Here is a 47969-nt window from a genome sequence, read left to right as displayed (position 1 = left end):
GGTACACCGTGGACGTCGGAGTCAGACTAACGGATGGGCTCAAAGGCACCATAGTTCAACGACCTTCTTCGCCAGCCATTAAAACATTATCGACATAGAGACCAATTTTCATTCTCTGTGGTGAAGCTCTGATTTTTGCGCTTCATGGATGGCTAACGGGTGCGTTCGTATTATAAGGTCGACCGGTAAAAATTACTGGTTGACCTTTTTTTAATAGAATCTATTATATCAGTAGCCAGGGTAGGACGTACGGGTTCGTGGGACTTGATCCAGTGAACTAAACTGTCCGCACCCTCTTGTAGAAACATGTTTGAGGCTGGTTGGGACGCAGATCTCGTATAACAAGCGAAGCTATGACCCTACATGGAGGACTAGGGATACTGGTTAGTAAGTAGAGGCGGAAAAAACAATGAATCCAGTTGTTATTCTGGATGTGGCAAAAGGAGAGAGCCAAGTTCATGCATTTTTAGACCAATCTAAACCGTATGGGAAGAGCTTTTCAATGAAGCATACCAAGGAGTAATGGGATCACTTTCTAAAAGAAGTTGAAGAGGTGGCAGGGCAGATGCCTATGGTCATTTTAGAATCTACAGGGCATTACCATTCTCCCGTTATGCAATACTTGGAGGAACAAGGGATTCTATATATCCTACTAAATCCGATTATTTCTTATCAGGCAAAGAAGTCCAGTTTACGGAAGGTAAAAACGGACGCAATCGATGCGTACCAGTTGTGTAGGGTTTTGAACCTCATAAAATTAGAGGAATTCAGCTATTAGACCTTCGGAATTTGTCCAGACAACAGGAAATCGTAACGAATATGTATGTGGAAGCTAAACTTCAGTTTCTCACCATTTTAGATCAAGTATTTCCTGAATACCGGAAGGTTTTTGGGGATCTATACTTGATTTTGGTTTTCCTTAATGAACTATAGGGGCAGGTTACTTCAACAAGAAATTGTGGGTTTTATGGTAAAATAAAGGTAATAATTGATTATTTGTTTGGGCGATTTTTGGTGGAGGCTAACATACCAATTGTTTCTTATATTGTTGGGTTATTTATTCTATGTATAGGTAAACGTCAAGTAGTCCCCAATACAAGATAAAAATTCGGGACTACTTGACGTTTACGAATAGAGTGTTTAGGTTCCATTAAAAGAAGATGTTTAGACATTTTGCAGTATGAAAATCGTCTTTTAATCATTTCATTTTTCACATTTAATGGAGACTAGAAGGTCAATGTGGGTATCCTGAGGGTTCACTTCTTTGCAGATCCTGATATTCCATAATTTTCAATAGTTAATTTTACATTGTAGTTGACCGGGGTTTCACTAAATGTTTGGTCCCAATCCTTTTTGACCTTCTTCCATACTTTGGGGTTCTCAATCCTCAATTGATTTCCGAAGCCAGCAACGTCCACTTGGTATTCTTTTTGCAACTTTTCTACTACATTCTTCACCAAGCGTTTCACTTCTTTTTCAGATGATTTTTCTGCTTTTTTTAGAAATTCATTTTTAAAAGGATCTCCCGGAACCACCCAAGTTTCAGATAGCCTTCCCTTTGATTCAATATTTACATCAAAAGAGAGGTTGTTTCCTTTAACTCGAGGTTTAATTCTGCTTTTCATGGACATTATCTCATACACAATCTGCTGACCAGTTTCTTTATCATAGCTTTTTACTACACCACTTTTCCCCTTGCCTGTTATCCATGTTATGCCTTCTAGTTCTTCCTCATTCAAAAAACCAGTCATTTTGTGGGTCTTTCCATTGATCACGGCAGCTCCCGATAATTTAACTTGCCCATTCACTGATAATACTTTTTGCAACAGAAAACTAGATCCTGAATGGATCTTGCTCTCAACTTTAATTTGCGACATAGGAGGCAAAATCCTGGCTGTTCGATAGGCATTTTCTACAATACCAACCAGACGAAACGCTGGAATCTCTCCTGCTGTCTTTGTTTCCAGTGTCTTGCTTGCTCTTCCTTTACTAATGAGCACAAGACAGCTTGGTCTAATTTCATTATCACGAAGAACTTGATCAAGAAATTGTCCCAAATTATACGATTTTGCAAGATCTTCACTTATGACAATCACTTTCATATGATTACTTATTATGGGATTTTCAATTTTTAATGAAAGTTCACGAATCATCTGATGGACGGAATCCCCAGTTTCAGAAACATTAATATAAGATTTTTGTTGTGGTCCGGCTTTTTTAGTTATTGAACTTGCTACTTCTGGAGTGATAAATTGATAGGTTGAAGTAATCAGGTCTTTTTTTGAATAATATCCCTCCTTTTGTTCATTTAACTCTTTCTCAATGAAGGACTTCTTGTCTTTATCGAATGCCAAACCTATACTTAAACTTTGCTCTTCAATTTCACGAGTGCTCCAACATCCTGTAAGAGATAAGAACAAGAGAACGGAGAGTGAAACGAAGAGGGTCCGTATATTGTTATGTGATTGTTTCATACTTTCCTCTTTTACTCTTGAGATAATAAGCAGGGGTAGCGGGAGTAAACCGAATAACAACAATTCGACATTGCCGACGAAATCTCCAAGTTTTAAAAGTCATTGATATTTTTCGGAGTCTTGGCAATATATATAGAATCCGAAGCAAGCCATAGATAAATGTGTGAATGCTCTTTTTCGAAAGTTGAGCTAGACCTAAAGCAGCTGCATAGTATGTGATGATAAATATGGCAAATATTCGCATAATCCAAACCACGAGCAATATAGATAGAAACCGTTCAAAGATCAAACTGAAGACTTCAAAACTTCGTTAAGATCAAGTGTCGACCATGTTCTCGTGACCACTCCATCAGCAGATAATGCTCCGATGACCATTACTTCTTTCCTCCATCAAATGCCCTGCTAATTCTAATAAATCGACATTATTTATAATGTGTTGTTTCAAAGAATAGTATGCATGAAGTAATAGTTTACAAAAAATCCTTTTTTAGCTCACGTTATTACATACTATTCGAGAGGAAAAAAACCTTAATTTAATCTTGTTTTCACTCTTTTTAAAACTTGCGGCATACGATTCACAATGCTGCTGCCACTGATCCCAATTACTTTATATCCTTGTTTCCTCAAATAATGCGTTAGGTGATTAAGGAACACAAAACGATTAATCTTTTTTCAAACATGTCCTTTCTAGTTATTCATTTATCAAGGTTTTTTGTATTCATTTTTGATCAAACTTTATTTAAAAGCTACAAAAAATAACTTCTATCATTATATTAGGGACTATAAAAATTAAGCACATTGTCTGGTTAACATTTGTGAATATATTCACTTAAACTAACGGGTGCGTTAGCTGAAGATCGGAGCTGACTTTAAGACGCTTTTTCTTATGGCACTTACGGGGCAGGTTAGTGCCATAAGGATAATCCTGGTTATGATATAGCCATTTTTTTTTTTGGAATTTGTCTAGTTATTAAGTAATAGTCTTAATGTCTTTTCGGATAACTATAATAATGGTAAAATTTTCATATGTATTGGGTGATTCAAATTATACAATCAAGGCGATTTCCTACCAGATAGGGGGACTTAAAAATGGCATCTATTGTTTACACAGTGATATTAATTGTTAGTTTTTTATTTTTAGTGTGGAAAAATGACGATAAAGAATCTTATTTTCCGTTAAAAATAATTGGATATTTTATATTAGGTTCATTTGCCTTTAATTTCAATCAAATTTCACTTCCAGTTGGGTTTGTAGTGTATCTGATATTTTTTCGACCTAAGTTAAATGTACGGGTAAAACGAATAGCTACAGTCTTTGGTTTTCTTGCATTTATATTCGTCCATTGGACCATACCATATGCCATGGATGAATGGGAAAGTCGCCCAATATTCATTGAGCATGAACTTGGTTCAATATATACGATGAACTTTCAAGAAGAATATGAACTGGTTAAGCAAGAATTAAAGAACAACAGTTTGAGGCTTGAGGATTTTGAAGTAGACTACTGAAGATGGTAGAATTACAGACTTAAGCTGGCAACTACTTGGGCAAAATGGCAATAGCTATAATCTCTATCAAATTCGATATGATATTGATAAGAATAGGTATCAGGTTATGAATAGTCAGCTTGAAACATGGCCCCAATACAATCGATTAGTTGATGCTAAGCATTTTTTTGAAAATCTTAATGTGCTTGATATTAAAGATATTACTCATGCTAAGGGTGACTTTTCTTCCTATGTTATACAAAGTACAGGGGAACGAATCAATTATGCAGTAGAAAATCGAACTCATGTTATATCAAATGGAGAAATACAATTATTAGATGATGAGCAGTTACCAGTTGAAGGTTATTATATTTCAACATTTGCAATGAAGAAAACGGGAGAAGAAAGAGATGATCGAGGAAATATCACACAAGAAAGCTTCGAAAGTACTGAATTATCTGATTATCTATTTGATGTAAATTTTGGTGAGGAATAATAGAAATTATTGTTGAATATCTAGCAAGCTAAATTTCATCTAACGGAAGGTGTTTATCTAAGAGTTTTTACCGTAATCAAGGCGAATCCTACTAAAGATTCGTCTTTTATGAATCTTTAAACTAGAATGGAAAAATGCGTTTAAAATATAACTGACTTTGTGAAAAAAACTACTTAAACTAACGGGTGCTTTACTTCCATAAGAGAGTTGCCACAGCAGATCTTTTTCTTATGGAGCTAAAGGGGCAGGGTTGCGGTAGAAAATATGTAAAAATCATCCAAATTATGTGTTGAGATTAAGCTGTAAGATACAAAAATTCAGGGAGGTGATCATATGGAAAAATCTATACATTATACAATAGAACCACCTGGAAATTTTAAGCCGTTACTAACCTTATATGAATCTATAGGATGGAATTCACTTGAATTAACAGTTAATGATTTGAAACAAATGTGCACTCAAAGTTGGTATGTAATTTATGCTTTTGATGAACAACAGTTAGTAGGTATGGGACGTGTTATTTCAGATGGTGTGATTACTGGAGTTGTATGTGGAGTATGTGTACTACCGAGCTACCAGTCCAAAGGAATCGGCAAAGAAATGTTGAATCGAATAATTGAACATTGTGAGCAAAATCGAGTAATTCCTCAACTTATGTGTGTAGAAAGTTTGGAATCATATTATGAAACTTTTGGATTTGAGAAGTTTACCATTGGTATGACAAAGAATATAAATCGATAAGTTTAATTTTGTCCAATTAAAGGGTGCTTTACTTAAAAAAGGGAGGTTGCTGCGGCAACCTTTTTCTTTCGGAACTACCATGAAAATAAGTTTCTTTAAAAATGAAAAATGACAATACTTAAGAAGAACCTGCTCAATCGTTTTAAAAAAAGAGGAGGGCGTTAATTAATTAGTCTATGGATTAGGGTTGACTGGATTAAGGTCAGTATCAGTATTGACACTTCCTGACCATTTTCATTCTTTGTGGTGAATCGCCGATTTTTGCGATTCATGGATGGCTAACAGGTGCGTTAGCTGAAGATTGGAGCTGTCTTTAAGGCAGCTTTTTCTTATGCAATATCGGGGCAGTTTAGTTGAACAAGGAATCGACACTTGAATGTTGAACTATATTATTAGTTTTATGCTGCAAAACTTGCTGTAGTCTTTAAAATTTTCGATTCTGTCTGCTACTAACATGGTATTTCCTCCTTAGAGGACAATAAAAAAGACACTGCTCCCGATAAAGATTAAGGGAAACAGTGTCTTTTTTATTGTGTCAAAATAGAAAGAAACAATATTTTTTCCTTAAAACTGAAAGTAATATACTTAGCATTATCATACATTCAAATTAGAGAAAAAAATACACTTGTTCAATTAAATGGACAGTTTAGCTGATCAAAAATTGTATTAATTTTCATCAATTAGGAAAATATATAACTAAGAACAGAAGGAGGGAACAGATGGAAGTAAATATGAGTGTTGAAGAAGTCGTGAATCAAATTTCTGAATTAGTAGAAAAAGAAGGGAAGCCACCTCGGAAGAAAGAGGTAAAGAAGTCAGATCCGGAGTTAATGAAAAATGCATTGTATTATTTTCCTAGTTGGGATAATGCAGTAGAACATAGCATTGGACCTTAACCATAAACGATACCTAAACATTTATTTTCAAATCGGTGTATAATCCTTTCGCTTTTGTAAAAATTACAAATGTGTTGGATCTAACCACAGAAGCCGCCTGAGTGTAAAGGGCATCTTTTGTGGTTTTTTATATTTGTTTATAAGATAATCGCAGGCTCTTTTTTTACCCTTACAAATATTGGTGGGCGTATTAACGTTCACCAATATTTGCCCCATGTCCCAATTCCCGGCTCATTTGAATAGCAGATTGGTATCAAAACAAGCTAAATCTTTTTGGATACGCAATCCATGTTTGGGGTATAATTCGATACACCTAAACGGTTTACTCCAATTGCCTCTGTTACCAGACTTAAAAAGTTGGGCAGGGGTTATTTTTCGTTAGTACTGCCCCTAGTACCCCAAGTGAATAGTAATTTGAATGGGAGTTCGATTGCTTTTTACAGTTGGTAAACACCGTTCATAATAGTACACTTTTACAGCTCTAAAACCACCTTTTCAAAGGGTGGTTTTTCTTTTTGTTAAACACACCTTTGATAATGAGTGTCTAAAGTTTTAAGTTATGACACCTTTTTTCCTCCTTTAATGGTACTGGTTAAGTAGTTCCGGATTATTCTTCCGAACCTATAGAGGTATGTGGCGGTACCTCTATAAGAAGTGTTATGGTAACTGAACTGTAAAAATAAAAAGATTTATTTGTTGATTGAACATTATTACAAAGCTACAACTGAACAAAAAAATACCACCCTTAAAAGAGTGGCATTCGAAAATGGACTTTTTTTAACCATATTTATTCTATCAAAATAAATATGGTTAAAAATTTAAGTTATTGTTTAACTTAATCTTACTATATAATGCAATAACTGGTTTATTTTTAATTTCCCAATCTTCAGTACGTATCATAGGGATATGGTATTCCCTTTCCATTTCGGTCATTAACTCAATCAATAAATGGCTTCTCATAGGCTCTTTTACTAAAAGAATGATTTCCTGATATTCTTCTTCTATTTTGGCTAATGTTTTCATACTATTGTCCCCTCCATAGTACTATGGAAATTATACCTCTCCCTATAGTATGTTTAATCTTCTCCAATCAAGCACCGCTCTTGTCTTACTAGGTCACTTGCAATGGATGTTCGTAATTAATAAAGAACCTCACAAAAAAAACATTCCTCACTTATGTATATATAAGGGGATAAAGTGATGGTGCAAAATCCAATGAGATGTTGCTTGTTCAAATTAATACAAAGAGAGAAGAAATGATCCTCCTTGGAAATCTGCATGGACTAACGTCCCCGGAAACAATTAATGCAAGTCATCAGCTAGATCGTCTTCTTATATATCTGTTATTTGAAAAGGCACCTTTAGTAATTTTAATGAAAAAAACAGGATAAACAAGTTAGTCGCCTACTCTATTTGATTGATAATACTAAGCCCTTCTAGTAGCGCTAAGGAATCATCGGCTTTTATTTTTATTGGTTAAGAGGGCGCAGTGAATGTAAACTTGACACTTTCTTCATATCAAAGTTGTATTCATTAAAGCATGTAATCACAATAAAGTTGCTAAATTGTGGATACTAGAAAAAGTCATTTTTTTTCATTCGGTAGTCTAATGTGAAAGGACCTTTTGTTTAAGGCTTAAACATGCATGGCAACTACCCTTAATTTCTTTGAATGAAAAAGCCGGCTTTCCTCTGATAAAGGATTACCGGCTTTTTACTAAAGGAAATTCCTTGGAGTATCTACCATATCATAGCTTGTTTACAGTTTAGTTAATGAAAAATAACAGTTTGATAACAGAGACTTAAACCAAAAAAATGTCCATGATTTAGGGATTAATTGCAATTATCTTGGAGTTTTTGCACCAGAACATTTTTTTAAAATACGCTCTCTGTCCAAAAGTATTCATCTATAATCTGTTCGGGTTAGCTTCATAAGCTAGTAATTTAAAGGAAATGGATACTCTATGTTTCTAGCGAGTGGTTTTGCACCAGAACTGAATTAACAAATGATTAAATAATTATTACGGAGTTTTATTGTTAATCTCAATGTGTTTTTTCAGTTCATTAGAAACTGTACGAAGGTTTTCCTTATCAGGTATATAATAGTAAGTACCCTTTATTTCCTTACTTTTTCCTTCAATTTTGTGCTGCTCTATATTTTTCCGAGCATCTTTATAATTTGATTGAATCTCCCACATATCATCGAAAGTCAAGTTCGTTTTTACGTTATTTTCAACGACTTTAACCATCTCGCCAAATTTCGTGATAGAGGATATGTTTGCGCCTTTTTGTATTATAGCTTCAATTACTTGACGTTGTCGTATTTGCCGGCCGAAGTCTCCCCGCGGATCTTTACTTCTCATCCGAGAATACCTCAGTGCTCTTTCACCATCCAAATGGAGACGACCTTTTGGGTAGTGCACACTGTAATAAGTGAAATCTAAATCATTATTTACTTCCACTCCTCCTACTGTATCAACAATTTCTTTAAAACTTTTCATATTTACCTTCACAAAATAATCAACAGGAACATCTAAGAGATTTTCCACAGAACGAATGGTCATCTCAGTGCCGCCGATCGCATAAGCGTGGTTAATTTTGTCTGTCTTCCAGCTCCCTTTTATCTTTGTGTACGTATCGCGAGGAATGCTTACCATGTGCATCGATTCGGAGTGAGGGTTAATCGTTAATAAGATTAATGAATCGGACCGCCCACGTTTTTGACCTGCTGGATTATCAATCCCCATTAGCAAAACAGTTATCGGATCACCTTCTTTGAAGTTAATTTTTTCTAATCGTTTTTCAGATTTATCACGATCGATATTTTCTTCAATATTTGCTACTGTTGACGTTACCATGTGCCATAAATAATATGTATAACTGCCTGACCCTATAATTAATACACAAATTATTGTTAAAATCATTAGTAGAACTTTTTTTCTCTTTCTAGTACCCATTTTGAACCTCACTTTAAAAACTATTTAAATTGAGCATTTTCACAGTTTTTTGTTACTTGTTAGTTATAAAAAACATTTTCAAAATAATAATGACTATGCTGCAGGTTTAGAATCAGGTTTAGAATCAGTTTGATAATTTCGTCCTGTTCGAGCAACTTTATTCCATTTTTTGTTAAAGAAATAAGAAATACTTCCATACAATACGATGTACATCGTTACAAATCGATAAACATAAATATCAAAGATGATGGCAAATAGTAAGCGGGATGCATCCTTCTTTTGAAACGAAAACCCGTAATACTTTCCCATTCCAATTGCCACCAAGTCATACGCTATTCCAAATAAAAAAATGTAAAGCAAATAAAATAATATGTAATGAACATAGGAAGATGGAGGGTTTAAGATCCCATTTAGCACAACTATACCTGTCATTACATAAGGAGCGATGGTGCCTACTAGAAATGACTCAAATATATAAAAAAATGAGACGGCTTTAGTAAATAAAGTTTTTCCAAAAAAGGACCGGAAATGGATAAAGCAATCAATAAATGCTTTTTGCCAGCGTACGCGCTGCTTGATTAAATCCTTCCAGGTTTCAGGCAATTCGGTATAACAAATAGCTTCCGGTATAAAAATAATTTTCTTGTTTTTATGTTTCGATATGTGCCTATGGATGCGCAGCGTGATGTCAATGTCTTCTCCTATTGTTGATCGGTAACCACCCACATCTAGAAGCACTTGTTTCTTGAAAATACCAAATGCTCCCGATATGATTGCTAGAGCATGAAAGCGTGAAAGAGACATCTTTGTAATATAGAATGCTTTTAGGAAATCCAAAGTTTGAACTCGTATTAGCATGTTTGCATGGAGAAAAGACAAGCAATTTAAAGGTTTAGCTGTTTTTGTTTGCAAAACATGCACCATTCCGCCGGCTGCAACGACATCCTTATCCTCAAAAGTATCGTTAACAACTGATAAGGCCTGATTTGTCAAAATGGTGTCGGCATCTAATGTGATCACTAAACTTTGACTGGAATATTCAATCCCTGCATTTAATGAATCTGCTTTTCCGCCATTCAATTTATCTAAGACGTAAATATTAGGGTACAGCTCGGACTGATAAAATTCCTCAACTTTTTTATGAGACAGTCTTTTGAGCGGAGATTTAGAACATGGTCTTAACTTTAGAAATTTATTCAAAAGAATCATTGTGGCGTCCGTTGAACCGTCATTGATATAAATGACCTCAAATTGAGAATAAGATAACGATTTCATGCTCTTAATCGAAGTTTCTATAATTCCCTGTTCGTTGTAACATGGGACTAAGATGCTAATTCCCTTATCTATTTTAAGGTTTTGTTTGAGCCCTTCGTTTTGTTCACGAAACCACGGTAAACAATGAAATAAATGAAGCACAGGAAACACAATACATAAAAATAACAAAAATTCGACAAAAATATCCAAAAAAACACTCCTTCATTGACATTAGTAATGAAAAAATAATCTCACTATACTAATATACTTGCATAAAGAATATTTATTTACGAGGGTGCAATGGTAAAAGAATACCAAATACCTACGAATTTTGACGTATTTTGAGGATATGTGTCGAAAAAAATGGGAAAATTTCCTTCGGATAATTAGGTTGCCCTACACACAATGAGGCTTTTTTTAGATAATATGACTGTATTGTTTTGTCACTATAGTGTGCTATGATTTTATCGACGATGATTTTCCGTCCTCCTTATATGGAGGGCGTTTTATTTTTTCCTTGTAAAAGGGTTGCCTATCATCCGCAATGAGATGGGTTAAAGATTCCAAGTAGTTAATAGTTTAGAAGTTCGCTTTCTATTTTTCATGAAAGTGCAGTGTTTCAAAAGTATTGTGATCAGGACGTGGTGAAATCATGCTTAAAAAAGTGATCGGTTTAATAGTATTTCTCTTAGTTTTTCTTCCTATTTTCGGAAAACCTGCAATGGCTGTAACTTACACAGTTCAACCGGGAGATACCCTTTCGAAAATTTCCGACAAGTATGGAACATCAGTAGATAAGGTGGTAAACCTGAACAAATTACTATCTACTATACTTGAGCCAGGACAACAATTAGAAGTTCCTAAAACGTACATTAGTAAAGGGGAAACACTTTATAATATTTCAATTAAACTCGGTGTTTCTATACCTGAGTTAATACGAGCAGCTAACCCCCAAATTAAAAATCCTCATTGGATTTATCCTGGACAAATAATAAATGTTCCAATAAAAAATGAAATGATTTATATGGGTAATCCCAGTAAGAAAAGAATCGCCCTTACTTTTGACGACGGTCCAGAAGATATCTATACTCCGCAAATTTTAGATATCTTAAGACAAAAAGGTGTGAAGGCAACTTTCTTTGTTGTAGGGAAGCAGGCAAGGGAGTATCCTGAACTTCTAAAACAAATTTACAGAGAGGGACATGCAATAGGCAACCACACTTGGGATCACCCGCATTTACCAAATCTCACGAACCAACAATTTATCGAAAACATACAGTTCACTACCGCAGAAATTGAGAAAATTACAGGGTTAAAAACAGATTTATTCCGCCCCCCATATGGTGAAATTCAAGATCAACAGGTAGCATTGCTTAATAATCGTGGATACCGTTCGATCATGTGGACGGCAGATACAATGGATTGGAGCGGAGTGTCTGCCGAAGATATTCTATCAAGAGTGAAGCAAAATGCAAGCCCTGGGGTCATAGTCCTTCAACATAACTACCATGCATCCGGGCAATTTGAAACTGTTAAGGCATTGCCTCAAATCATTGACCAATTACGTGCACAGGGCTATGAATTTGTTACCGTTCCAACACTCTTAGGTAAATAAGAATCATCATATATAGAACAAAAGCATCCCAATAGGTTTACCCTATTGGGATGCTTTTGTTCTTAAGATTACTATAATTAGAGTTGTCACTTTAGGAGATTTTTTGCGTATATTTTAAGTGGTATTTTGCACATCCAACTTTAAAACCCAGCTACCTTCACATGAGAAGATTAGCTGGGTTTTTTAATTATTTACATCCAATCATTTATAGAACTATTCGGTTCCACCTAGTAAAAAGCGACTGCTCATCGTTTAGCAATCGCGCCCGATTCTTGAATCACTCAAGATTAGCTATAAATTCATTCATTTAAAAATCTATAGGACTTTGATATTTAATAATCTTGTTTTAGAGACCATACCAGCACTTTCTAACGTTTGTTTCGAGGGAGTGTTAAAATACCAACAACCGCAAATTGGATTTAGATTATTGTCATAACACCATTCCTTTAAATGATGAATTATCGTTCTGCCTATTCCTTTTTTTCTGTATTGTTCATTTGTAAACATGCCGATATTTCCATATCTATCAAGTAACTTACTTGTTTCTATAATCCCTATTCCAAGCAGAATACTTCCTTTGGTGTAGGTGAATATTTCCCTATTTTCAATACGTTCCTCCACTTTATCAATGAAGTACTGACATACCTCAGTTATTTTTGTAGCATCGCTAGGCACCGCAGCTCTGAATTCCCCATCTTTAAATAATTTTCCCTTTGGAATTTCCACTTTGTTATCTTGGAAAAAGTAATCTTGTTTTTCGATCTTATAATCATGATCTAATACCAAACTTAAAAAAAGTTCGTCGCATGTTGGAACCAGTATTGACAGAATTGAATGATCCTTAAGAACATTGTCAAAAATCTCTTGGGATTTTTTGTAGTATGATAAATCTAAATAAAATTGAGTTAGGTTCTGGTTACTATGTATGGCATAATAACCTGCAACTTCAGAGTTGTAACTGATTGTATAAAATACGGAATTGAGAATGTGCTCCTCTAAAAAGGAATCAATAGGAGAACTTAATGTACTAACATATCTTTGGATTAAATCCCCAATATCACTTTGTTTACATTCTTTAAAATATAAAGAACTTTAAAAGGAGGTACTACAATTTAAGTAGTGCCTTTTTTACATTTTTAATAGTAAATTTCAATGACTTTATATTTCTTTATATCAATATTTAATTGACAAAATGTATATTGGTACAGTAACATGAATGATTATGATAATCATTATCATTTAATTGCACAAGGAGGTTTACAATGAGATTTACAATAAGTACATATTCAAAAACTATTTTTCTATTGTTATCAGTCTTTTGCTTAGTTTGTTTAGCAGCTTGTGGTAACAATGAAGCTGGAACAAAAAACACAAAGTCTTCTGAAAAAGAAGAACAATCGTATACTGTTAGACATGCTATGGGTGAAACAACGATTTCTGAAAATCCAAAGCGTGTTGTCGTTTTAACAAATGAAGGAACAGAAGCACTTTTAGCAATGGACGTAAAACCTGTAGGTGCTGTGAAATCTTGGCTTGGTGATCCATGGTACGATCATATTAAAGATGACATGGATGGTGTGGAAATTGTAGGGACTGAGCTTGAAGTTAATTTGGAAAAAATAGCAGCTTTAAAACCAGACCTAATTATAGGGAATAAGGTACGTCAAGAAGCCATTTACGATAAATTAAGTGCAATTGCTCCAACTGTTTTTTCTGAAACTTTAACAGGGAATTGGAAAGAAAATTTCAGTCTATATGCAAAAGCAATTAATCAAGAGGATAAAGGGAATGAAGTATTACAGCAATTCAATGAACACATTGCAGATGTAAAAGAAAAGCTAGGTGATAAGGTAAACCAAGAAGTATCTGTTGTGCGTTTCCTAGCAGGCACTTCATATATTTATTACACAGATTCATTTTCAGGCGTGATTTTTGACCAATTAGGATTTAAACGTGCTGAGCAACAAAAAGAATTATTTAACGCTGACAATAAGCTTGGTAATTTTTCTTTGCAAGTCGAAAAAGAAGTTATTCCTAAAATGGATGGAGATATTCTATTCTACTTCACATATGCTCCAGATGGAGATAAAGAAGCAACAGATACTGCAAAAGAATGGACAAGTGAAGCTCTTTGGAATAATCTAAATGCAGTAAAAAAAGGAAATGCATATGAGGTGAGTGACGCCGTTTGGAATACTGCTGGCGGTGTAATTGCAGCTAACAAAATGTTAGATGAACTTGAAGAGATCATGACTAGTAAGTAAAATTTCAAAGGTTCTATCACTTTAGGGAAAAACCGGAAAGTATATTCATACTTTCTGGTTTTTGCTCTTTTTTCGCAAATTATTAGTTAACAGAAGTGTTGTTTCAATGTGGGTGACAAAGAAATCCTTAGATTGATGCTAGACCTTATTTAAGCATTCAATTACAGTACTTCAAATGAATTGTGAAGTCACAGTGGATTCACCATATGGAACACCACTATGTATTCCCCATGGAAGAGGAAGATGAATGTTAATTCAAATGACAGGAAAAGTTTATAAGTCTACTATTTCGTTTGACAACTAAATTTAAGATTCTGTATGGTAAATGAGATAGTAAGGATAAGGGAGGAAATTCATGTGAAATATACACCGTTATCATTTCAGATGATTCAAGTGTATATACTTTCTATGCTTTTTTTTACAGCTAGTTCTGTTTTAACAGTCATCTTCCCTTTACAGGCCTCCACTAGTGGTATGTTAGAAGGCGAAATCGGCATCATAATGGGTTTATATATGCTTGTATGTATGTTTTTAAGACCATGGGCAGGGCAAATGGTCGCTAAGTATAGTGTATGTACAATTATGAAATGGCTTTTAATAGGGCACGTAGCTACATTGTTAATTTATATTACTTATGGTATTGATAGCTTATATGTTGTACGCGTCCTACAAGGCGTAGTAACGGCCTTTTTCTCAATGGCTATTCAAATGGGAATTTCAGAAACACTTCGAGAGGAAGAACGTGGACAAGGTATGTCGTTGTATTCTTTATCATCCGTTATGCCGAGTTTATATGGACCAGCTCTTGCATTACTGTTATGGTCGCAGGCAGATAAGATATATTTACAACTATTTATCGTAGCTTTAGCAATTTTTCCACTGTTCATTTTTGTTCGTTCACCTTTGCCAAAAACAAAACAACCGAATGCGTCATTTACGTCACTTGAAATGATGTATGCTCTCAAGGAAGCAAGACATCACAAGGGATTGATTATTTCTTCAATTACCATGCTGGTAGGTGCTTGTATATTTGGAGCGATTTCAACATTTTTACCTTTGTATATGGTTAATGAAAATGTAGGGAATGCAGTACTTTATTTATTCTTACAATCAATTGTTGTGGTTGGAAGTCGTTTTATCCTACGAAAACGTATTCCATCAGATGGTAAGTGGCATCCGAAATTTATCGTGCTTGTCTTACTTTCTTCTTTTGTGGGAACAACAATTCTTGCTGGTGGTTTCATGATTGGACCTTTCATATATGTTGCAGCTTTATTTAATGGATTGTCATCTGCAATGCTATATCCCTCTTTAACCACTTATATTTCATTTGTAGTACCAACAAAGTCCAAACATATTCTACTCGGTGTCTTTCTCGCTTCATATGACTTAGGCTTTTCTTTAGGGAGTCTTATGATGGGATTCATCGTTCAATTTGGATCATTCTCAATCATGTATGCGACATGTTCTGTACTCGCTTTGTTTGTAATGGGGCTAATATCTTTTCAACGAACACAAAAGAATTCATCCATATACCTAACATAATATATGTGATGGGATAGATACTGCCGACTAAACTCCGTTATTATAAGCTAAAACCCTAAAAGATTGGAGCAACAGTATTTTATAAACAAAAGGAAATTTCCAATTTTGAAAAATATTCTTTTGATTTTAATAACTTTTTGTTTACCGACTAATTTTGTATTTATGTGAAGAGGAGATCCTCATATGAATCTAGTCTTAGGTCTGTATGTTTCAAAAGAGAAAAGTCAGGATCAAGCATTTCTAAATAAGGGAGAACCTTATTGTAAGAGTTTTAGTGTTCAGTATACTCTAGATGTTTTTCAAAAAGTAGGAAGGGACAACAATTAAAGACAAATCAATTAAAAGGCGCGATTCTTTAATAAGAATCGATTTTCTTAATGAACTACCATGAAAAAATAAGTTTCTTTAAAAATGAAAAATGACAATACTTAAGACGACCCTACTCAATCGTTTAAAAAAAGAGGAGAGCGTTAATTAATTAGACTATGGATTAGGGTTGACTGGATTAAGGTCAGTATCAGTATTGACACTTCCTAACCATTTTCATTCTTTGTGGTGAATCGCCGATTTTTGCGATTCATGGATGGCTAACGGGTGCTTTTCTTCAATAAGGAAGGTTGCTGAGGCAGCCTTTTTCTTATGTCACTAACGGGGCAGGTTAGTTGAATAAGGAAACAAGTGATTTAATGTTGTTTTATACATAAATGACTCTTTAACACAGAAAAAGTTTTATTCTCGTTTATGATATAATTTCGATTGAAGAATATCGAATTATACTATCACTATTAGATTGGTTGTTGAAGATGAAAAGGGAGAAAAAGAAGAAAAACGAATCAAATATAATTAAAATGACATTTGGAAAGAATTCTTATGTTAAGGACGATGAAACAGATTTTATATTTGCGTGGCTACATCCTATTATTTCGTGTAGGTTATGTATCAAGTATTTTATAAAATGGATAACGTCTGTGGATTCTTCTTTAGCACCTAATGTTCATCGTTACTACATTTTATTTTTTACATTGATATTGAGGTCATTTTTGTGGATTTATATTGGAATGGGGATTGGGGTAATCTCAAATGATGAGTCAGATGGTATGAGGTTAGTTACAGAGATTCCAATGACTATCGGGGTGTCATTTTTATGTATATTTGGACTGTTGTTGGTTATACGGATTGTCATTTCTTTCTTTGAACTGATCAGACTATTTAAAAAAGATAACTTATTTTTGTATGGTTTGGGAGTTACAGTTGTATATATGGATTTATTGGCATGATTATGTTGGGAAGTGCAATGTGGTAGTTTTATACAATGTTCTTCTTAAACAGGTGCGTTAGCTAAAGAGCGGAGCTGTCTTTAAGGCAGCTTTTTTTATGCAACTAAAGGGCAGGTTAGCTTAATAAGAACAGGACAATCAATATACTATGTAGAATATAATAAGATGACATTGTTTAAAGATTTAGAAAAAACAGTATATAAAAATTAGGAGTGTTTGTTATGGTTCATGCAAAAGATGTTTTATCGGATCAGTTGTTGGCAAATGCTAATGACCCAAGTTGGTACCTACCATTTTCAGATTCAGTAGAAAGATTGTCTGAGGAACATGCATTTTGGAAGCCAAACGAAGAAAGTAATAGTATTGCTGAAATTGTGCAGCATCTACTATATTGGAATCAAACATGGCAAACAAGGTACCAAAAATCTCACGTTGATGCTGTGCCTTCAATTGGAAATAATAATAACAGCTTTATTATTCCTGAAAATCATACTTTTGCTGACTTAAAAAAACAACTATTAGAGGTGCTTTTACGTTGGCAAGAGTTATTATCTGAAGAAAAAGTTGAGAGAGAAGTTAATGGTTATCCTGGACACGTGAAATGGTGGGCAATACTCGGAAATGCGTCAACTCATAACGCATATCACATTGGTCAGATCATTTATATCCGGAAGTTGCAAAATAGCTGGAAAATAGATGCAGGAGTAGATAAATAAAAGTTTCACTAGTGCCTACTTGAACTAAACCAGCCAATAGTTTATCAATATTTTCCAATAAAACCTTAAAATATTTCATGCTATACTAAATTTGTGCATACCAAATAACTTTCCAAGTTTGTATGTTTGGAAAGTTCTGGACGTATTAGTTATACTTTTAAACTAGGCAAGATCTTGGAAAGGTGATTTGCTTTTTATAAGTGCATAAATCCAATGTAAGAGTTTATTGGCACATGCTATCACAGCTACTTTAAAGGGCTTTCCTTCTTCACGTTTCTTATCATAAAACTCTCGCAATCGCTTGTTACGAGGGATGATTTCATCTGTCGTTTTCTTCTTGCGACAATCACGAATAGCACATTTAACAGCCATATGCTCGCAGAGGTGATAAACGTCCATGATATCAGTCTTTACCTTGCGTAAACTGGAACTCTTTAGCTCGATGTGATATGAGTGGGTTCACGATAATCAATAAATTCCCTCTATCCTCGAAATACTGTAAAACTGGTGTATGATAATGTCCAGTGGATTCTAATACAATGGGAGGCCGTTTTCCTGATACCACTTCTACTTCTCTAATAAAGTTAAGAAGATTAGCTAATCCTTCAAGAGTATGTGTTACTTTAAAGCTTCTTTTGTACGGCTTCTTTTTATCCATGAATGCTTGAACCTTACTTTCACCTTTTGCTACATCCAGACTAACTACTGGATTCATTTATTATCTCCTCCTAAGAATATTACTGGTACCCCTGAATCCTTCTTGTAGTATCATAGCTTCGCTTGTTATACGAGATCCTAGTCCCAACCAGCCTCAATCATGTTTCTACAAGTAGGGGGGCGAACTGTTTAGCTGACGGGATCAAGCCCCACGGGTGCTTACGTTCTACCCCGGCTACCGTTTAGCATATATCGATATAAAAAATGGTCAACCAGAAATATTTTCTGGCTGACCTTATAATACGAACGGGTGCTTTAGCTTAGGATCGGAGTTGTCTTTAAGGCAGCTTTTTCTTTATGCAACTATCGGGGCAGGATAGTTCTATAAGGAAAATATTAAAAATTTCCCTCGAATTACATAAAAAGGTACAATTATTTAAAATAGTGAAAGATAGATGAGGGATTTGTTATGAAAATTAGTCAAACCAGGAATTTTAAATCGGTCGCTAAATTAAATAAATATGTACACGATTTACATTCAAATTTATACCCTAAATACTTTAAGGAATATAACTATGAGAATGTGAAGGAAGTCTTCAAAAGTCTGATTAATAACGAAAGTTTCATTTTCCTTTTGTTAGAAGATAATGAAGAAGCACTTGGCTATGCTTGGATAGAGATAAGAGAACATCCGGAAAATGTATTTAAAATAGGATATAAGTCCGTTTATGTACATCAGCATAGTGGATACAAAGAGGAATAAGGGTTATGGTTCAAGTCTTATGGAATGTATATATGAAATTGCGAAGGATCGAGGAATAGATTTAATAGAATTAGATTATTGGTTTGAGAACAGTGTTGCAAAGGACTTTTATAAAAAGCAAAATTTTATAAAGTACAGAGAGTTTGTTTATAAACAGTTGTAGTTTCTTATTTAAACTACGGGGCAGTTCAATTGAACAAAAAATATAAGATTAAATAGTAATTATCATAAAAATTTAAATAAAGGGTGTGCATCACAGATGGAAATTACCACCAAAAGAACAAGTATAACTGAAGTAGATATGTTGTTGTCTATTCAGAAAAAGGCTTTTGCAGAAGACTATAAGTTATACCAAGACCACGATACAACTCCTGTAAATGAGACACCTGAGAAATTAATCGAAAATATAGAACACTCTATTCATTACACAATATGGTCAAATAACAACATTATCGGTGGAATAGATCTCCGTAAAAAAGAAAATATACTGTTATTAGACAAACTATTCATAGCAAACGAATATCAAAATAAAGGTCTAGGAACAAAGATAATGAAATTAATGGAGGCTGAATTTCCATTGATAAAAATTTGGCGTTTATATACTCCATATTTAAACAAAAGAAATCAATATTTTTATGAGAAATTTGGCTATGAAAAAATAGGAGAAGTTCAGCTAACTGAAAAGCTTTTGTTATTTAAGTATGAAAAATGTATTTAAAAAACGACAAAACAAATGAAAAGTAACAGATCATTTTTATAAAAATCTATTTTTGTACCACATCCGTCCGTTTTTGGTACACTAATTGTTTAGGGTGTAACTTTGACTGATAATTTGCGTTGGTTTTAAGCAAGTGATTTTGTGGAATCATTGGGGGCCTAGCATGTTTTCTTTGTACCTGTTTCTTTAAGGTTACCGCGTTCAGACAAACTTGCTGCCTTTTTATATGCCTATTATTATTTGTACTTTACAAAGATACTACCTAATTGTACAATAAAAAAAGACCGAATGGTCTTATAAAATTCGTAAACTTTTTTCAAACGGAGGCAAATAGATTCATGGTTACTCGCAAGGGAGAACAGACTAAAGCCCTGATCTTAGAAAAAGCATCGAAACTTTTTAATAGCCAAGGATATAGGGCATCTTCTATATCCGACATCATGCACGAGACTGGTCTTCGAAAAGGAGGGATTTATAACCATTTCGAAAATAAAGAGGAAATAATGTTGAGCGCTTTTTCCTTTTCTATTGACACGATGAGTCATTTTTTCTCTGAAGCAATGGCAGGCAAACAAGGATGCATGGAACGTCTTCTTTCCATTATTTCCGTATTCGAGGGGATAGCTGAAAGAGAATTGTTTCCGGGAGGTTGCCCGATTATGAATGCTGCCATTGAGGCAGATGACGCAGACCTATTGCTTCAAGAAAAAGTCCGTGAAGCAATGGATGGTTTGCTCGGAATGGTTCGTAATCTTGTTCAGGAAGGCATAAAGAAGGGTGAGGTTAAACAAGGAGTGGATCCCGAGTTTGTGGCGACCGTGTTTATCTCCACGCTGGAGGGGGCGCTAGCACTTAGCAAACTTTACAAGAACCAAGAGTACATGAAAAGAGCTGTGCATCATCTTAGATCGTTTCTTGCTCAGAACTGTGCCTAGCAGTCTAAAAAAGAAGCCGGAGATGGCTTTTTTTTTCACTCTAAAAAAGACCGAACGGTCTCATTAACTATCTATAATACTTAGAAGGCGATACTACGAAATCTGACAAGGATGCTGTCATAGTGGATGTCGTCTGATCATCGATGGGCAAGAAGAAAGAAACTTTAAGTCTTGACCGTTCGATAGGCTTTCCGTACAAGTTCTGTGAGCCTTGGTAGAAAGCTTCACGACGGCGTACTTTGAGATGCTACTGATACAGCGATGAGAATAGCCTACACATCTACCCTCAGCGAAGGGGAGACATTCACAACGCTAGAACTAAAAATCAATTTTACGAAGTCTGTATGGAATGCACGACTTCGAATGATTGGACAGGCCATCAAACAGGGTAGTACTGACGGATGGGCGTTAAATTGAACGACTAAGGAGTTGAGTGCTTTGAAAAAGGTGACAATAAATGATCATCCTACCGTAAAACAATATTACAAGAAAAAGGAAATTATGCAGGGAACCGAAGGCAGGCCCATAGATACACAATGGTTGCGGAATTTATGTCTACATGCAGGAGCAGACGATGTTGGATTCGTCTCTATTGACCGAAACGAACTTGAGGACCAACGAAAAGAAATTTTTAATCTGTTTCCTGAAGCCAGGACGCTTATTAGTTTCGTCTGTAAAATGAACCGCGAGCCCTTGCGTTCGACAGCTCGATCCATTGCGAATACGGAATTTCATCATGTTGTAGATAACGTAACGTATATCGGACATGAAATCGTGAAAGAGCTTGAAGAGCAAGGGATCAAAGCATTGAATCCGCCAGCAGGATTCCCGATGGAGCAGGAAAGTACCGGAAAAGCATGGGTCATCTCACATAAACCAATTGCGGTTGCGGCTGGACTCGGACAAATTGGCATCCATAGAAATGTCATTCATCCCAAGTTCGGCAACTTTATTTTGTTAGGTACGATCCTTACAAATGCAGATATGACTTCGGAAAGTCAGCCCATTGACTATAATCCGTGTTTGGAGTGCAAATTGTGCGTAGCTGCCTGCCCGGTAGGAGCCATTGGCGCTGATGGTCATTTTAATTTCTCCGCCTGTTATACGCACAACTATAGAGAATTTTCCGGCGGCTTCACCGATTGGGTGAAGAATATTGCCGACAGCAAAAACTCTAAAGCATACAGGGACAAAGTAAATGATGCAGAAACAGCATCTATGTGGCAGAGTCTTTCTTTTGGAGCTAACTATAAAGCGGCTTACTGTTTGTCCGTTTGTCCTGCTGGAGAAGATGTAATTGGTGAGTTTCTTGACGATCGTAAGAAATTTTTGAAGGAAGTTGTCAAACCATTGCAGGATAAAAGCGAAATGGTGTATGTAGTGCCGAATTCCGACGCTGAGGATCATGTCAAAAAACGTTTTCCCCATAAACAAGTTCGGCCGGTGAGCAACGGCTTACGATCGAAATCAATCCGGGCGTTTTTGCAAGTGCTTCCTCATATGTTTCAAAGAAATCAAGCAAAAGATTTAGCTGCTACCTATCATTTTACATTTACTGGAGAAGAAGATGCTCAAGCAACGGTTATCATTAAGAACAAGACCCTTACTGTGGAAAAGGGACATATCGGGGATGCAGATTTCCAACTTATTGCAGACAGTCAAACATGGATTCGGCTGATGGCCAAAGAAACAGGGATATTATCAGCCGTCATGTCAGGTAAAGTTCGCACAAAAGGCCAGTTAAAGCTGTTCAAGGCTTTCAGCAAGTGCTTTCCGTCATAAAAAATGAGAAGATTTTAAAGAAATATGCTTTTAAATTTTCTTCATCATTAGTAAATTACTTAAATGTATAGGAGGTAAAATCGATGAGTACAGCTATTGAGAATGAAGTCATTTATAAAGCAAAGCTTGCAAAAGAAGCAAGTTTAGAAATGCAAAATAAAACAACTGAAGAAAAAAATACAGCACTATTAGCAATTGCAGAGCAATTACTAATAGATCAAGCGTCTATACTAAAAGAAAATGCAAAAGACATTGAATATAGTCAAAAATTAGGGTTATCTGAGTCCATAATCGATCGTCTTATGCTGAATCCAGAACGGGTTAAAGCCATGAGTGATGCAATTCATTTTGTAATTGATTTGCCCGATCCAATAGGAGAAGAATTGGAACGCATAAATAAGGATAATGGACTGATTATTAGTAAGCGACGTGTACCACTTGGTGTCCTCGGTATGATCTATGAAGCCCGTCCGAATGTAACCATTGATGCAGCTACGCTGTCTTTAAAAACAGGAAATACTGTTCTACTGCGTGGCTCTAGTTCAGCAAAACACTCCAATATAGCTTTAGTTACGTCTATACATCAAGCATTAGAACGTGTGCAATTCCCTCAAAGTGCGGTACTTTTAATCGAGGATACGTCAAGAGAAACTGCTAAAACATTATTTAACTTAACAGAGTATTTGGACCTTTTAATTCCTCGTGGAGGCAATGATTTAATTGATTTAGTGGTACGTGAAGCAAGTGTGCCTGTTATTGAAACAGGGGCTGGTAACTGCCATGTTTTTGTTGATGCAACCGCAAAATACGATATTGTAAGACCAATCGTACTAAATGCTAAAACTCAGCGTCCATCAGTATGTAATGCAATTGAAAGTTTATTAATCCATGATGAATTCTTTAATAATTATGGGAAAGAACTACTTGAAACGGTATCAATTGCTGGGGTTAAAATTTATGGAGATGAAAAAGTTTGTAAAGCATTTCCAACAGCCCTCAAAGCAACAGAGGGACATTATGCAAAAGAATTTTCAGATTTAATCATCAGTGTGAAAACTGTAAATAGTGTTAAAGAAGCCATTGCTCATATTAATCAATATGGTACAAAACATTCCGAGTGTATTGTGTCGGAAACGCCAAAGAATGTTGAACAATTCTTAAATGATATTGATGCAGCAGTTGTCTATCATAATGCCTCAACACGCTTTACAGATGGCTTTGAATTTGGATATGGTGCCGAAATTGGCATTTCAACACAAAAGCTACATGTAAGAGGACCAATGGGGTTACCAGCTTTAACGACGACAAAATATTATGTCAATGGAGACGGACAAATTCGACTTTAATTAGTCACAATGTTATTTGAAATTTCTTTAAATCATGCATAACCGATAAAAAATGAATAAAGGCCAAACCCTTGGTAGAAAAGGGTTTGGCCTTTTGGTGTACTTTCGAAAATTATTTTTATACAGTATTCATTCGATCCTTTGGGATCTTCTTCAACTAACGAGCAGCAATGTTTAATAAGGGTAATCGACTGGAGTTTGATAATGATGTCCAGTGGCTTCTAAAACGACTGAAGGCTTCTTGACCAGACTCTTTCTTTACATCCTCAAGAAACGCTACAAGTAAAGCCCCTCAATAGTATGAGTTATTTTAAAACTCTTTTGATAAGGTTTACCTTTATCCAAAAATGCTTGAACCTGACTTTCCCCTTTTGAAATATCCAGACCAACAACTGGATTCATAAATTATCTCCTTCTAATATAAAATCACCGGTACCCCAATTCCTTCTTGCAGTATCATAGCTTCGCTTGTTATACGAGATCATAGTTCCAACCAGCCTCAATCATGTTTCCACAAGTAGGGGGCGAACTGTTTAGTTGACGGGATCAAGTCCCATAGGTGCGGACGTTCTACCACGGTCACGGTTATCATATATCGATATAAAAAATGGTCAACCAGAAATATTTTCTGGCTGACCTTATAATACGAACAGGTGCGATAGTACTTATTCTGATTCGATTTTGCCAAAGAAGTGATTGATTGTCTTTGCCGCTATTATAGCTATAGACATTAACCCTTATACAGATGGCATTTGCTTTAGAATGGACATTTTTTCGAAGAATATTTAGAATTAATTTCTCCTATTTAGAAAGGAAAATTGAAAGTGGTGTTTTTTCGCCTGAAATTATTTCGATTTTGAGATATTTTAATTTGAAGTAATGTTGTTGACAGTGAATGTTATTCATGATAAATTATCCTTAAGTAAAGATAATTTAATTCAAGATAATAAAAATGTATGTAAAACCTTATACAAACGCCTTTAATGAATAGCCACCATTCTTGAAGGAAAAATATAGGGGGTTAATGAAAAAGCTGAACATTCAAATATTGAATCGTTTTAATGGGAGGAATAATTTATGAATGGATTAAAAGGTATACACCACGTAACGGCCATAACAAGTAGTGCAGAAAAGAATTATGAATTTTTCACAAATATATTAGGCATGCGTTTAGTCAAGAAAACAGTTAATCAAGATGATATCCAAACCTATCACCTGTTTTTTGCCGACGATGTTGGCGGTCCAGGCACTGACATGACATTCTTCGATTTTCCTGGTATTCCTAAAGGAGTGCATGGGACTAATGAGATTTCAAAAACATCCTTCCGTGTACCGAATGATGCAGCATTGGAGTATTGGGTTAAGCGCTTCGACCGTTTAGAAGTAAGGAATACAGGAATCCAAGAACAATTTGGCAAAAAGATCATCTCATTTGTGGATTTTGATGATCAGCAATATCAATTGATCTCAGACGAAAATAATGAGGGAGTTGCAGCTGGGATTCCTTGGCAAAAAGGACCGATTCCTCTAGAATACGCTATTACAGGATTAGGACCAATTTTCATTCGGATCGCCAACTTCGATTACTTTAAAGAAATGATGGAAAAAGTCCTATTATTCGAAGAAATAGACAAGGAAGGATCATTTCACTTATTTGAAGTAGGCGAAGGTGGGAATGGTGCACAAGTGATTGTCGAGCATAATTCGATCCTTCCTCAGGCACGTCAGGGTTTTGGGACTGTTCACCATACAGCCTTCCGTGTTGAAGACCGTTCCGTTCTGGAAGAATGGATCAAACGAATGGAAAGCTTCCAATTTCATACGTCTGGTTATGTTGATCGTCACTTTTTTGAGTCGCTTTACGTGCGAGTGGCGCCGCAAATTTTATTCGAGTTTGCCACGGATGGTCCTGGATTTATGGGGGATGAGCCGTATGAAACGCTTGGGGAAAAGTTATCTTTACCACCGTTCTTAGAACCGAAAAGGGATCAAATCGAAAAGTTGGTCCGTCCCATTGATACAGTGAGAAGCACCAAGGAAATCATTAAAGAATAATTGACAATCTTTAACGAATGATATGTCGGTTTATGCCCATACTAAATCAGGTATAAATAAAAAATGTAAAATGTAATAATCATTTGAAATAGAAAAACGCACTGGAGGAATGACTCATGACAAAAGATTTTTACACGGCCATTAAAGAGAGACGTTCATATTATGGAATTAATAAAGAGGTCCAAGTATCGGATGAGAAAATTAAAGAAATTGTTGAATTTGCGGTAAAACATACGCCATCGGCTTTTAATTCCCAATCATCCCGCCTTGTTGTTTTGACAGGTTCGGCACATGATAAATTATGGGATATTACGACGCAGGCTTTAAGGAAAGCGGTAGGTGAGGGAGATTTCTCTGGCACTCAACAAAAAATGGATTCGTTTAAAGCGGGATATGGGTCAATATTATTCTTTGAAGATGAATCTGTTGTGAAATCACTTCAAGAACAATTTGCAACTTATGCCGATAACTTCCCAATCTGGTCACAACAAACATCAGGCATGCACCAATTAGTTGTTTGGACTGCACTTGAAGCAGAAGGATTAGGAGCAACTTTACAGCATTATAATCCTTTAATTGATGATGAAGTGAAAAAAGAATGGGATGTTCCAAGTAATTGGAAATTGATTGCACAAATGCCATTTGGAAATCCAACAGCTCAACCGGGTGATAAAGAATTCAAACCACTTGAGGATCGTATAAAATTTTATAAATAACGAGGACTGATAAGAGCAACCTTGTTGAGAGCCAATTCTAATTGGCTCTTTTTTGTTGGCTTTAAAGAATAATATTGTTATTTGATTTGATCGAACATATAAAAGATAACTTTACGATAACCAAAATGGTTTTAGATAGTTGTTCTTTCTCAGTTAACACAACTTATGATAAACTAAGGTTATCAGAATTTTCCAAATAACGGAACATTCGTTGTTCCGTTAAAGGGCCAGTTTAATTGAACAAGGAATTGGCATGACACCTTAATTAGTGAGCTATCTACAACACGCCGCAAATGAATGTTGACAAAGGGATTATCTATTAAAGGGATTAAATTGGAGGGAATAGAAAATGGATGTAAAGACACTTTTGTTACAACAATGGGCAAGCTGCTTAGATGAAGAAGACTGGTTTCCACCACTTGAAAAAGTGCTAGAGGATATTACTTTTGAACAGGCAATTTGGAAACCAGCTGATGGGGCAATGAATTCCATTTGGGAATTAGTTTGTCATTTACTTTTCTATGAAAAGAGATTTCTGATGCGATTTCTTGGTGAAACAGCGAATGAACCACAGGCAGAAAATAATGAATCTACATTTCGATTACCAACTGAGACGTTAGAAAATTGGAAGGAAACAAAACAAGAATACTTTTATGTTCATCGTGAACTTGGAAAAATACTAGCAAAATCAGAACATGAAGATTTGTATAGACAGATCCCAGGAGAAGATAATTCATTAGTGCTTGAACTGAAGAGTTTAGCAATGCACGACGCATATCATATTGGGCAAATTGTATTCCTTAGTAAAATGCAAGGAGCTTGGCCAGGGAAACGCAGCTTTTAAAAAAGCTTCATTAGCTTTACAGTTATTCCATTATAGGGGGCTTTAATGGAATAAGAACGGGAACGTCTAAATCGGACGTTCCCATATTTTATACCTAAAAAACAACAATACTACTTAATAAAGCCTTTTTGTTTAATGTTCTAAGTGAAAAGTGACCATAAACCTTATGTAAAAGCTTTATAAGTAATAGTTCTGCTTGTTAAACATTTCTTTAAAAATGAGAGCTATTCCTTGGTCAAGTTTTTGTATATTTGTATTGGACACGTTTAATTTTAATATTTTTTCCTGGTGAAAGCCATCTAAATAATTTTGACCCATCGTCTCTACCAGTACTTGTTGATTCTGTAAGTTATTGATGAGATGAGTACTATTTAAACGATGAGGCAATACGATATGAGCGTTCATACATATGGATGCTGGGCGATAAAAGCCTGGAGCAGAGTACTTTTCTAGAGCATCATATAGCAAGTTTGCACGCAATAAATAGGACATACGCACTTTGTTTCTATGGCGTTCAAACATACCGCTTTTTATGTAGATTTCCAAGGCTGCTTGTGAAATCATGGAACTATCAATATCAGCTGTTCTTTTATATAGTTGGAAGCTGTCCGCTAATGGTTTAGGCAATACGGCAACACCTATGCGTAATCCTGGAAACATTATTTTAGAGAAGCTTTTTAAATAAATGACCATGTTATGGGTATCCTCGGAAAAAATAGGGTCTACCTTCATATTTTCTTCGAAATCTGCTAAATAATCATCTTCTACAATATAGACACCATACTTTACTGCAAGTTTCAGAATCTCCTCTCTTTCCTTTTTAGAGTAAGAAGTCCCTAACGGATTATGAAAACGAGGCATCGTATAAAAGAATTTAATTTCCTGATCACTAAAAATCCGTTCCAATTCCCCTAAATCAATACCTTCTGCTGTTCGTTGGATTCCTAGCACGGAAATCTTGTACGCCCTCAATTGCTCCACAAATAGATGATAACTAGGCTGCTCAACAAGTATATGAGTCCGTTCATTTGGAAAGGGGATGAACGTTAATAAGGAAAGTGCTTGCTGCACGCCAGAAGTAATGAAAATCTGTTCTTCTTTTGCAAAAACCTGATACTGCTCTAATTGTTTTTGTATCACTTTAATTAAAGAGGGTAGTCCTTTTGGAGTGCCATAGATAAACAATTCTTGCTGATAGGTATCGATGGCTTTGTTGATACAATGTTGAAAGTCATGATACGGAAATTGATGCCAAGCGGGAGCGGAGGTAACAAAGTCGATTTCCGTTGTTGGTTCGCTTTTACCATCAAATTCTTTTTGAACGACATAATATCCACTTTTAGGAACCGCGTAGATTAAATGCCTCTTTTCCAATTCTTGCAGGGCTTTCAAGACTGTACTTTTACTACATTGATGTTGATCGCTTAATTGACGGATAGATGGGAGTTTAAAGCCTGCTTTGAGCCGTCCATTCTGGATGAGAGATTCAAATTCATTAAACAAAACTACGTATTTTAGCATGAATACCTCCTAAAACTGTACCGTTACAGATGCTTCTTATTTGTATTGTATCGCAGTGGAACTTTTAATACGATACTAACAACCGGCCGGGTGTTGAAAAGGAGGATTTACTCAATATGCCAGAAAATAAAAAAGCCTATTTTGCGGCGATAGTATATGCCATTATTATTGGATTTTCATTTATCTTTACAAAAATATCATTAATGGAAGCTAGTCCGCTAGATACATTGGCACATCGATTTACGATGGCTTTTTTAATCGCTATAATTTTTAAACTATATAGGAGGACATCAGTGAAAATGAGTGCAAAGGATACTTTGAAAATTCTTCCGTTGGTGTTCCTTTATCCAATTTTATTCTTTACATTTCAAGTGTTTGGACTCTTTTATACCTCATCTTCAGAAGCGGGGATCATCCAAGCGACCATACCAATTTTCACGTTATTATCAGCTTCATTATTTTTGAAAGAATACGCTGGTAGAGGTCAGAAATTTTTTCTTTATTTATCTGTGATGGGGGTCATCTTTATCTTTGTCATGAATGACTTGCAACTTGCGGCTCACAGTTTGAAAGGAACGATCCTGATCTTATTATCCTCGATTGCTGCCGCTCTCTATAATGTGGTAGCGAGGACGTTAACAAAGCGATATTCACTATTTACGTTAACTTATGTGATGACGTTCTTTGGTTTTGTGGCTTTTAATAGTATGGCCATCATCAACCATTTCATTAACCAATCTATTAGTAGCTTTTTATTACCCTTCACAAGTAGTGCATTCCTCATTTCAACCGTATATCTTGGTGCATTATCGTCACTGCTTACTGCTTTTTTATCAAACTATGTATTATCTATATTACCAGCATCTAAAATGAGCGTTTTCAGTAATTTAGCGACAATGATTACGATCATAGCAGGGGTGATTTTCTTACATGAATCCATTCATTATTATCACGTTATAGGTGCAATGATTATTCTTGTTGGTGTAATCGGCACGAACTATTTTGGTGGAAATCGGTCAAAACATATCAGTAAGACTATTGCCGATCCATTGATGAAAAGGGAGGTAAAGTGAATGAATAAATATGTGTTGTTAGTCTTGATTAGTTGTATATGGGGATCTCAATTTTTCTTTATTGCATTAGTTATAGATAATGTTGGGGTTATAACTTTGTCAGCCATCAAAGCATGTATCGGTGGTATCTGTTTACTCTTCATTGGTCTTTTTTTATCAAAAGAAGAGCGAAGAGTAAATAGGAGTTATTATAAATGGTATATAATCATTGCGGTTTTCGAAGTTGTACTGCCATTCGCATTTATTGCACAAGGCCAGAAAACGGTACCTAGCAGTATCGCAGCGATGTTGATTGGAATGGTTCCTGTCTTTACCATCCTCTTTTTAATAGCATTTTTCAAAAGAAAAAGCACAATGCCGGAGATTACAAGTATCCTATTCGGATTTGCGGGTATCGTCTTCCTTTCCTGGCCAACACAAGGATTCCAAGACCTTCTCAACAGTATTCAAGGTAATATCCTATTGATATTGGCTGCCATGAGTTTTGGATTTTCATTGATTATCATGGAGAAATTAAACGAGGGATCTTCCATTATTCATATGAGAAATGTATTACTGATTGCCAGTGCAGTGCTCATCCCAATGTCCCTTTTGATTGAGCAATCTTTCAAGTTGGATATAGAACGATCTCAATCTATCTACTTAGCAATTTTAGGCATTTTCCATGCAGGTGTTGTTTATGCGTTATTTAATAGGCTGATTCGGCAAGAAGGCGCATTATTCTCGTCATTTAGTAATTATATAGTGCCTGTCATCGGAATGATTTTAGGCTTTTTCTTTTTACATGAAGCGTTGTCTATTCATCAATTGATTGGAATGGGTATAATAATGATGTCATTGGTTTTTTTAGACGAAAAAATAATAACCAAATTGATAAGAAAGTAGTATTTTATTATATGTGCTATTGTCCGTTATCTTTAATTGTACTTATAAACGCAGTAAATTTAGAATTCGTATATTTAACGAAACCAAATTGAGTAAAGGGGAGCAGGTTTAATATTTCTTCGTAAGATCATTTTTTGTTTTCTGATCCGCAAATGATTATATAGTAGAAGAAGTATCTGCTGAGGTTAATGCAGATGCTTCTTCTACTAAAAGGGGGAACTGATTTATTGGCGCTAACCAGTAATAAATGCTTATATTTTTATTTTTTCTGCATTAGATAGTGAAGTATTTTTCTCCATCTTCATTATAATGAATCCACTCCAGGCAAACATTAAGGATGCAAGGTAAAAGATGCTGCCGATCGTTAAAAAGTCGACTAAATATCCGGTTGCAATCACCGCAGCTGCAGCACCGATGGATGTCCAAACATGGTAGTTTCCAATTTCCTCACCCGCTGTTTTCTTCGTAACATATCTTGCAAGTACGGTTTTCTCAGTGTTTTTTTGTACAGCGCCAAGTATCCCCATAAAGATTTGCAGGAGATAGACATGCCAAATTTCATATGCGAGAGGAAAGGCAAGAAGGATAAGTGCCATCCCCCATGAGTAGATAAGGAGAAATGCTTTGTCACCTGCTTTGTCAGTGAATTTTCCGATTAAAGGATAGCTAAGTGCTGCAGTCAATGAGAATATTCCATATGCCCACCCGAATTGCGAATAACTGGTGCCTACATTTTTGATTAGCAAAATATAAAAAGGGAAAATCATGCTGGCAGCCATTCCAACAGTGCCTTGATAAAAAACAAAACGTTTATAATTCATGGATGATACTCCTCATAGAAAAGATTCATGAAGCGATTATCAGGATCATATTTCTTCTTTAATCGAAAGAATTCCTCAGTATGCGGATACGCTTCAAATAATTGTGTCTTGGTAGGATACCCATAATAGGGCAAATAGTAGCTGCCGTTATGGTCAAGCGTCACATCAATCATGTTACGGATGACCCTTCCCGTATTTTCCTTGCTTTCGTTATCTGTCCCTTGATTGATAAGCATTACAAGAGCGAACATATCATCCTTGGCATAGGACATGAGTGATTCATCATTATGTTCCACATAACGAATTGTAATATTTAATAAATTAAAATCTTTTTCATCAGATAAGGTTCTTCTTAAATCATCGATATAATCAGCAAATTGATCAATCGGAACGAAGTATTCTTGCAGTACTTCAGTTTTGGTGGGGTTGCTGTAATCCATAAAGGCAGAGTCCGACCGCATCACATTATTTCTTGAAACCAAGTTACCATCAATATTGGCCGTGTAGGATTTTTGAGTTTCCCAAAATCTTTTTTTACCCCAGTCATTATAACGTGAGAGGCCAAGAAAGAATTTAGGCACGGCGATGATCGTTTCCCGTTTGAGAGTATTGTAGCTAGATAGCCTTGTTTGGTCATTCGCCCTATAATAATCCGTTACATACATGTCATCCAAATAGGAGCCAGGAGCGATCGATATTCTTGCCAGATGCATTTTAACATCATCGTTTTGGAGAACTTCTCTTTTAAAGTACGACGTATATTCATCATAATGGAGTGATTTGGTTTTAATTTTATAAAGTTCGTCATCGGTAAGGTGGAGTGTTACATCGAGAATTACTCCAAACAAACCATACCCGCCAATAACCGAATGGAAGAGCTCCGAATTTTCTACGCGGCTCACTGTTAGGATTTCTCCTTTTGCGTTAAGCAATCTAAAAGATTCCACGGTTTCTATCAAGGCATGATGACGGATATCGCGGCCATGGACATTAACGCTCAAAGAACCGCCAATGGTAAAAATGTTTTGGGATTGACTGACCTTCAGTGCAAGTCCATATGGGTTGATATATTCCTGGAGAGCAGCCCAGGTTGCTCCGCTTTGGACCGTGATGCGTTTTTCTTTTACATCCAAATCAAGTATTTCATCATAGTGCTTCATATCGAGCAGGATCCCGTTTGGATATAATGTCTGACCTCCTTGGCTATGCTGCATTCCGGCAATGGAAATGGGATCATCGTTTTTTTCGGCATCCAAAACGACCTTTTTGATTGCTTCTTCACTATCTTCTGTCTTTATCGCTTTCATTTTAACTGGCATCAGCCGGCTGATATCTTCTGCAATAGGGTGGTCAAGCTTGAAATTAAAAGCCTGCAGTGATAATCCAAATAATAGTGCATATAGGATGATAAAGAAAAATCGTTTCATGATATCTGGCTTTCGACTCCTCGTTTAATATGTCTGACACTCAATTGAAATAATAAAAATGTATGAACTTTATAGATTAATGGAGTTACCCTGACCATTCAGTGAGGTTGGGGTTAATATTGAATTAAATGTCAGATTTTTTGAAAATGAATCTTTTGATTTATGTATTAGTTCTTAGTTTTCAGCCCATTAATGATTGTTTTGGTTAGCGGTATGGATAGTGATTCCAAGCTTTGTTCTGAGTTGTTTAATCCCCAATGATAGATGATTCCCATCAGGCTTTGGGTGATAAGTTGTGAAATTTCGTTAACTGATTGGTCAGTGCCAATGGCGTTTTGTTCTTTCGCCTCTTCAATTAATGAACGGATAATTTGGAAGAGTGAGCGATTTGAATTTAAAAAGTAGGTATGTTCTTTTGAATCTAAAGCGGAACTGTAAATCACTTTCATTAAATCTTTGCCCATTTCTTCTTCCAGAAAACGCATCAATTTGCGTATGAAAATAAACAATTTCCCGGTAGCGTCCATATCGACTGGGAACGAACGGAAGACTTCGCGATAGTAATCATCGATTTCTATGAATCTCACTAAAAAAATGTCCGATTTCGCTGAAAAGTGTTGGTAAAATGACCCTTTTGATGTGCCGCTTTTTTTCACGATTTCGTCAACGGTAACTTTATCATAACCTTTTTCGCTGAATAGCTTTAAAGATATTTTTAAAATTTTTTCACGAGTCTTTTCTCCCCTAAGCTGTTTCTTTCTGGGTTCAATCATATAAAACCTCCAAATGATAATTGACAGAATATTCCTGCGTGGTTTAATATCAGACTACAGTCTAGTTAGATGATTGGTGGTCTATTTAATCTAACGTAGATCATGAATAATCACAACGCTTTCTTAATTGCATTTTGCACATTTAGAAAGCGTTTACAAGTTTTTGAGATCAAGTATGGGGAAGGCTAATTCAGTTTAAATAGGTGGTTTTTCAAGTAGAAGAATTAGGTGAAAAGGTTGCTTGGATTTTTCTGAAAATTACTATAAAATTGGTTGCTGCCGTGTAGCAAGGCTTATTCCTCTTTAGCCCTGCGTATATGTAAAAGGAGGGGAGGTGGTATAGGGATATTTTTTGTGGTACCAGGAATGAACATGGGTGTCGGGCAGCAAGGAAAAGATCGACGGTAATCGGACTTTTTTGAAATAGTAGCTTCAAAAGGGAGGGAATATTCTTGAAACATTCCATTGGTGAAATAGAGAAAAGAACGATCAGTAAAACGATGAAACGGATTCTTCCATTTATCTTGCTCCTTTATATCATTGCTTACTTGGACAGGGTCAATTTAGGCTATGCTGCTTTACAAATGAATGCAGAATTAGCTTTATCCGCTGAAGTTTTTGGATTGCTTTCCGGCATTTTCTTCATAGGCTATTTCTTCTTTGAAGTTCCTAGCAACATGATCATGCATAAAGTGGGAGCTCGGATATGGATTGCCCGTATAATGATTTCGTGGGGGCTCGTGGTAATATTAACAGGTTTTGCGCAAACAACGATGCATTTATATATTCTCCGTTTTTTATTAGGTGTCGCCGAAGCTGGTTTTTTCCCCGGTATAATTTTGTATTTAACATATTGGTTCAGGGCCCGCGAAAGAGGAAGGGCAACAGCGGTTTTGCTTTTAGCCCTACCGATTGGCGGATTGATTGGTGCGCCTGTGTCGACATGGATTCTTGACAATATATCCTGGTTGGGTATGGCAGGGTGGAGATGGATGTTCATCCTTGAAGGCATTCCGGCCATTATTATTGGTGTTTTTGTTGTTTTCTATTTAACTAATAGACCGACGAACGCTAAATGGTTATCTAAGGAAGAAAGTGATTGGTTAGAAGGGGAATTGAGTGCGGAAAGGAAAGTTAGCTCGAAAATAAATAAAGTCACTAAGCTTGATATGCTGAAAGATTCGAAAATCTGGAAGTTGGCCCTTTTTTATTTTGCAGGGTACACATCTATCTATGGATTGTCATTCTGGATGCCAACCATAATAAAATCTTTATCGGAAAATGCAACAACCAATTTAGAAATAGGCTGGTTAGCGATGATTCCATCGTTAGTCGGTATACCTGCCATTATGTTTGTAGGCTGGAATTCAGATCGGACCAATGAACATAAATCACACTTGCTCGTTTGCCTCATGATAGCAGTTGTCGGATTTATTGGGTGCGGCTTTTCGGATAGTGTCTTTATGATGGTGCTTATGTTAACGATTACTTCTTTAGGGTTATACGGGTTCAGTGGATGTTTCTTTGCCTATATGACATTTTTCTTCACTGAGTCCACTGCACCAGTTGGAATAGCCATAGTCAATTCATTTGCGTCTTTAGGCGGTTTTGTAGGACCGATGATTCTCGGAACTGTTGCATTGACTCAAGGGATGTTTATTTTATCTGGATTACTTGTATTAGGAGTCATCACCCTATTATCATTAAAATTGACAAGTGCTTCAGATGAAAACATCGTAAAAGAAGTTGAAGTCAATATTAATCAATTTTAACGGTTCTAAATGTATTGAAGATTAAAAGTGACTAAAAAAGAAACATCAATGGAAATCACAAGGTTTCCATGATGTTTCTTTTTATATTTTCATATAGGAAGTACATATATATGGGATGAAAATACCAGTTGAGCATATCAAAATTTAATCTAAATCGCAGGTTCTGCCCAATAAGACTTGTTTGTAGTTTTCGGCGGGATTAGAATGGAGATGAGATACAAGTGCTTTCGAAAAGACCAGGAAATCCTTTTCTTTTCAAGTGCTGACTTCATATTTATTCATTACAGGAATAACAGCAGAAATGAGGTGATGATGTGGAAATCCATTTGGTGGCAAAAGATGAGATTGAGGCTCAAGGAATTCGTTGGATAGTGGAGTCCCACTTAACGGGAGTTAGACTGATCTTATGGAAAACGATTGAGGAATTTGAAAAGGGCATTCGCAATCAGCAACCGGAATTCGTTATTTTGGATATGGATATTTGGACGGATGAAAGTGAGGCGATGGGTGTTTCGTTAAAGCGGAGGGGAATTCGATGGTTAGGCATTTCATCTGAGCGAATCTTTCAAACAGCTTATCGAGCCTTACGTTTTCGTGCTGAAGATGTTTTATTCCGTCCTTTCTCTTCGGCGGATTTGGTAAAACATATCCAACAATTGCGTTTTCAATTGAGAAATGGTCCAGGTCTACTTTCGACAAACACCATGGATGATGAGAATGCTCTGGATATTGGATATCCGGATTTCTTCTTGACAGACCGGAGGCATGAAAGTCGAATAACCATGGTCGCTTTTTTGACACCTGATAACAAGACCCTTCCTTTAGTTTATGATGAACTGCATCGCTATTCTTTTACAGGGAAGAATCAAATCTTCGCTTTATCGGATTTTATTTTATGTGTCCAGGAAACAAAGGAAATGGAGGTATATAAGGAAGAGTACCAAGCGTTCCTTGCTCACTGGAAAGAAAGAATGGATGAGCCCCTTGCCATCATAATAAAAGCGGCAACTTCAGATGAGTCTTTAAAAAGGATGTATCAGCAAACACGTGAATTTACGAGACAAATCTTTTTTGATGGTTATGATATCATTTTAGCCGAAAGTCAACAGACTTCGCCTCAAGAGATGGATCCATTCCTCACTCCTCTTGAACAAAGACTTTGGATAGAAATGCTCGAAAGGCGAGATGCGAAAGCCATCAGGAACTGGATTGAACGTGAATTCCTTACTTTTGAACGACCATACCCCGACCCGGAAATCGTTCGTATCCGCCTTACAAGCGTACTCGCGCAGATTCGTAGGCATATGAAATCATACAACTTGCAAAATGCTTCTCTAGAAGCAATATACTATGATGTATTTCAGCAAATTGTACATAAACCTGTCATTCATCAAATAGTAAAAGAGCTGCATGCGTTCACCACCCATATGCTTCTGCAGGATCATGGCCAATTACAAGAAGGGGCACGCACACTTAGCGAAAAAGCAAGGGAGCTGATCGAGTCCAACTATTGGGACGCCCAGTGGAATCTGGCGAGTTGTGCAGATACTCTGCGTATCAATAAAAGTACACTCAGCCGTCGTTTTGCGGCTGAATCCGGCGAGTCTTTTCGAAATACGCTTCATCAAGTTCGAATTAGGGAAGCTAAACGTTTATTAAAGGAAACGGATTTATCATTGGAGGAAATCTCACAATTGGCCGGCTATTCACATCAAACTTATTTCAATGCCAAATTCAAACTGCTTGAAGCTTGTACACCATCAGCATATCGGTCTGGATTATAAAAAAGGACGATTCAATAAATGAATCGTCCTTTTTTATTTATTTCATAACAATGTAATTAGTGAAATTATTCATAAAAAAATAAAGTTAACTACAAAATATCGAAATAAATTATAAAATTATCATTAAATTATAATGAATTATTCTGAATTTTTCTTATAGAATGAAAATATAACAAAAACAAGGGGGAAATGAAAATGAACACGATTACAAACAAGGTTATCCGTTATACTGGAACAGAATTGCATACTAAAGGATGGCAACAAGAAGCAGTGCTTAGAATGCTTATGAATAATTTGGATCCTGAAGTTGCTGAACGTCCAGAAGATTTGGTGGTATACGGAGGGATTGGGAAAGCAGCCCGTAACTGGGAATGCTTTGACGCAATCGTCAAATCCCTAAAAGAGCTTGAAGAAGATGAAACTTTACTGGTCCAATCAGGGAAACCGGTGGCAATTTTTAAAACGCATACCGATGCACCACGTGTCCTGCTTGCCAATTCAAATATCGTCCCTGCATACGCGAACTGGGAAACATTCCATGAACTTGATAAAAAGGGATTGATGATGTATGGGCAAATGACAGCTGGCAGCTGGATATATATTGGTTCCCAAGGAATCGTACAAGGTACATACGAGACCTTTGCCGAGCTTGCAAAACAACATTTCAATAACTCGTTAAAAGGCACCATTACTTTAACGGCAGGTTTAGGCGGAATGGGAGGGGCACAGCCGCTAGCAGTTACGATGAACGGTGGTGTCTGTATCGGGATCGATGTAGATGAGACAAGAATTGACAGGAGGATTGAGACTCGTTATACCGATGTGAAAACGGATTCATTGGATGAAGCCATTCGTTTAGCCAATGAAGCTAAACTTGCAGGAAAAGCATTATCGATTGGTTTGATTGGGAATGCTTCAGATATTCTTCCGGAAATGATCGCAAGGAACTTCATTCCTGATGTCTTGACGGATCAGACTTCGGCCCATGATCCGCTAAATGGATATACTCCTTCAGGCCTGTCAATGGCGGAGGCTGCAGAATTACGGAATGCAAATCCAGAAGAGTATATTAAACTCTCTAAAGCTTCAATGGCCAAACATGTAAGAGCGATGCTTGAAATGATGGAAAAAGGAGCTGTGACGTTTGATTATGGCAACAATATCCGGCAAGTTGCGAAAGATGAAGGGGTAGAGAATGCTTTTGACTTCCCGGGCTTCGTTCCAGCTTATATCCGTCCACAATTCTGTGAAGGTAAAGGTCCATTCCGCTGGGTCGCTTTATCTGGTGATCCTGAAGACATTTATAAAACAGACCAAGCCATTTTACGCGAATTCGCTGATAATGAACATTTATGTAACTGGATTAAAATGGCTCAAGAAAAAATTCAGTTCCAAGGTCTTCCTTCCCGCATATGCTGGCTTGGTTATGGGGAGCGCGCCCGTTTTGGTAAAATTCTCAATGATATGGTTGCAAGCGGTGAATTGAAGGCCCCGATCGTGATTGGCCGTGACCATTTGGATTCTGGCTCTGTCGCTTCGCCGAATCGTGAAACGGAAGCCATGAAGGATGGTTCCGATGTAGTGGCTGACTGGCCGATCTTAAATGCAATGGTGAATGCAGTGGGAGGTGCAACCTGGGTTTCCGTACATCATGGCGGTGGCGTAGGAATGGGTTACTCCATGCATGCAGGCGTTGTAATTGTCGCAGACGGAACAAAAGAAGCAGCAGCCAGGATTGAGCGAGTGCTGACAACGGACCCTGGGATGGGTGTAGTGCGTCATGTTGACGCAGGGTATGAATTGGCAGAGGAAACAGCCCGTGAAAGAGGCATTAATATCCCAATGCTTGATAAAGGAATTGATAAATAATGACAAAACCAATTTGGATAAAACATGCCGCTCAACTTGCAACGCTTACCTCTGATAGGAAAGGTCCTCGTTCCAAAGAGGCAATGTCAGAGCTTGGGTTGATAGAAGATGGAAGTATATGGATGGAATCTGGTTTGATCCAAGCGATCGGTACGACCAAAGAATTGGAAGAACTCTATGCAGATAGAATGCATGAGGCTGAAGTCTTTGATGCAACTGGCCATTTGGTGACACCTGGGTTAGTTGATCCACATACGCATGTTGTGTATGGCGGGAGTCGGGAACGAGAATTTGAAATGCGTCTTGAAGGCGCAACATATATGGACATAATGAACGCAGGTGGGGGCATTCATGCCACCACCCGCATGACAAGGGAAGCAAGTGAAGAAGAATTGATGGAGCAAACCATTCGACGCCTTGATTCGTTTCTCGCTCATGGCGTGACTACAGTAGAGGGTAAAAGCGGTTATGGAATGAATTTGGAAACCGAATTGAAGCAGTTGCGGGTGATGAAGAAGTTACAGGAAGAGCATCCGATTGATTTAGTTCCTACTTTTATGGGAGCCCATGCGGTTCCAAAGGATTATAAAGGCCGTGAGGATGAATTTGTCGATCATCTGATTAATGATATGATTCCAATCGTCTCTGAAGAAAAGCTTGCTGAATTCAATGATGTCTTTTGTGAAAAGGGGGTTTTTACCCCTGAACAATCAGAGCGGATTTTAAAGGCGGGGAAAAAGTACGGCTTGATCCCTAAAATTCATGCTGATGAAATTGAGCCTTACGGGGGAGCGGAACTAGCTGCCAAAATAGGGGCTATTTCAGCTGAGCATTTATTAAAGGCTTCCGAAGAGGGAATTCAAGCCATGGCTAAGTCAGGAACCATTGCCTGCTTGCTTCCAGCCACAGCTTTGTATTTAAGAGAAGATGCGGCCCCAGGACGCAAAATGGTTGATGAAGGTGTAGCTGTTGCCATTTCGACCGATTGCAATCCCGGATCATCACCGACGACTTCTATGCCTCTTGTCATGAATCTGGCATGCATCTCGATGCGGCTTACCCCTGCTGAAGCGCTTACGGCGGCAACATACAATGCTGCTTGTGCAATCAACAGACAAGAAAGGATTGGTTCGCTTGAAGTTGGCAAACAAGCGGATGTCGTTTTATGGAATGTTGAAAACTATCAGGAATTGCAATATTTATTTGGGGTTAATCACGTTAAGTCTGTATGGAAAAACGGTGTTCAGGTTGTGAATGATAGAGTAAAGACTGATTCCAAAAGCCTGACTGGCCTTTAAGAATCACTAAAAAAGATACGGCCTCGATTATCAATCAATCTCTACCCATTCCATCCGCTGAAAAATTCAGGGGATGGAATGGCTTTTAGAAGTATTTATCAAATGTAATGGTGCTGAATGGTAGGATGATGGTTTATCATCCTACCAATTGCCAGCGCTAAATACTTTACTGCTTTACAGTGGGATTAAATGAAAGTGTTTTAAGGAAATCGTAGAAATGAATCTTCCATGTGGAAGGAATTTTATGTGGATAATCACTATCCATTCTAAAAATGGCATAAAAATGTTTGAGTTTACCACCGAAAAGGAGGCTAGGGAAAAATCCGAGGCAATAGAAGGCTGTAAAATCCTTAGTGAAGTCATTTATTTCAATGATTAACAATTGGTCAAATCTATCAAAAAAGGTAGAATGTTTTAATATAAATTATAAAAAAATTACTATTTTATAATTTATATTGTCGGATTTTCTTTTTAGTATTTCCATCCGGAGATTGAAGCGATTTATAGGCAAATTCATGAAGGGGAAATAGTGAAGCTCGTTGAAATGGCGATCGGTGAAATAGAGTTCTAAAACCATGTGGAAGCTGCTTTACTTTATTTTATAAGGTAAAGTGGCTTCCTTTTTTTAAAATGAAGGTTCATATTTAAAGGAGGAGGGATGTAAGATGCACTATGATGTAATTGTAATTGGAGCAGGATCTATGGGTATGTCTTCAGGTTATTATCTATCAAAAAATGGACAAAAAGTATTATTATTGGATTCCTTTACTCCTCCTCATAATAAGGGCAGCCATCATGGCGAAACAAGAATTATTAGACACGCTTATGGTGAAGGCATGGAGTATATTTCTTTGGCACTTAAATCCCAAAAACTATGGGGTGAATTGGAAAGAAATTCGGGGAAACAATTATTTCTTCCAACGGGGGTCCTGAACGCTGGAAGCGAAAATTCCACCTTCATTAAACAAGTGAAAGCGGGCTCAAAGGAATATGGTTTACCTATGAAAATCTTGGATTCACAAGAAATTCATGATAGATGGCCTGGAATAACACTGCCAGAAGACTACATTGGGTGCTATGAATCTACTTCGGGGGTGTTGAAAAGTGAAGAGTGCTTAAGGGCGTATCAGCAACTTGCGAAATCACATGGTGCAGACATCATTGTAAACAGTGAGGTAAGGAAGATAGTTGTTCATGGCAATGGGGTCACGATTAAAACGGATGAGCAGACATTCCACTCAGAATCTTTAGTGGTTGCAGTTGGGGCATGGGCCCCGAAAATACTGGCGATGTTAGATTTGGATCTGCCGCTAGAACCCATTAGAAAAACTTTTGCCTGGTTTCATACAAATGAAAAATTATATAATCATAATGTTTTTCCAGCTTTTACTTTTGATACTTCAGTTGGTACATACTATGGCTTTCCTAGTATAAATGGTTCTGGAATGAAAATAGGGAGACATGATGGGGGAACCCGTATAAATCCTGATGGCTGTATTGAAGGTTTTGGTGAATTGGATGAAGATGAGGGAGATTTGGTGAAATTTTTGCGGAAATATATGCCTGATGATCAAAAAATGAAATATGGGAAAACTTGCATCTATACCATGACCCCTGATGAGCATTTTATAGTGGATAAACATCCTTATTATCCACACATTGCCATAGCAGCAGGTTTCTCTGGACACGGTTTTAAATTCAGCAGTGTCATGGGAGAAATTTTGAGTGACTTGATTATCTCCGGTAAGAGCAAGGAAGATATTTCATTGTTTTCTATTGATCGATTTAAAAATGGAATGTCATAATAAACTCCAAATTTTAGTGCTGTAATCATGGCCGTTGCTTCCTTTCAAAGGAAACAACGGCTTTTATTATCATTACTTATATCCAACTATAATGTTAGGTTATCTAACAAAGTATTGTCGAAATAATTAAAATATGCTAGAATGAGAATATTCCGAAATATGAAACTGCAATTCCGAATTTCGGAACTTATGCATTTGAGCGATTGAAAGAGCACTTACATATGTATATGGGTTATTTACTGAAATTTCCGTTAATAAAGGAGAGGGTAGTATGAGCATGGTTGATTTGAATTGTGATTTAGGAGAAAGTTTTGGCGCTTACCGAATTGGTAATGATCAAGAGATTTTGGATTATGTAACATCTGTCAATGTAGCTTGTGGATTCCACGCTGGTGATCCGACAGTCATGAGAAAAACGGTTCAGCTTGCTTTAGGGAAAGATGTCAAAATCGGAGCCCACCCAGGTTTACAAGATTTAATCGGATTTGGCAGACGCAATATGAATATTTCACCACAGGAAGCTTATGATATTGTCGTCTATCAAATTGGTGCATTAAATGGCTTTCTGCAATCCGAAGGCGGAAGTATGCAGCATGTGAAACCGCATGGGGCTTTATACAATATGGCCGCAAATAACAAAGAGTTATCCATGGCCATCGCCGAAGCGGTATATAAAGTGAATCCCGAGCTTATCTTATTTGGTTTGTCGGGCAGTGAATTAATACGTGCCGGACAGGCTATCGGATTGCAAACCGGGAGTGAAGTATTTGCCGATCGTACCTACCAACATGATGGTTCATTGACTTCCAGATCGGAAAAAGATGCATTGATCGAAAACGATGATGATGCCGTTGCGCAAGTCATTCGCATGGTGAAGGAAGGAAAGGTTCTGTCTCAACAAGGATCGGATGTGGCTTTAAAAGCAGATACCATTTGTATTCACGGGGACGGGGCACATGCTTTATCCTTTGCTCGCCATGTTAAAGAATCTTTACAATTGTCTGAAATAACAGTCAAGTCCTTTTCTTAAAAAAAATCAAAACCATGAGGAGGCAGATTCCATTGGAGCCAATTAAAAATACAACCGCACAGAAAAAAAATCCGGCTAAGCCAAAAACAAACCGCACTTTATTGTTAGGTGCGGCATTCCTAATGGCAACATCGGCAATAGGACCTGGTTTTTTAATGCAAACAACCGTTTATACCCAAAGTCTTGCGGCAAGTTTTGGATTCGTCATTCTTATTTCGGTCATTCTTGATATATTTGCCCAAACAAATGTATGGCGCATTATTGCTGTATCCGAAAAAAGGGGTCAAGAAATTGCAAACATGGTCCTTCCAGGGTTGGGCTATGTACTGGCAGCACTGATCGTTATGGGCGGGCTCGCATTTAATATTGGAAATATAGCAGGAGCTGGATTAGGTCTAAATGCGATGACGGGAATATCCCCAACAGCCGGGGCGGCAATAAGCGCAGTCATCGCCGTACTGATTTTTATAGTGAAAGAAGCAGGAAAAGCGATGGACCGTTTTACGCAAATTGCTGGATTTTTCATGATTTGTTTGATGATTTACGTTGCTTGGACAACCTCTCCTCCAGTAGGGGAAGCGGTAGTGAGGACTTTTGCACCTGATAAAATCGATATTATTGCTATCGTTACATTAGTGGGTGGTTCTGTAGGCGGCTATATTACATTTGCAGGGGGACACCGTCTCTTGGATGCAGGCGTGAAAGGTGTTGGAGCATTACCTGAAGTCACAAAGAGTTCGATAGTGGGGATATTGATCACTACGGTCATGCGTGTTGCGTTATTTCTAGCAGTATTGGGTGTTGTATCGAAAGGTTTACAAATTGATCCGAATAACCCTGCAGCATCCGTTTTTCAACTCGCAGCTGGGAATGTAGGATATAAAATCTTCGGTATCGTTATGTGGGCTGCCGCAATCACATCAGTAGTTGGAGCGGCATATACTTCCGTTTCATTTATCAGAACATTCAGCGAAAAAATAAATAATAAGGCTAACTGGATAATCATTGGCTTTATTGCCGTATCGACCATTTGCTTTCTAATAATTGGCCAACCGGTTAAAGTACTCCTTGTAGTTGGGGCCATAAATGGACTTATTTTACCAATTGCCCTTGGAACATTGCTGATTGCCGCATATAAGAAAAAAATCGTGGGTGATTATAAGCATCCTTTATGGTTAACGGTTTCCGGTGTATTCGTGGTAGTCATCATGGCGTTAATGGGCGTATATACATTAATGAAACAACTGCCCGCACTTTTTTAATGATTAAAGAATGAAAATCCAATAAATACAGATGGATGTGGCGTCGCAGTTTGTCACTGACTGCCAGTTCTTAATAGGAGATGAATACTAATGATCGATCTTTCCCAAGCTGCCCCGGCTGAATTGCGATCAATGATTCGAAACAACGAATTGATAAAACCGACTGCTGGCATGGCTAACGGTTATGCACAAGCGAACTTAGCCATCTTAAAAAAAGAGCATGCTTTCGATTTTTTATTATTCTGTCAGCGAAACCCTAAATCCTGCCCATTGCTGGACGTTACGGAAATAGGTTCACCCATTCCCGCATTTGCAGCGAATTCTGGGGATATACGCACCGATATTCCTAAATATAGGGTTTATAAATATGGAGAATTAGTGGAAGAAGTAACGGATATCTCAAACTACTGGGAAGACGATATGGTTGGATTTTTAATCGGGTGCAGCTTTACATTCGAACACGCCCTTTTGAATAATGAAATATCTATACGTCATATTGAAGAGGGATGCAATGTACCTATGTATAAAACCAATATTCCGTGTATTGAAGCAGGTATTTTTCATGGGAAAATGGTAGCTAGCATGAGGCCGATTCCACAAAAGGATGTGGTGAGGGCAGCTCAAGTGACATCGCGGTTTCCTGCAGTTCATGGGGCCCCAATCCATATTGGTGACCCTGAAGCGATCGGTGTTTCCAGCATTCAGCATCCGGATTTTGGTGATCCAGTAACGATTCGTGAAGGGGAAGTCCCGGTCTTTTGGGCATGTGGTGTTACGCCGCAATCCATTGCCATGGAGACCAAACCGGAGATCATGATCACGCATGCACCTGGACATATGTTCATAACGGACATTCGTGATGAAAAATTAGGAGTTTTATAACTTACAGAAAGAGATGAGTCCCTATGCCGGAAAAGCTATTGAATATAACTGCATGTACACTTTCTCCATTGGGCGATTCCGCAATCGTGATTACATTCGGGAATGGAATGGAATACAGCATACACAAAAAAATAAAATTGTTAATGGATTTACTTGAAGATGAACCTTTTGCCGGGTTTATAGAATGTGTACCTGCTTTTACTAATTTGACGGTTTTTTATGATCCACTTGTTGTTTATAAGGATCAAAAACAAAGCAATGATTCGGAAACGATATCTCCTTATGAAGTGGTCCGTTCCATCTTGGAAATGAAATTACAGGATTTAAAAGAAGATAAGAAACTCTCACATCGAACAGTTTCCATTCCCGTGTGCTATGGGAAGGAATATGGACCGGATTTGGAATACGTTGCCCGTTATAATGATTTGACTACTGATGAAGTCATTCATATTCATTCAACCGGGGAGTATTTGGCCTATATGATTGGGTTCGCACCAGGTTTTCCGTTTCTTGGCGGATTGTCAGAAGACATCGCGACACCTAGGCGTTCCTCCCCCCGAATGACCATTCCGGCAGGGGCAGTAGGAATCGCCGGTATGCAAACGGGTGTATATCCTATATCAACACCTGGTGGATGGCAATTAATCGGACAGACGCCAACCAAACTATTTTTACCAAATGTAAATCCTCCTAGTCTATTACAAGCAGGGGACATTGTGAAGTTCCATCCGATTTCGGATCAAGAATATAAAGAAATGATCCTTAAGGAGGGGGTACAGTGAGCCTGCGCGTTATCAAACCGGGATTATTGACAAGTATACAGGATCTTGGAAGAAAAGGATTCCAGCAAAATGGGGTAATTGTAAGCGGGGCAATGGATGGACATTCTTTACGAACTGCCAATATGTTGGTTGGCAATGATGAAGGAGAAGCGGTTTTGGAAATTACATTGATGGGGCCGACCATTAAAGTCGAGAAAAATTGCCTGATTTCGATAACGGGTGGAAACTTATCACCTACAATCGATAATCAGGTTGTACCGATGTGGAGGCCTATTCTTGTAAAAAATGGATCGATGCTTAGATTTGAGGGGTGTAAATCAGGTTGCAGGGCTTACTTAACAGTGGCGGGAGGCTTCGCTATTCCTGAAGTTATGGAGAGTAAAAGCACTTATCTAAGGGCTGGGATTGGCGGGTTTATGGGGAGGGCATTAAAGGCTGACGATGTCTTGGAGTTTAATGAACCTTCGAAAATTCTTGGTGATCGGGCGTTCAAAGGTTCATTTTCCTTCCCAAAGTGGTTTGTGAATAAGATGGAGTTCATGCCAGGAGGAAAACCTCTCATCCGTTTCCTCGATGGGAGCCAATATGAAAATTTCACGGATTCAAGTAAAGATAGTTTTGTAGCGGGGGCATTTAAAGTATCCAATCAATCCGACCGTATGGGATATAGATTATCAGGCCCCACACTGGAAGTAAAGGATAATGGGGAGTTATTATCTGAAGCGGTCACAAATGGGTCCGTTCAGGTTCCTCCTGATGGAAACCCGATCATTCTCCTTGCAGATAGCCAAACAACGGGGGGATATCCTAAGATAGCTCAGGTGATTACGGCAGATTTACCAAGTATCGCTCAGGTTAAACCAGGGGAATCCATTCAATTCTCTCGGGTGACCTTAAAGGAGGCTGAACGGCTTTTCCTTCAAAAAGAACGACAATTGAAGGAATTGAAGGTTTCGATTTCCTTAGCCCTGAACAAATGGCTGGATATATAATTCCTTCGGCAAAAAAACGCAAACGATGAGAAAGTACTCTTTAAGAGCGCTTTCTTTTTTTTTTATTATACAAAGTAAATGATAAAGACGCTTCCTTTCTTTCCGTTTATCCAATGCTGTCTTCAAAAGGTGGCTTTTTTTGATAGATCCCGTTATGCAATTCGGAAGTGGGGAGAAGTCGAAATACATCTTTCACCCAAAAAAACTTGATATCTTGAAACCTAACACCCCCATACGTACTTATTTTCATTATTATCCCACTCCCAATTAAGAAGTTGATAAGGGGAATAATGGAACCTCAAAGGTATGGCCGTTCTGACATCAGAACGGCTCAGACTGTAGACAAACTCGATGAAAATCGAGTTTGTCTATTTTTATGGCTTGTACAATTTGGACGTTGATTTCCACTCCAGGCACTCGCTTTCCGCGGGCGGTCGGGGAGCCTCCTCGGCTTT

General features: G+C 37.1%; 40 protein-coding genes and 5 pseudogenes. 32 read left to right on the top strand and 13 right to left on the bottom strand.

From position 1 onward, the window contains the following. Positions 1–409: 409 nt before the first annotated feature. Positions 410–921, top strand: a pseudogene (locus tag Q8G36_RS24320) (IS110 family transposase); the annotation flags it as partial. 335 nt (positions 922–1256) lie between these two features. Here the strand turns inward: Q8G36_RS24320 and Q8G36_RS24315 are convergent. Both Q8G36_RS24315 and Q8G36_RS24310 read right to left on the bottom strand, forming a co-directional pair. Further along, positions 1257–2474: a Ger(x)C family spore germination protein gene (locus tag Q8G36_RS24315; protein WP_305162404.1), complete on the bottom strand. Its 1218-nt coding sequence runs from the start codon at positions 2472–2474 to the stop codon at positions 1257–1259. Positions 2475–2483: 9 nt separating this feature from the next. Next, positions 2484–2852 (bottom strand): annotated as a pseudogene (locus Q8G36_RS24310) (GerAB/ArcD/ProY family transporter); the annotation flags it as partial. Between the two features lie 711 nt (positions 2853–3563). On the opposite strand from Q8G36_RS24310, the gene Q8G36_RS24305 reads away from it, so the two are divergent. The 4 genes from Q8G36_RS24305 to Q8G36_RS24290 all read left to right on the top strand — a co-directional run bounded on the left by Q8G36_RS24305 (position 3564) and on the right by Q8G36_RS24290 (position 6095). After that, entirely contained in the window at positions 3564–3983 is a 420-nt protein-coding gene (locus Q8G36_RS24305) for a hypothetical protein (protein WP_305162399.1), read from the top strand. 106 nt (positions 3984–4089) lie between these two features. Next, positions 4090–4458 (top strand): hypothetical protein, encoded by a 369-nt coding sequence (locus Q8G36_RS24300; protein ID WP_305162398.1) that lies wholly within the window; start codon positions 4090–4092, stop codon positions 4456–4458. A 333-nt stretch (positions 4459–4791) separates the two neighbouring features. Beyond that, complete coding sequence (locus tag Q8G36_RS24295) at positions 4792–5199, top strand: GNAT family N-acetyltransferase (protein WP_305162397.1); 408 nt, start codon at positions 4792–4794, stop codon at positions 5197–5199. A gap of 719 nt (positions 5200–5918) precedes the next feature. Next, positions 5919–6095 (top strand): homing endonuclease associated repeat-containing protein, encoded by a 177-nt coding sequence (locus tag Q8G36_RS24290; protein ID WP_305162396.1) that lies wholly within the window; start codon positions 5919–5921, stop codon positions 6093–6095. An 810-nt stretch (positions 6096–6905) separates the two neighbouring features. On the opposite strand, the gene Q8G36_RS24285 is transcribed toward Q8G36_RS24290, so the two are convergent. Continuing rightward, the gene (locus Q8G36_RS24285; protein ID WP_305162395.1) at positions 6906–7118 is read right to left on the bottom strand and encodes a hypothetical protein; all 213 of its coding nucleotides are present in this window, start codon (positions 7116–7118) and stop codon (positions 6906–6908) included. Positions 7119–7315: 197 nt separating this feature from the next. Here Q8G36_RS24285 and Q8G36_RS24280 point away from each other — a divergent pair, with 197 nt between their 5' ends. Then, the gene (locus Q8G36_RS24280) at positions 7316–7486 is read left to right on the top strand and encodes an aspartyl-phosphate phosphatase Spo0E family protein (RefSeq protein WP_305162394.1); all 171 of its coding nucleotides are present in this window, start codon (positions 7316–7318) and stop codon (positions 7484–7486) included. Positions 7487–8115: 629 nt separating this feature from the next. Here Q8G36_RS24280 and Q8G36_RS24275 read toward each other — a convergent pair. After that, a complete protein-coding gene (locus Q8G36_RS24275) occupies positions 8116–9051 on the bottom strand; it encodes a LytR family transcriptional regulator (RefSeq protein WP_305162393.1) in 936 nt (311 codons plus the stop codon). A 93-nt stretch (positions 9052–9144) separates the two neighbouring features. Then, positions 9145–10515 (bottom strand): glycosyltransferase family 2 protein, encoded by a 1371-nt coding sequence (locus Q8G36_RS24270; RefSeq protein ID WP_305162392.1) that lies wholly within the window; start codon positions 10513–10515, stop codon positions 9145–9147. Between the two features lie 442 nt (positions 10516–10957). On the opposite strand from Q8G36_RS24270, the gene Q8G36_RS24265 reads away from it, so the two are divergent. Further along, complete coding sequence (locus tag Q8G36_RS24265; RefSeq protein ID WP_305162391.1) at positions 10958–11920, top strand: polysaccharide deacetylase family protein; 963 nt, start codon at positions 10958–10960, stop codon at positions 11918–11920. A 315-nt stretch (positions 11921–12235) separates the two neighbouring features. Here Q8G36_RS24265 and Q8G36_RS24260 read toward each other — a convergent pair whose 3' ends face one another. Further along, positions 12236–12646 carry a GNAT family N-acetyltransferase gene (locus tag Q8G36_RS24260; protein ID WP_305275245.1) on the bottom strand — a complete coding sequence of 137 codons (411 nt, stop codon included), beginning with the start codon at positions 12644–12646 and terminating at the stop codon, positions 12236–12238. Positions 12647–12661: 15 nt separating this feature from the next. Further along, positions 12662–12976: pseudogene (locus tag Q8G36_RS24255) on the bottom strand (GNAT family N-acetyltransferase); the annotation flags it as partial. A gap of 206 nt (positions 12977–13182) precedes the next feature. On the opposite strand from Q8G36_RS24255, the gene Q8G36_RS24250 reads away from it, so the two are divergent. From Q8G36_RS24250 to Q8G36_RS24235, 4 genes are all read left to right on the top strand, one after another. Continuing rightward, the gene (locus Q8G36_RS24250; RefSeq protein ID WP_305162390.1) at positions 13183–14184 is read left to right on the top strand and encodes an ABC transporter substrate-binding protein; all 1002 of its coding nucleotides are present in this window, start codon (positions 13183–13185) and stop codon (positions 14182–14184) included. A gap of 357 nt (positions 14185–14541) precedes the next feature. After that, the gene (gene cntE / locus Q8G36_RS24245) at positions 14542–15729 is read left to right on the top strand and encodes a staphylopine family metallophore export MFS transporter CntE (RefSeq protein ID WP_305162389.1); all 1188 of its coding nucleotides are present in this window, start codon (positions 14542–14544) and stop codon (positions 15727–15729) included. Positions 15730–16532: 803 nt separating this feature from the next. Continuing rightward, on the top strand, positions 16533–17006 hold the full coding sequence (locus Q8G36_RS24240; protein WP_305162388.1) for a hypothetical protein: 474 nt from the start codon (positions 16533–16535) through the stop codon (positions 17004–17006). A 221-nt stretch (positions 17007–17227) separates the two neighbouring features. Continuing rightward, positions 17228–17722 carry a DinB family protein gene (locus tag Q8G36_RS24235; protein WP_305162387.1) on the top strand — a complete coding sequence of 165 codons (495 nt, stop codon included), beginning with the start codon at positions 17228–17230 and terminating at the stop codon, positions 17720–17722. A 162-nt stretch (positions 17723–17884) separates the two neighbouring features. On the opposite strand, the pseudogene Q8G36_RS24230 reads toward Q8G36_RS24235, so the two are convergent. Then, positions 17885–18437, bottom strand: a pseudogene (locus tag Q8G36_RS24230) (IS110 family transposase). Positions 18438–18848: 411 nt separating this feature from the next. On the opposite strand from Q8G36_RS24230, the gene Q8G36_RS24225 reads away from it, so the two are divergent. The 6 genes from Q8G36_RS24225 to Q8G36_RS24200 all read left to right on the top strand — a co-directional run bounded on the left by Q8G36_RS24225 (position 18849) and on the right by Q8G36_RS24200 (position 23923). Continuing rightward, positions 18849–19142 (top strand): hypothetical protein, encoded by a 294-nt coding sequence (locus tag Q8G36_RS24225; RefSeq protein ID WP_305162386.1) that lies wholly within the window; start codon positions 18849–18851, stop codon positions 19140–19142. Next, positions 19108–19305, top strand: a complete 198-nt coding sequence (locus Q8G36_RS24220) for a GNAT family N-acetyltransferase (protein ID WP_336622988.1) — start codon at positions 19108–19110, stop codon at positions 19303–19305. Before Q8G36_RS24225 ends, Q8G36_RS24220 begins: the two co-directional genes overlap by 35 nt. A 96-nt stretch (positions 19306–19401) precedes the next feature. Then, positions 19402–19860, top strand: coding sequence for a GNAT family N-acetyltransferase (locus tag Q8G36_RS24215; RefSeq protein WP_305162385.1), 459 nt, complete (start codon positions 19402–19404; stop codon positions 19858–19860). A 338-nt stretch (positions 19861–20198) separates the two neighbouring features. Next, complete coding sequence (locus Q8G36_RS24210; RefSeq protein WP_305162384.1) at positions 20199–20795, top strand: TetR/AcrR family transcriptional regulator; 597 nt, start codon at positions 20199–20201, stop codon at positions 20793–20795. A 447-nt stretch (positions 20796–21242) separates the two neighbouring features. Continuing rightward, entirely contained in the window at positions 21243–22577 is a 1335-nt protein-coding gene (locus Q8G36_RS24205) for an SCP2 sterol-binding domain-containing protein (RefSeq protein ID WP_305162401.1), read from the top strand. A gap of 83 nt (positions 22578–22660) precedes the next feature. Beyond that, positions 22661–23923 carry a glutamate-5-semialdehyde dehydrogenase gene (locus tag Q8G36_RS24200; protein ID WP_305162383.1) on the top strand — a complete coding sequence of 421 codons (1263 nt, stop codon included), beginning with the start codon at positions 22661–22663 and terminating at the stop codon, positions 23921–23923. 183 nt (positions 23924–24106) lie between these two features. Here the strand turns inward: Q8G36_RS24200 and Q8G36_RS24195 are convergent. After that, positions 24107–24325: pseudogene (locus Q8G36_RS24195) on the bottom strand (IS110 family transposase); the annotation flags it as partial. A gap of 675 nt (positions 24326–25000) precedes the next feature. On the opposite strand from Q8G36_RS24195, the gene Q8G36_RS24190 reads away from it, so the two are divergent. From Q8G36_RS24190 to Q8G36_RS24180, 3 genes are all read left to right on the top strand, one after another. Continuing rightward, the gene (locus Q8G36_RS24190) at positions 25001–25978 is read left to right on the top strand and encodes a ring-cleaving dioxygenase (protein WP_305162382.1); all 978 of its coding nucleotides are present in this window, start codon (positions 25001–25003) and stop codon (positions 25976–25978) included. Positions 25979–26094: 116 nt separating this feature from the next. Continuing rightward, positions 26095–26694 carry a nitroreductase family protein gene (locus Q8G36_RS24185; protein WP_283902323.1) on the top strand — a complete coding sequence of 200 codons (600 nt, stop codon included), beginning with the start codon at positions 26095–26097 and terminating at the stop codon, positions 26692–26694. Between the two features lie 349 nt (positions 26695–27043). Further along, the gene (locus Q8G36_RS24180; RefSeq protein WP_148358009.1) at positions 27044–27538 is read left to right on the top strand and encodes a DinB family protein; all 495 of its coding nucleotides are present in this window, start codon (positions 27044–27046) and stop codon (positions 27536–27538) included. A gap of 177 nt (positions 27539–27715) precedes the next feature. On the opposite strand, the gene Q8G36_RS24175 is transcribed toward Q8G36_RS24180, so the two are convergent. Next, a complete protein-coding gene (locus Q8G36_RS24175; protein ID WP_305162381.1) occupies positions 27716–29059 on the bottom strand; it encodes a PLP-dependent aminotransferase family protein in 1344 nt (447 codons plus the stop codon). A gap of 116 nt (positions 29060–29175) precedes the next feature. Here Q8G36_RS24175 and Q8G36_RS24170 point away from each other — a divergent pair, with 116 nt between their 5' ends. Together Q8G36_RS24170 and Q8G36_RS24165 are read left to right on the top strand one after the other, a co-directional pair. Further along, positions 29176–30132: a DMT family transporter gene (locus Q8G36_RS24170; protein ID WP_305162380.1), complete on the top strand. Its 957-nt coding sequence runs from the start codon at positions 29176–29178 to the stop codon at positions 30130–30132. Then, entirely contained in the window at positions 30133–31017 is an 885-nt protein-coding gene (locus Q8G36_RS24165) for a DMT family transporter (protein WP_305162379.1), read from the top strand. A 251-nt stretch (positions 31018–31268) separates the two neighbouring features. On the opposite strand, the gene Q8G36_RS24160 is transcribed toward Q8G36_RS24165, so the two are convergent. The 3 genes from Q8G36_RS24160 to Q8G36_RS24150 all read right to left on the bottom strand — a co-directional run bounded on the left by Q8G36_RS24160 (position 31269) and on the right by Q8G36_RS24150 (position 34038). Then, entirely contained in the window at positions 31269–31838 is a 570-nt protein-coding gene (locus Q8G36_RS24160; protein WP_305162377.1) for an MFS transporter, read from the bottom strand. Then, the gene (locus Q8G36_RS24155; protein WP_305162376.1) at positions 31835–33265 is read right to left on the bottom strand and encodes an FAD-binding oxidoreductase; all 1431 of its coding nucleotides are present in this window, start codon (positions 33263–33265) and stop codon (positions 31835–31837) included. The genes Q8G36_RS24160 and Q8G36_RS24155 overlap by 4 nt, the downstream gene beginning before the upstream one ends. A gap of 167 nt (positions 33266–33432) precedes the next feature. Next, on the bottom strand, positions 33433–34038 hold the full coding sequence (locus tag Q8G36_RS24150) for a TetR/AcrR family transcriptional regulator (RefSeq protein ID WP_305162375.1): 606 nt from the start codon (positions 34036–34038) through the stop codon (positions 33433–33435). Between the two features lie 452 nt (positions 34039–34490). Between Q8G36_RS24150 and Q8G36_RS24145 the strand changes: the two genes are divergently transcribed. The 10 genes from Q8G36_RS24145 to Q8G36_RS24100 all read left to right on the top strand — a co-directional run bounded on the left by Q8G36_RS24145 (position 34491) and on the right by Q8G36_RS24100 (position 47514). Next, positions 34491–35810, top strand: a complete 1320-nt coding sequence (locus Q8G36_RS24145) for an MFS transporter (protein ID WP_305162374.1) — start codon at positions 34491–34493, stop codon at positions 35808–35810. A gap of 314 nt (positions 35811–36124) precedes the next feature. Next, entirely contained in the window at positions 36125–37594 is a 1470-nt protein-coding gene (locus Q8G36_RS24140) for a helix-turn-helix transcriptional regulator (RefSeq protein ID WP_305162373.1), read from the top strand. Between the two features lie 195 nt (positions 37595–37789). Next, a complete protein-coding gene (gene hutU / locus Q8G36_RS24135) occupies positions 37790–39463 on the top strand; it encodes a urocanate hydratase (RefSeq protein ID WP_305162372.1) in 1674 nt (557 codons plus the stop codon). Next, positions 39463–40761 carry an imidazolonepropionase gene (hutI, locus tag Q8G36_RS24130; protein ID WP_305162371.1) on the top strand — a complete coding sequence of 433 codons (1299 nt, stop codon included), beginning with the start codon at positions 39463–39465 and terminating at the stop codon, positions 40759–40761. The genes hutU and hutI overlap by 1 nt, the downstream gene beginning before the upstream one ends. A gap of 665 nt (positions 40762–41426) precedes the next feature. Beyond that, positions 41427–42566, top strand: a complete 1140-nt coding sequence (gene solA / locus Q8G36_RS24125; RefSeq protein WP_305162370.1) for an N-methyl-L-tryptophan oxidase — start codon at positions 41427–41429, stop codon at positions 42564–42566. 271 nt (positions 42567–42837) lie between these two features. Further along, on the top strand, positions 42838–43596 hold the full coding sequence (gene pxpA, locus Q8G36_RS24120; protein WP_305162369.1) for a 5-oxoprolinase subunit PxpA: 759 nt from the start codon (positions 42838–42840) through the stop codon (positions 43594–43596). Positions 43597–43610: 14 nt separating this feature from the next. After that, positions 43611–44858 (top strand): NRAMP family divalent metal transporter, encoded by a 1248-nt coding sequence (locus Q8G36_RS24115; protein ID WP_370694116.1) that lies wholly within the window; start codon positions 43611–43613, stop codon positions 44856–44858. Positions 44859–44948: 90 nt separating this feature from the next. Further along, the gene (locus tag Q8G36_RS24110) at positions 44949–45740 is read left to right on the top strand and encodes a putative hydro-lyase (RefSeq protein ID WP_305162368.1); all 792 of its coding nucleotides are present in this window, start codon (positions 44949–44951) and stop codon (positions 45738–45740) included. A 23-nt stretch (positions 45741–45763) separates the two neighbouring features. After that, complete coding sequence (gene pxpB / locus Q8G36_RS24105; RefSeq protein WP_305162366.1) at positions 45764–46522, top strand: 5-oxoprolinase subunit PxpB; 759 nt, start codon at positions 45764–45766, stop codon at positions 46520–46522. Then, positions 46519–47514, top strand: a complete 996-nt coding sequence (locus Q8G36_RS24100) for a biotin-dependent carboxyltransferase family protein (protein WP_305162365.1) — start codon at positions 46519–46521, stop codon at positions 47512–47514. The genes pxpB and Q8G36_RS24100 overlap by 4 nt, the downstream gene beginning before the upstream one ends. Positions 47515–47969 lie beyond the last annotated feature (455 nt).

This window comes from Peribacillus frigoritolerans (assembly GCF_030676415.1).
Taxonomy (GTDB): domain Bacteria; phylum Bacillota; class Bacilli; order Bacillales; family DSM-1321; genus Peribacillus; species Peribacillus frigoritolerans_A.
The sequence above is the reverse complement of the archived record's forward strand: the minus strand, read 5'-3'. Positions and strand labels throughout refer to the sequence as shown.

What these genes read in the sequence shown, in the direction of transcription:
- Q8G36_RS24315 (WP_305162404.1), bottom strand. Translation starts at nt 2,474, where the DNA reads ATGAAACAATCACATAACAATATACGGACCCTCTTCGTTTCACTCTCC.
- Q8G36_RS24305 (WP_305162399.1), top strand. Translation starts at nt 3,564, where the DNA reads ATGGCATCTATTGTTTACACAGTGATATTAATTGTTAGTTTTTTATTT.
- Q8G36_RS24300 (WP_305162398.1), top strand. Translation starts at nt 4,090, where the DNA reads ATGAATAGTCAGCTTGAAACATGGCCCCAATACAATCGATTAGTTGAT.
- Q8G36_RS24295 (WP_305162397.1), top strand. Translation starts at nt 4,792, where the DNA reads ATGGAAAAATCTATACATTATACAATAGAACCACCTGGAAATTTTAAG.
- Q8G36_RS24290 (WP_305162396.1), top strand. Translation starts at nt 5,919, where the DNA reads ATGGAAGTAAATATGAGTGTTGAAGAAGTCGTGAATCAAATTTCTGAA.
- Q8G36_RS24285 (WP_305162395.1), bottom strand. Translation starts at nt 7,118, where the DNA reads ATGAAAACATTAGCCAAAATAGAAGAAGAATATCAGGAAATCATTCTT.
- Q8G36_RS24280 (WP_305162394.1), top strand. Translation starts at nt 7,316, where the DNA reads ATGTTGCTTGTTCAAATTAATACAAAGAGAGAAGAAATGATCCTCCTT.
- Q8G36_RS24275 (WP_305162393.1), bottom strand. Translation starts at nt 9,051, where the DNA reads ATGGGTACTAGAAAGAGAAAAAAAGTTCTACTAATGATTTTAACAATA.
- Q8G36_RS24265 (WP_305162391.1), top strand. Translation starts at nt 10,958, where the DNA reads ATGCTTAAAAAAGTGATCGGTTTAATAGTATTTCTCTTAGTTTTTCTT.
- Q8G36_RS24250 (WP_305162390.1), top strand. Translation starts at nt 13,183, where the DNA reads ATGAGATTTACAATAAGTACATATTCAAAAACTATTTTTCTATTGTTA.
- Q8G36_RS24240 (WP_305162388.1), top strand. Translation starts at nt 16,533, where the DNA reads ATGAAAAGGGAGAAAAAGAAGAAAAACGAATCAAATATAATTAAAATG.
- Q8G36_RS24235 (WP_305162387.1), top strand. Translation starts at nt 17,228, where the DNA reads ATGGTTCATGCAAAAGATGTTTTATCGGATCAGTTGTTGGCAAATGCT.
- Q8G36_RS24225 (WP_305162386.1), top strand. Translation starts at nt 18,849, where the DNA reads ATGAAAATTAGTCAAACCAGGAATTTTAAATCGGTCGCTAAATTAAAT.
- Q8G36_RS24220 (WP_336622988.1), top strand. Translation starts at nt 19,108, where the DNA reads ATGTACATCAGCATAGTGGATACAAAGAGGAATAAGGGTTATGGTTCA.
- Q8G36_RS24215 (WP_305162385.1), top strand. Translation starts at nt 19,402, where the DNA reads ATGGAAATTACCACCAAAAGAACAAGTATAACTGAAGTAGATATGTTG.
- Q8G36_RS24210 (WP_305162384.1), top strand. Translation starts at nt 20,199, where the DNA reads ATGGTTACTCGCAAGGGAGAACAGACTAAAGCCCTGATCTTAGAAAAA.
- Q8G36_RS24200 (WP_305162383.1), top strand. Translation starts at nt 22,661, where the DNA reads ATGAGTACAGCTATTGAGAATGAAGTCATTTATAAAGCAAAGCTTGCA.
- Q8G36_RS24190 (WP_305162382.1), top strand. Translation starts at nt 25,001, where the DNA reads ATGAATGGATTAAAAGGTATACACCACGTAACGGCCATAACAAGTAGT.
- Q8G36_RS24185 (WP_283902323.1), top strand. Translation starts at nt 26,095, where the DNA reads ATGACAAAAGATTTTTACACGGCCATTAAAGAGAGACGTTCATATTAT.
- Q8G36_RS24180 (WP_148358009.1), top strand. Translation starts at nt 27,044, where the DNA reads ATGGATGTAAAGACACTTTTGTTACAACAATGGGCAAGCTGCTTAGAT.
- Q8G36_RS24175 (WP_305162381.1), bottom strand. Translation starts at nt 29,059, where the DNA reads ATGCTAAAATACGTAGTTTTGTTTAATGAATTTGAATCTCTCATCCAG.
- Q8G36_RS24170 (WP_305162380.1), top strand. Translation starts at nt 29,176, where the DNA reads ATGCCAGAAAATAAAAAAGCCTATTTTGCGGCGATAGTATATGCCATT.
- Q8G36_RS24165 (WP_305162379.1), top strand. Translation starts at nt 30,133, where the DNA reads ATGAATAAATATGTGTTGTTAGTCTTGATTAGTTGTATATGGGGATCT.
- Q8G36_RS24160 (WP_305162377.1), bottom strand. Translation starts at nt 31,838, where the DNA reads ATGAATTATAAACGTTTTGTTTTTTATCAAGGCACTGTTGGAATGGCT.
- Q8G36_RS24155 (WP_305162376.1), bottom strand. Translation starts at nt 33,265, where the DNA reads ATGAAACGATTTTTCTTTATCATCCTATATGCACTATTATTTGGATTA.
- Q8G36_RS24150 (WP_305162375.1), bottom strand. Translation starts at nt 34,038, where the DNA reads ATGATTGAACCCAGAAAGAAACAGCTTAGGGGAGAAAAGACTCGTGAA.
- hutU (WP_305162372.1), top strand. Translation starts at nt 37,790, where the DNA reads ATGAACACGATTACAAACAAGGTTATCCGTTATACTGGAACAGAATTG.
- hutI (WP_305162371.1), top strand. Translation starts at nt 39,463, where the DNA reads ATGACAAAACCAATTTGGATAAAACATGCCGCTCAACTTGCAACGCTT.
- solA (WP_305162370.1), top strand. Translation starts at nt 41,427, where the DNA reads ATGCACTATGATGTAATTGTAATTGGAGCAGGATCTATGGGTATGTCT.
- pxpA (WP_305162369.1), top strand. Translation starts at nt 42,838, where the DNA reads ATGAGCATGGTTGATTTGAATTGTGATTTAGGAGAAAGTTTTGGCGCT.
- Q8G36_RS24115 (WP_370694116.1), top strand. Translation starts at nt 43,611, where the DNA reads ATGAGGAGGCAGATTCCATTGGAGCCAATTAAAAATACAACCGCACAG.
- Q8G36_RS24110 (WP_305162368.1), top strand. Translation starts at nt 44,949, where the DNA reads ATGATCGATCTTTCCCAAGCTGCCCCGGCTGAATTGCGATCAATGATT.
- pxpB (WP_305162366.1), top strand. Translation starts at nt 45,764, where the DNA reads ATGCCGGAAAAGCTATTGAATATAACTGCATGTACACTTTCTCCATTG.